Origin of the sequence: Tessaracoccus flavus (genome assembly GCF_001997295.1) — a bacterium.
In the GTDB taxonomy this organism is placed as follows: Bacteria; Actinomycetota; Actinomycetes; order Propionibacteriales; family Propionibacteriaceae; genus Arachnia; species Arachnia flava.
The window spans coordinates 915,969-971,815 of the sequence record NZ_CP019605.1 but is presented as its reverse complement, the minus strand read 5'-3'; the positions used below and the strand labels follow the sequence as shown (position 1 = coordinate 971,815).

The 55,847-nt window shown below is 67.1% G+C and carries 58 protein-coding genes and 1 pseudogene (2 of these 59 cut by a window edge); 28 read left to right on the top strand and 31 right to left on the bottom strand.

The annotated features are described in order from the left end of the window. The 9 genes from RPIT_RS04325 to RPIT_RS04285 form a co-directional block, all read right to left on the bottom strand. A protein-coding gene (locus tag RPIT_RS04325; RefSeq protein ID WP_162274487.1) for an alpha/beta fold hydrolase crosses the window boundary here: on the bottom strand, window positions 1–406 show its 5' end (the start). 428 nt of this gene lie to the left of the window's left edge; the window shows 406 of its 834 coding nt (coding positions 1–406); the start codon lies at window positions 404–406; the stop codon falls past the left edge of the window. Window positions 407–796: 390 nt separating this feature from the next. After that, window positions 797–1,177, bottom strand: a complete 381-nt coding sequence (locus RPIT_RS04320) for a metal-sulfur cluster assembly factor (protein ID WP_077341000.1) — start codon at window positions 1,175–1,177, stop codon at window positions 797–799. Next, the gene (sufU, locus tag RPIT_RS04315) at window positions 1,177–1,620 is read right to left on the bottom strand and encodes a Fe-S cluster assembly sulfur transfer protein SufU (protein ID WP_077340998.1); all 444 of its coding nucleotides are present in this window, start codon (window positions 1,618–1,620) and stop codon (window positions 1,177–1,179) included. Before sufU ends, RPIT_RS04320 begins: the two co-directional genes overlap by 1 nt. Before the next feature lie 7 nt (window positions 1,621–1,627). Further along, entirely contained in the window at window positions 1,628–2,881 is a 1,254-nt protein-coding gene (locus RPIT_RS04310; protein ID WP_269466366.1) for a cysteine desulfurase, read from the bottom strand. 38 nt (window positions 2,882–2,919) lie between these two features. Further along, window positions 2,920–3,684 (bottom strand): Fe-S cluster assembly ATPase SufC, encoded by a 765-nt coding sequence (gene sufC / locus RPIT_RS04305; RefSeq protein ID WP_077340994.1) that lies wholly within the window; start codon window positions 3,682–3,684, stop codon window positions 2,920–2,922. 29 nt (window positions 3,685–3,713) lie between these two features. Beyond that, window positions 3,714–4,043: a Rieske (2Fe-2S) protein gene (locus RPIT_RS04300; RefSeq protein ID WP_077340992.1), complete on the bottom strand. Its 330-nt coding sequence runs from the start codon at window positions 4,041–4,043 to the stop codon at window positions 3,714–3,716. After that, complete coding sequence (sufD, locus tag RPIT_RS04295; protein WP_418361370.1) at window positions 4,040–5,281, bottom strand: Fe-S cluster assembly protein SufD; 1,242 nt, start codon at window positions 5,279–5,281, stop codon at window positions 4,040–4,042. Before sufD ends, RPIT_RS04300 begins: the two co-directional genes overlap by 4 nt. Beyond that, window positions 5,268–6,710 (bottom strand): Fe-S cluster assembly protein SufB, encoded by a 1,443-nt coding sequence (gene sufB / locus RPIT_RS04290; RefSeq protein WP_077340990.1) that lies wholly within the window; start codon window positions 6,708–6,710, stop codon window positions 5,268–5,270. Before sufB ends, sufD begins: the two co-directional genes overlap by 14 nt. Before the next feature lie 5 nt (window positions 6,711–6,715). Next, window positions 6,716–7,387 (bottom strand): helix-turn-helix transcriptional regulator, encoded by a 672-nt coding sequence (locus RPIT_RS04285; RefSeq protein ID WP_077340988.1) that lies wholly within the window; start codon window positions 7,385–7,387, stop codon window positions 6,716–6,718. A gap of 110 nt (window positions 7,388–7,497) precedes the next feature. On the opposite strand from RPIT_RS04285, the gene RPIT_RS04280 reads away from it, so the two are divergent. The 5 genes from RPIT_RS04280 (at window position 7,498) to RPIT_RS04260 (ending at window position 12,817) form a co-directional block, all read left to right on the top strand. Further along, complete coding sequence (locus tag RPIT_RS04280) at window positions 7,498–8,199, top strand: ABC transporter ATP-binding protein (RefSeq protein WP_077340986.1); 702 nt, start codon at window positions 7,498–7,500, stop codon at window positions 8,197–8,199. Continuing rightward, a complete protein-coding gene (locus RPIT_RS04275) occupies window positions 8,199–8,957 on the top strand; it encodes an ABC transporter permease (protein ID WP_077340984.1) in 759 nt (252 codons plus the stop codon). The genes RPIT_RS04280 and RPIT_RS04275 overlap by 1 nt, the downstream gene beginning before the upstream one ends. Further along, entirely contained in the window at window positions 8,945–9,871 is a 927-nt protein-coding gene (locus RPIT_RS04270; RefSeq protein ID WP_226996334.1) for a COX15/CtaA family protein, read from the top strand. The genes RPIT_RS04275 and RPIT_RS04270 overlap by 13 nt, the downstream gene beginning before the upstream one ends. After that, the gene (locus RPIT_RS04265) at window positions 9,822–11,813 is read left to right on the top strand and encodes a M3 family metallopeptidase (protein WP_077340979.1); all 1,992 of its coding nucleotides are present in this window, start codon (window positions 9,822–9,824) and stop codon (window positions 11,811–11,813) included. The genes RPIT_RS04270 and RPIT_RS04265 overlap by 50 nt, the downstream gene beginning before the upstream one ends. A gap of 434 nt (window positions 11,814–12,247) precedes the next feature. Then, window positions 12,248–12,817 carry a DinB family protein gene (locus RPIT_RS04260; RefSeq protein ID WP_077340977.1) on the top strand — a complete coding sequence of 190 codons (570 nt, stop codon included), beginning with the start codon at window positions 12,248–12,250 and terminating at the stop codon, window positions 12,815–12,817. 8 nt (window positions 12,818–12,825) lie between these two features. Here RPIT_RS04260 and RPIT_RS04255 read toward each other — a convergent pair whose 3' ends face one another. Next, a complete protein-coding gene (locus RPIT_RS04255; RefSeq protein WP_077340975.1) occupies window positions 12,826–14,151 on the bottom strand; it encodes a DUF4921 family protein in 1,326 nt (441 codons plus the stop codon). Between the two features lie 38 nt (window positions 14,152–14,189). Beyond that, window positions 14,190–15,110, bottom strand: coding sequence for a heme o synthase (locus tag RPIT_RS04250; protein ID WP_077340973.1), 921 nt, complete (start codon window positions 15,108–15,110; stop codon window positions 14,190–14,192). 270 nt (window positions 15,111–15,380) lie between these two features. On the opposite strand from RPIT_RS04250, the pseudogene RPIT_RS04245 reads away from it, so the two are divergent. From RPIT_RS04245 to pgl, 9 genes and pseudogenes are all read left to right on the top strand, one after another. After that, window positions 15,381–17,659 (top strand): annotated as a pseudogene (locus tag RPIT_RS04245) (nitric-oxide reductase large subunit); the annotation flags it as partial. Window positions 17,660–17,772: 113 nt separating this feature from the next. Further along, entirely contained in the window at window positions 17,773–18,408 is a 636-nt protein-coding gene (locus RPIT_RS04240) for a hypothetical protein (RefSeq protein WP_077340969.1), read from the top strand. Between the two features lie 7 nt (window positions 18,409–18,415). Continuing rightward, window positions 18,416–19,243 carry an SPFH domain-containing protein gene (locus RPIT_RS04235; protein ID WP_418361377.1) on the top strand — a complete coding sequence of 276 codons (828 nt, stop codon included), beginning with the start codon at window positions 18,416–18,418 and terminating at the stop codon, window positions 19,241–19,243. Beyond that, window positions 19,240–19,548 (top strand): hypothetical protein, encoded by a 309-nt coding sequence (locus RPIT_RS04230; RefSeq protein WP_218121517.1) that lies wholly within the window; start codon window positions 19,240–19,242, stop codon window positions 19,546–19,548. The genes RPIT_RS04235 and RPIT_RS04230 overlap by 4 nt, the downstream gene beginning before the upstream one ends. Continuing rightward, entirely contained in the window at window positions 19,545–19,964 is a 420-nt protein-coding gene (locus tag RPIT_RS04225) for a hypothetical protein (RefSeq protein WP_169835149.1), read from the top strand. The genes RPIT_RS04230 and RPIT_RS04225 overlap by 4 nt, the downstream gene beginning before the upstream one ends. Then, complete coding sequence (locus RPIT_RS14910; protein ID WP_157633335.1) at window positions 19,961–20,116, top strand: hypothetical protein; 156 nt, start codon at window positions 19,961–19,963, stop codon at window positions 20,114–20,116. The genes RPIT_RS04225 and RPIT_RS14910 overlap by 4 nt, the downstream gene beginning before the upstream one ends. An 80-nt stretch (window positions 20,117–20,196) precedes the next feature. Then, the gene (gene zwf / locus RPIT_RS04220) at window positions 20,197–21,726 is read left to right on the top strand and encodes a glucose-6-phosphate dehydrogenase (RefSeq protein WP_226996333.1); all 1,530 of its coding nucleotides are present in this window, start codon (window positions 20,197–20,199) and stop codon (window positions 21,724–21,726) included. A gap of 10 nt (window positions 21,727–21,736) precedes the next feature. Then, a complete protein-coding gene (locus RPIT_RS04215) occupies window positions 21,737–22,642 on the top strand; it encodes a glucose-6-phosphate dehydrogenase assembly protein OpcA (protein ID WP_077340963.1) in 906 nt (301 codons plus the stop codon). Continuing rightward, on the top strand, window positions 22,642–23,373 hold the full coding sequence (gene pgl / locus RPIT_RS04210; protein ID WP_077340961.1) for a 6-phosphogluconolactonase: 732 nt from the start codon (window positions 22,642–22,644) through the stop codon (window positions 23,371–23,373). The genes RPIT_RS04215 and pgl overlap by 1 nt, the downstream gene beginning before the upstream one ends. A 118-nt stretch (window positions 23,374–23,491) precedes the next feature. Here pgl and RPIT_RS04205 read toward each other — a convergent pair whose 3' ends face one another. Both RPIT_RS04205 and secG read right to left on the bottom strand, forming a co-directional pair. Then, on the bottom strand, window positions 23,492–23,848 hold the full coding sequence (locus RPIT_RS04205) for an RNA polymerase-binding protein RbpA (protein ID WP_077340959.1): 357 nt from the start codon (window positions 23,846–23,848) through the stop codon (window positions 23,492–23,494). A 45-nt stretch (window positions 23,849–23,893) separates the two neighbouring features. Further along, the gene (gene secG, locus RPIT_RS04200) at window positions 23,894–24,154 is read right to left on the bottom strand and encodes a preprotein translocase subunit SecG (protein ID WP_226996332.1); all 261 of its coding nucleotides are present in this window, start codon (window positions 24,152–24,154) and stop codon (window positions 23,894–23,896) included. 132 nt (window positions 24,155–24,286) lie between these two features. Between secG and RPIT_RS04195 the strand changes: the two genes are divergently transcribed. From RPIT_RS04195 to RPIT_RS04175, 6 genes are all read left to right on the top strand, one after another. Then, a complete protein-coding gene (locus tag RPIT_RS04195) occupies window positions 24,287–25,030 on the top strand; it encodes an amino acid ABC transporter ATP-binding protein (protein ID WP_077340957.1) in 744 nt (247 codons plus the stop codon). 40 nt (window positions 25,031–25,070) lie between these two features. Further along, window positions 25,071–25,226 carry a hypothetical protein gene (locus RPIT_RS15315; RefSeq protein WP_169835148.1) on the top strand — a complete coding sequence of 52 codons (156 nt, stop codon included), beginning with the start codon at window positions 25,071–25,073 and terminating at the stop codon, window positions 25,224–25,226. Continuing rightward, on the top strand, window positions 25,214–25,948 hold the full coding sequence (locus tag RPIT_RS04190) for a glutamate ABC transporter substrate-binding protein (RefSeq protein ID WP_169835147.1): 735 nt from the start codon (window positions 25,214–25,216) through the stop codon (window positions 25,946–25,948). Before RPIT_RS15315 ends, RPIT_RS04190 begins: the two co-directional genes overlap by 13 nt. A 59-nt stretch (window positions 25,949–26,007) precedes the next feature. Then, the gene (locus RPIT_RS04185) at window positions 26,008–26,655 is read left to right on the top strand and encodes an amino acid ABC transporter permease (RefSeq protein ID WP_077340955.1); all 648 of its coding nucleotides are present in this window, start codon (window positions 26,008–26,010) and stop codon (window positions 26,653–26,655) included. After that, window positions 26,652–27,581, top strand: coding sequence for an amino acid ABC transporter permease (locus RPIT_RS04180; RefSeq protein WP_077340953.1), 930 nt, complete (start codon window positions 26,652–26,654; stop codon window positions 27,579–27,581). Before RPIT_RS04185 ends, RPIT_RS04180 begins: the two co-directional genes overlap by 4 nt. 345 nt (window positions 27,582–27,926) lie before the next feature. Continuing rightward, on the top strand, window positions 27,927–29,279 hold the full coding sequence (locus tag RPIT_RS04175) for an HNH endonuclease (protein WP_077340951.1): 1,353 nt from the start codon (window positions 27,927–27,929) through the stop codon (window positions 29,277–29,279). Between the two features lie 103 nt (window positions 29,280–29,382). Here RPIT_RS04175 and tpiA read toward each other — a convergent pair whose 3' ends face one another. From tpiA to uvrC, 10 genes are all read right to left on the bottom strand, one after another. Further along, a complete protein-coding gene (gene tpiA / locus RPIT_RS04170; RefSeq protein ID WP_077340949.1) occupies window positions 29,383–30,162 on the bottom strand; it encodes a triose-phosphate isomerase in 780 nt (259 codons plus the stop codon). Next, on the bottom strand, window positions 30,159–31,376 hold the full coding sequence (locus tag RPIT_RS04165) for a phosphoglycerate kinase (RefSeq protein ID WP_077340947.1): 1,218 nt from the start codon (window positions 31,374–31,376) through the stop codon (window positions 30,159–30,161). Before RPIT_RS04165 ends, tpiA begins: the two co-directional genes overlap by 4 nt. Window positions 31,377–31,481: 105 nt before the next feature. After that, window positions 31,482–32,477, bottom strand: coding sequence for a type I glyceraldehyde-3-phosphate dehydrogenase (gene gap, locus RPIT_RS04160; protein WP_077344197.1), 996 nt, complete (start codon window positions 32,475–32,477; stop codon window positions 31,482–31,484). Window positions 32,478–32,588: 111 nt separating this feature from the next. After that, a complete protein-coding gene (whiA, locus tag RPIT_RS04155; protein ID WP_077340945.1) occupies window positions 32,589–33,572 on the bottom strand; it encodes a DNA-binding protein WhiA in 984 nt (327 codons plus the stop codon). A 33-nt stretch (window positions 33,573–33,605) separates the two neighbouring features. Further along, on the bottom strand, window positions 33,606–34,553 hold the full coding sequence (locus RPIT_RS04150) for a gluconeogenesis factor YvcK family protein (protein WP_077340944.1): 948 nt from the start codon (window positions 34,551–34,553) through the stop codon (window positions 33,606–33,608). Continuing rightward, complete coding sequence (rapZ, locus tag RPIT_RS04145; protein ID WP_077340942.1) at window positions 34,550–35,416, bottom strand: RNase adapter RapZ; 867 nt, start codon at window positions 35,414–35,416, stop codon at window positions 34,550–34,552. The genes RPIT_RS04150 and rapZ overlap by 4 nt, the downstream gene beginning before the upstream one ends. Window positions 35,417–35,425: 9 nt before the next feature. Next, the gene (locus RPIT_RS04140) at window positions 35,426–36,055 is read right to left on the bottom strand and encodes an energy-coupling factor transporter transmembrane component T family protein (protein ID WP_077340940.1); all 630 of its coding nucleotides are present in this window, start codon (window positions 36,053–36,055) and stop codon (window positions 35,426–35,428) included. Continuing rightward, a complete protein-coding gene (locus RPIT_RS04135; protein ID WP_077340938.1) occupies window positions 36,052–36,747 on the bottom strand; it encodes an energy-coupling factor ABC transporter ATP-binding protein in 696 nt (231 codons plus the stop codon). Before RPIT_RS04135 ends, RPIT_RS04140 begins: the two co-directional genes overlap by 4 nt. Next, window positions 36,744–37,328 carry a biotin transporter BioY gene (locus RPIT_RS04130; protein WP_077340936.1) on the bottom strand — a complete coding sequence of 195 codons (585 nt, stop codon included), beginning with the start codon at window positions 37,326–37,328 and terminating at the stop codon, window positions 36,744–36,746. The genes RPIT_RS04135 and RPIT_RS04130 overlap by 4 nt, the downstream gene beginning before the upstream one ends. Window positions 37,329–37,396: 68 nt before the next feature. After that, window positions 37,397–39,316, bottom strand: coding sequence for an excinuclease ABC subunit UvrC (uvrC, locus tag RPIT_RS04125; RefSeq protein ID WP_077340934.1), 1,920 nt, complete (start codon window positions 39,314–39,316; stop codon window positions 37,397–37,399). A 33-nt stretch (window positions 39,317–39,349) separates the two neighbouring features. On the opposite strand from uvrC, the gene RPIT_RS04120 reads away from it, so the two are divergent. Then, on the top strand, window positions 39,350–39,907 hold the full coding sequence (locus RPIT_RS04120; RefSeq protein ID WP_077340931.1) for a hypothetical protein: 558 nt from the start codon (window positions 39,350–39,352) through the stop codon (window positions 39,905–39,907). Between the two features lie 24 nt (window positions 39,908–39,931). On the opposite strand, the gene uvrA is transcribed toward RPIT_RS04120, so the two are convergent. Further along, the gene (uvrA, locus tag RPIT_RS04115) at window positions 39,932–42,775 is read right to left on the bottom strand and encodes an excinuclease ABC subunit UvrA (RefSeq protein WP_093664686.1); all 2,844 of its coding nucleotides are present in this window, start codon (window positions 42,773–42,775) and stop codon (window positions 39,932–39,934) included. A gap of 25 nt (window positions 42,776–42,800) precedes the next feature. Between uvrA and RPIT_RS04110 the strand changes: the two genes are divergently transcribed. Further along, window positions 42,801–43,487 (top strand): maleylpyruvate isomerase family mycothiol-dependent enzyme, encoded by a 687-nt coding sequence (locus RPIT_RS04110; protein ID WP_162274486.1) that lies wholly within the window; start codon window positions 42,801–42,803, stop codon window positions 43,485–43,487. Between the two features lie 55 nt (window positions 43,488–43,542). Continuing rightward, window positions 43,543–45,597, top strand: coding sequence for an excinuclease ABC subunit UvrB (gene uvrB / locus RPIT_RS04105; protein ID WP_077340925.1), 2,055 nt, complete (start codon window positions 43,543–43,545; stop codon window positions 45,595–45,597). A 34-nt stretch (window positions 45,598–45,631) separates the two neighbouring features. Here uvrB and RPIT_RS04100 read toward each other — a convergent pair whose 3' ends face one another. Continuing rightward, window positions 45,632–45,781 carry a hypothetical protein gene (locus tag RPIT_RS04100; RefSeq protein ID WP_157633334.1) on the bottom strand — a complete coding sequence of 50 codons (150 nt, stop codon included), beginning with the start codon at window positions 45,779–45,781 and terminating at the stop codon, window positions 45,632–45,634. Between the two features lie 16 nt (window positions 45,782–45,797). Beyond that, window positions 45,798–46,067 carry a hypothetical protein gene (locus RPIT_RS04095; protein WP_077340920.1) on the bottom strand — a complete coding sequence of 90 codons (270 nt, stop codon included), beginning with the start codon at window positions 46,065–46,067 and terminating at the stop codon, window positions 45,798–45,800. 101 nt (window positions 46,068–46,168) lie between these two features. Here RPIT_RS04095 and gcvT point away from each other — a divergent pair, with 101 nt between their 5' ends. The 3 genes from gcvT to gcvP are packed head-to-tail and all read left to right on the top strand — an operon-like array spanning window position 46,169 to window position 50,471. Next, window positions 46,169–47,272, top strand: a complete 1,104-nt coding sequence (gene gcvT / locus RPIT_RS04090; protein ID WP_077340918.1) for a glycine cleavage system aminomethyltransferase GcvT — start codon at window positions 46,169–46,171, stop codon at window positions 47,270–47,272. 9 nt (window positions 47,273–47,281) lie between these two features. Next, a complete protein-coding gene (gene gcvH / locus RPIT_RS04085; RefSeq protein WP_077340916.1) occupies window positions 47,282–47,641 on the top strand; it encodes a glycine cleavage system protein GcvH in 360 nt (119 codons plus the stop codon). 1 nt (window position 47,642) lies between these two features. Next, window positions 47,643–50,471 carry an aminomethyl-transferring glycine dehydrogenase gene (gene gcvP, locus RPIT_RS04080; protein WP_077340914.1) on the top strand — a complete coding sequence of 943 codons (2,829 nt, stop codon included), beginning with the start codon at window positions 47,643–47,645 and terminating at the stop codon, window positions 50,469–50,471. On the opposite strand, the gene coaE is transcribed toward gcvP, so the two are convergent. Continuing rightward, window positions 50,464–51,057, bottom strand: coding sequence for a dephospho-CoA kinase (gene coaE / locus RPIT_RS04075; RefSeq protein ID WP_077340912.1), 594 nt, complete (start codon window positions 51,055–51,057; stop codon window positions 50,464–50,466). The two genes, gcvP and coaE, sit on opposite strands and share 8 nt — an antisense overlap. 87 nt (window positions 51,058–51,144) lie before the next feature. Here coaE and RPIT_RS14905 point away from each other — a divergent pair, with 87 nt between their 5' ends. Further along, complete coding sequence (locus tag RPIT_RS14905; protein WP_143028177.1) at window positions 51,145–51,300, top strand: lmo0937 family membrane protein; 156 nt, start codon at window positions 51,145–51,147, stop codon at window positions 51,298–51,300. A gap of 66 nt (window positions 51,301–51,366) precedes the next feature. On the opposite strand, the gene rpsA is transcribed toward RPIT_RS14905, so the two are convergent. Further along, window positions 51,367–52,803: a 30S ribosomal protein S1 gene (gene rpsA / locus RPIT_RS04070; protein ID WP_077340910.1), complete on the bottom strand. Its 1,437-nt coding sequence runs from the start codon at window positions 52,801–52,803 to the stop codon at window positions 51,367–51,369. A gap of 176 nt (window positions 52,804–52,979) precedes the next feature. On the opposite strand from rpsA, the gene RPIT_RS14900 reads away from it, so the two are divergent. Next, window positions 52,980–53,870, top strand: a complete 891-nt coding sequence (locus RPIT_RS14900; protein WP_143028176.1) for a class F sortase — start codon at window positions 52,980–52,982, stop codon at window positions 53,868–53,870. Here the strand turns inward: RPIT_RS14900 and RPIT_RS04060 are convergent. From RPIT_RS04060 to polA, 3 genes are all read right to left on the bottom strand, one after another. Further along, the gene (locus tag RPIT_RS04060; RefSeq protein ID WP_077340906.1) at window positions 53,860–55,125 is read right to left on the bottom strand and encodes a DUF6895 family protein; all 1,266 of its coding nucleotides are present in this window, start codon (window positions 55,123–55,125) and stop codon (window positions 53,860–53,862) included. The two genes, RPIT_RS14900 and RPIT_RS04060, sit on opposite strands and share 11 nt — an antisense overlap. A gap of 2 nt (window positions 55,126–55,127) precedes the next feature. Beyond that, entirely contained in the window at window positions 55,128–55,424 is a 297-nt protein-coding gene (locus RPIT_RS04055; protein WP_143028175.1) for a hypothetical protein, read from the bottom strand. Between the two features lie 147 nt (window positions 55,425–55,571). Further along, window positions 55,572–55,847 carry the 3' end of a DNA polymerase I gene (polA, locus tag RPIT_RS04050; protein ID WP_077340902.1) on the bottom strand. Its footprint extends 2,400 nt past the window's final position, so the window shows 276 of its 2,676 coding nt (coding positions 2,401–2,676); its start codon lies off the right edge, out of view; it ends in the stop codon at window positions 55,572–55,574.

Here is a 55,847-nt window from a genome sequence, read left to right as displayed (position 1 = left end):
CGTCGGGGTTGTCGTCGGTGATGCACAGGGCGGGGGTGATCGAACCGGAGAACACGGCGGCCGACACCCGGTCAGCCTCTCCCCTGCCGAGGTACCTGGCCACTTCGCCACCACCCATGGAGAATCCGACCAGCACCACGTCGTTGAGATCGAGATCCTCGAGTACCGTCCCCAGGTCATCGGCAAGGATGTCGTAGTTGATGTCTCCAGTCGGTGCGCTCGATGCACCGAATCCTCTCCTGTCGTACGTGACGATCCGGTAGCCGGCGTCGACGAACGCAGGCACATTGCGGGAGAAGGCCGCCCCCGAGAGCGGCCATCCGTGGACGAAGACCACCGGCCGGCCTGCTCCCCCCGAATCGGTGTAGTGCAGGGTCACTCCATCAGGGGTACTCAGAGTGGGCATCATTGTCCTCCATCTCGGTCGGGCGCTGGTGTCAAGGCTAGTAGCAGCGCGATGCCCCGTCAGCGGAATCGCTGACGGGGCATCGCTCACGTTTCGTGGTGGGGCGCGTGGGACCCGGGGGGGGACGGTCCCTCGGCACCCGACCCCGGGGGGCCAGCACCACGTGACCATGCGCCGGATCGGAGGGACGGAATGCGGGGCTTGGGAGTGCCGGGAATAGCCTCCGCTCGCCACCGAGCCGATCGCCTGGTCAGCGCCCCCTTGGAGGGGGTGCGCTTCTATTCCAGCAAGGACCTGCACACCCCTCAAGGGCTCTCGGGTGCGTGACAACCTTTGCCGAACGCGAGACAACTTTCGGCTACCGAACGCTCGTCGGCGCGGCCACTCGGGTCAGAGGTTGTACCCGACGGCGCGCAGCTGTTCGCGTCCGTCCTCTGTGATCATCTCCAGAGACCACGGCGGCAGCCACACCCAGTTGATCGTGGCGGAGTTGACGAGCCCTTCAAGCACGTACTTCGTGTCGTACTCGATCTTGTCGGTCAACGGACAGGTCGGCGAGGTCAGCGTCATGTCGATCGTGGCGTTGGCCCCGTCGTCGATCTGGACTCCGTACACCAGGCCGAGGTCCACGACGTTGACCATGAGCTCCGGGTCGACGACATCCTTGAGCGCCTCAAGGACCTCGTCCTCGGACGGCACCGCGCTGGGCGAGTCGACGTCGGGCAGGTCGTCCTTGACGAGGTCGCTGGGGCGTTGTTCGGGGGTATACATCAATTCTCCTTGGCAGTTGCTTGCAGGGTGGCATCGCGCATGGCGGACCACCCCAGTAGTGCGCACTTCACGCGCGCGGGAAACTTCGATACACCCGCGAAGGCGATCGCGTCCTCGAACGTGTCTTCGTCAGGCTCGATCCGGCCCTGGCTCTGCATCATCTCGAGGAACTTGTCGTGCAGGTCCAACGCGCTGGCGGTGTCGCCCCCGATGAGCAGGTCGGTCATCACCGACGTCGAGGCCTGCGAGATGGAGCACCCCTCGGCGTGGTAGGAGATGTCCCTGACCGTGCCGCCGTCCAGGTGGACCCGCAGCGTCAGCTCGTCGCCGCACGACGGGTTGACGTGGTGCACCTCGACGTCGTAACCGTCGCGCAGCCCGGAGTGGTGCTTCTCGCGGTAGTGGTCGAGGATGATCGTCTGGTAGAGCTCATCAATGTTCATGTGTGTCCTAGCCCCCGAACCGCGGGGCGAAGTAGTTGCGGGTGAACACCAGGGCGTCGGCGAGCGCGTCGATCTCCGCCGGGGTGGTGTAAAGGTAGCTGGACGCGCGCGTGGAGCTCTGGTGACCCAGCCTCTTGTGCAGCGGCCGCGCACAGTGGTGCCCCCCTCGGATGGCGACGCCACGCGAGTCGAGCACCTGCATCACGTCGTGCGGGTGGACCCCCTGCAGGTTGAACGAGAGTGCGCTGCCGCGCTCGACTGCCTCGGTGGGCCCGAGGAGGACGAGGCCGTCGATGCTGGTCAGCTTGTCCAGCGCGTACTCGGTGAGGACCTGCTCGTGGTGGGCGATCGCGTCCATGCCGATGGCCGACAGGTAGTCGATGGCGGCGCCCAGCCCCACTGCTTGCGCGATGGGTGGAGTGCCTGCCTCGAAGCGGTGCGGGGGTGGCGCGTACGTCGAGCGCTGCATCTCGACCACTTCGATCATCTCTCCCCCGCCCAGGAAGGGCGGCAATTCGGCGAGCAGCTCGTAGCGCCCCCACAACACGCCGAGGCCGGTGGGCCCGCACATCTTGTGCGCGGTGAACGCGACCAGGTCCGCCCCGAGGGTCGCCACGTCGATGGGTTGATGGGGGACGGCCTGGGAGGCGTCCACGACGACGGTCGCACCGACGGCGTGTGCCTGCTGAGCCACGTCGGCGATGGGGTTGCGGGTACCCAGCACGTTCGAGACCCACGTGAGCGCGACCACGCGGGTGCGCTCGTTGATGAGCGAGTCCCGGCGCGCGCCCTCGAGGTCGAGCCGGCCCTCGTCGGTGACGTCGAACCAGCGCAGCGTCGCCCCTGACCGTTCGCAGGCCATCTGCCACGGGACGATGTTGGAGTGATGCTCCATGACGGAGATGACCACTTCATCTCCGGCTCTCAGCGATGCGCCCAGCGAGTGGGCCGCCAGGTTGAGCGCTTCGGAGGCGTTCTTGGTGAAGACCACCTCCTCGGTCCGCGACGCACCGATGAACGACGCCACCGTGCTCCGAGCGCCTTCGAAGGCCTCGGTCGCCTCGGCGCCGAGCAGATGCATGGCGCGTGCCACGTTGGCGTTGTGCTGCAGGTAGTGCTCGGCGATGGCTTCGACCACCTGGCGCGGCTTCTGCGAGGTGTTGGCGGAGTCGAGATAGACCAGCGGCCACTCCCCCACCCTGCGCTCCAGGATGGGGAAGTCGGCGCGGATGGCCTCGACGTCCAGTGGCGGTGTTGTCACGACCCGACTCTCGATTGGTGGTGGATGGATGGAGCCGCTCAGACCGCGGCCGCTTCCCTGATGTACCGCTCGTAGCCGTCAGCCTCCAACTGGTCGGCGAGCTCCTTGCCGCCTTCGGCCACGATGCGACCGTCCACGAAGACGTGCACGAACGTCGGCTCGATGTAGCGCAGGATGCGGGTGTAGTGCGTGATGAGGACGATGGCACGGTCGCCCTTCTCCGCGAAGCGGTTCACGCCGTCGGAGACGACGCGCAGGGCGTCGATATCCAGCCCGGAGTCCGTCTCGTCGAGGATCGCGGCCTTGGGGTTGAGCAGCTCGAGCTGGGCGATCTCGTGACGCTTCTTCTCGCCGCCCGAGAATCCCTCGTTGACGGAGCGGCCGGAGAACGACTTGTCGAGCTGCATCTGGCCCAGTGCCTTCTCGACGTCCTTCACCCAGGTGCGGACCTTGGGGGCCTCACCGTCGAGCGCGGTCTTGGCCGTGCGGAGGAAGTTGGCAACGGACACACCCGGCACCTCGACGGGGTACTGCATGGCGAGGAAGAGTCCGGCCTTGGCCCGCTCGTCGACGGACATCTCGGTGAGTTCCTGGCCGTCGAGGGTGACCGACCCCTGAGTGATCTCGTACTTCGGGTGGCCGGCGATGGCGTAGGCCAGGGTCGACTTGCCGGAGCCGTTCGGCCCCATGAGAGCGTGGATCTCGCCGGGGTTGATGGTCAGGTTGACGCCCTTGAGGATCTGCTTGGGGCCGTCTTCGGTGAGGACGTCGACGTGGAGGTCGGAGATGACGAGGGTAGACATGGGTGGTGGTTCTCCTGTGTGGGTGAAATTCAGTAGTCGGTGGTGGGGGCTGAGACGTCGATGAAGACGTCGTCGCCGTCGGTGCTGCAGGCGAAGACCCGCACCGGCGCAGTGGCCGGCAGGTTGAGGGCACGGCCGGTGGCCAGGTCGAAGGTGGAGCCGTGCAGGTAGCACTCGATGGTGTCGTCGACGACGTCACCTTCCGAGAGCGGCACGTTCCCGTGGCTGCACTGGTCCTCGATGGCGTAGATCCGTTCCCCGTGGAGCACGATCGCGACCGTCAGGTCGTCGTCGACGTCCACGGGCAGAGGCTTGTCGGCCTCGAGCTCGGACACCTTGCAGACGGCGACGAGGCTCACTGCTCGTCGGCCTTCGTCCGGGTGGAGCCGTGCACGATCTCGAGCTCGCGCTCGATCTCGGCCAGGAGCTTGTCCTCGATCTCCGGCACGCCGATGCGGCGGATGATGTCGATGAAGAAGCCGTGGGCGACGAGCCGGCGCGCCTCGGGCTCGTCGATCCCGCGGCTCATGAGGTAGAAGAGCTGCTGGTCGTCGAACCGTCCCGTCGAGGACGAGTGGCCCGCCCCGGCGATCTCGCCGGTCTCGATCTCCAGGTTCGGCACGGAGTCCGCCTGGCAACCGTCGGTGAGCACGAGGTTCTTGTTGGACTCGTACGTCTCGATGCCCTCGGCGACCTTGCGGATCAGCACGTCGCCGATCCAGACCGAGTGCGCACCCTTGCCCTGGAGCGCCCCGCGGTAGTCCACGTTGCTCTTGGTGTGCGGCGCGTTGTGGTCGACGAACAGGCGGTGCTGCACGTGCTGGCCTGCGTCGACGAAGTAGAGGCCGTAGGACTCCAGCTCGCCGCCGGGGCCGCCGTACCTCGAGTTCTCCTGGAGGCGGATATCTCCGCCGAGGGACGCCGTGACGGTCTTGACGTGCGCGTCGCGTCCGATCTGGACCGACCGCTGCCCACCGTGGACGGAACCGTCCTGCCAGTCCTGCAGCGTGACGATGTTGAGTTGCGCGCCGTCACCCACGATGACGTCGGTCTTCTCCGCGTAGTGCGCCTGGCCGGTGTACCGCAGCACGATGGTGGCGCGGGCGTGGGCGCCCACGGTGATGATCACCTGGTCGCGCGCCTCGCCCCCACGTCCGGTCGCGGTGAACACGACCGGTTCGCCGAGTTCAGCGTTCGCCGGCACATTGATGTGGGTGCGGTGCTTCGCGTCGCGTGCGGCGAACGCCGAGATGCGGTCCGACGGTGCCTCGACGGCCAGTGCCCGGGCCTGCTCGGCCGTGATGTTCTCGACCGTCACGCCCTCGGGTAGGTCCGCGGACCAGTCGAGAGTGCCGACCTCACCGCCTTCAGCCAGAAGGGTCTTGAACCTCTTGAGCGGGGTGAATCGCCAGATCTCCTCGCGGCCGGTCGGCATCGGATGGCTGGCGGCATCCCACGACGGGGTGGGGTGCAGGTGGGATTCCACGGTCTCGATGGCCCCGGCGACGTTCGGGGCCTCAGTGGTGATGGTGGTCAATGTGCTTCCTTCAGCGGTGGTGGTGAGCGGGGGATGGCGGTTCGGATCAGCCGACCGCACCCTCCATCTGCAGCTCGATCAGACGGTTGAGCTCGAGGGCGTACTCCATGGGGAGCTCGCGGGCGATCGGCTCGACGAAGCCGCGCACGATCATTGCCATGGCCTCGAGTTCCTCCATGCCGCGGCTCATCAGGTAGAAGAGCTGGTCCTCGGAGACCTTGGAGACCGTCGCCTCGTGGGCCATCGACACATCCTCCTCGCGGACATCCACGTAGGGGTAGGTATCGGAACGGGAGATCGTATCGACGAGCAGCGCGTCACACATGACCGAGGAGGCTGAGTGGCGGGCACCCGGCTCGACCTTCACGAGCCCCCGGTACGAGGAGCGCCCACCGCCGCGGGCGACCGACTTGCTCACGATCGACGACGACGTGTTGGGCGCCGCGTGGACCATCTTCGAGCCCGCGTCCTGGTGCTGGCCCTCGCCGGCGAACGCGATGGACAGCGTCTCGCCGCGGGCGTGCTCGCCCATCAGGTAGACAGCCGGGTACTTCATGGTGACCTTGGAGCCGATGTTGCCGTCGATCCACTCCATCGTGGCGCCCTCCTCGCAGGTGGCGCGCTTGGTGACGAGGTTGTAGACGTTGGTCGACCAGTTCTGGATGGTCGTGTAACGGCACCGCGCGTTCTTCTTGACGATGATCTCGACGACGGCGCTGTGCAGCGAATCCGACGAGTAGATCGGCGCGGTGCATCCCTCGACGTAGTGCACGTAGGCACCCTCGTCGACGATGATCAGGGTGCGCTCGAACTGGCCCATGTTCTCGGTGTTGATGCGGAAGTAGGCCTGGAGCGGAATCGTCACGTTGACACCCTTGGGCACGTAGATGAACGAGCCGCCCGACCAGACAGAGGTGTTGAGCGAGGCGAACTTGTTGTCCCCGACCGGGATGACCGTGCCGAAGTACTCCTGGAACAGTTCGGGGTGCTCCTTGAGCGCCGTATCGGTGTCAAGGAAGATGACCCCCTGACGCTCGAGCTCCTCGTTGATCTTGTGGTAGACCACCTCGGACTCGTACTGGGCCGCGACGCCCGAAACCAGGCGCGCCTTCTCCGCCTCCGGGATGCCCAGCCGGTCGTAGGTGTTCTTGATGTCGTCGGGCAGGTCGTCCCAGGTCTGGGCCTGCCGCTCGGTGGAGCGGACGAAGTACTTGATGTTGTCGAAGTCGATTCCGCTGAGGTCGGCGCCCCAGGTGGGCATCGGCTTCTTGTCGAACATCTTCAGTCCCTTGAGCCGGAGATCGAGCATCCACTGGGGCTCGTCCTTCAGCGCGGAGATGTTGCGGACCACGGCCTCGCTGAGGCCGCGCTGGGCGGTCGAGCCTGCGGTGTCGCTGTCGTGCCACCCCCACTCGTACTTGGAGAGGGCCTCGAGGTGCTCGTCCTGCGTGGCGCCGAGGCCCGGTGCCTTGGGTGCTGTCTGAGTCATATCGGTCACTTTCTTCTGGGAATCAGTGGGGTGGGTAGTGGTCGGGGAATGTGGGTGGTGCACACGCCGTCGCCGTGGGCGATGGTCGCCAACCGCTGCACGTGGCTCCCGAGGAGATGTGCGATCAGGCGGGTCTCCACCTCGCAGATGACGGGGAACTCGGACGCCACGTGGGCGATCGGGCAGTGGTGCTGCAGCAACTGGTCACCGGACGGGAGGGGCCGGATCGACGCGGCGAACCCGTCTGCCGACAGGACGGCCGCCAGCACGCTGATCGCCGGGGCTTCCGGACAGGCGTCGCGCTCAGCGTGGAAGCGTCGCTCGATGTCCGCCAACTGGTCGTGTGCGATCTCCTCGACCGACTCAGGGCCGGCCGCTTCCACGAGCCTACGCAACGCCGCAAGCGCCAACTGGTCGTAACCCTGGCGGAACTCCGCGCGCCCGGCGTCTGTCAGCGCGAAGACCTTCGACGGACGGCCCCTGCCGCGGTGACCATAGATCCGTTGTTCCCGCGATTCGAGCGTCCCGTCCTCCAGGAGCGACGAGAGGTGGCGGCGCACCGCCGCCGGGGTGAGGTCAAGGCGCTCCGCGAGCTGTTTGGCCGTCTGGGGCCCCTCGTTGAGGACGAGGTTGACCACACGTCGACGGGTCGGAACTTCAAGGTGTGTTGTTTCCACAGCTGACCTCCTCCCCGAATTACCTCATGCAATCCTTTCTTATTCTTGTTCGACTTTCAAGCAAGGGTGCCCTAACTGCCCACCCTGTGGACAAGCGCTAGGCTGACGGGGTGGAAACAGTCGTCGACGCGCAGGATCTCAGCCTCGCCTTCGGCGCGACGAAGGCGCTCGACGGCCTGACCCTGTCGGCATCCGCGGGGGCGGTGACAGCCCTGCTCGGGCCGAACGGCGCCGGCAAGACGACCTTCATCCGCTGCTGCACCGCACTGGAGCGGCCCCACTCCGGCTCCCTGACCTTGTTCGGTCAGTCACCCGGATCCCCCGACGTGCTGTCCCGGATCGGCCTGATGCCCCAGGCCACCGGCGCCTGGAGCGGTATCCGTGCCGAGGAACTGCTGCGTTACCTGTCACGGCTCTACGCCGACCCCCAACCCGTCGAAGCCCTCGTGGATCTTCTTGGCATCGCCCCCTTCGCACGCACCCCGTACCGCCGCCTCTCCGGTGGCCAACAGCAGGCGGTCAACCTGGCCGGTGCCCTCATCGGACGTCCGTCGCTCGTGTTTCTCGACGAGCCGTCGGCCGGGCTCGATCCTCGAGCCCGACGGCTGACCTGGGACGTGGTGCGTCGCGTCCGGGACGCCGGGGTCGCCGTGGTGCTGACGACACACGACATGGTCGAAGCCGCCGAGCTCGCCGATCACGTCCACATCGTCGACCGGGGGCGGGTGCAGGTCAGTGGCAGCGTGTCCGACCTCGCCTCCCACGGCTCCCTGGAAGACGCGTTCCTCACCCACACCTCCGGAGACCGCTGATGTCGCTCACGTTCACCCCCGACGCCAGCCCTGCCCCTCCCATGGCCCGGGTCTGGGCGCACGCACGCACCGAGGCCTCGCTCATTCTCCGCAACGGTGAACAGGCGATCCTCGCGATCGTCATCCCCATGGCGGTCCTCGTCGGCTCCCGGATCCTCGGCGACACGCTCGGCTTGACCATCGAGGAGATGGCGCCGTCGGTGCTGGCGCTCGTGATGTGGAGTTCATGCCTGACCACGCTGGCCATCGGGACCGGGTTCGAGCGGCGTTACAACGTGCTCGAACGAATCGCCGCCACGCCCCTCGGCAAACCGGGGATCCTCCTCGGCAAGGGGCTCTCCATCGCGATGATCACGGCCGGCCAGGTCGTTCTGCTCACCGTCGCAGCGCTCGCGCTGGGATGGAGACCCGACTTCAGCGTCGGCTCGCTGACGGTCGCGCTGCTCGTGAGCCTCCTGTCAATGGGCGCGTTCGCAGGGCTCGCGCTCTCAATCTCCGGCTCCCTGCGTCCAGAGGCGACGCTGGCCGTGGCCAACCTGCTGTACCTCATCGGCATGCCGCTCGGCGTACTGGTCCCCCTCGACCGGTACCCGACCTGGGTCCAGGATGTCCTGGCCTGGCTCCCCACGGGCGCCCTGGGAGAGACCCTGCGCGGGGCCGCCACCGGTGAGGTCCTACTCTTACCCGTGGTGGTCGCGGCGCTGTGGTGCGTTGGCTCACTGGCCCTGGCATGGAAGGTGTTCACGTGGACGTCCTGAGGAAGCTCGTCGACGGGGAACGTGCGCTGCGCACGTGGCTCTGGATCTCGCTCGTCTGCAACATGGGCATCATCGTCACCGGCGCGGTGGTGCGCCTGACCGGGTCCGGTCTCGGCTGCCCCACCTGGCCCCGCTGCACGGAGGACTCCTACGTGCCGCACCCGTCCTACGGGATCCATGGCGTGATCGAGTTCGGCAACCGACTCCTCACCTTCGTCCTGATCGCGGCGGCGATCGGGGCATTCGTGGCGGCTTGGCGCAATCGGGGCGCACGCTCGAAGCTGTGGTGGATCAACCTCGGTATCGGGCTGGGGATCCCGTTCCAAGCGGTCATCGGGGGGTTCACTGTCTGGAGCAACCTCAACCCGTTCGTCGTCGCCCTCCATCTGCTGCTGTCCGTCGCGCTCATCGTGCTGTGCGTGTGGGCGCTGCGGGTCGGGTACCGGACCGAGCCGGAGCCCGTTGCTCCGGGCCTCCGGTGGCTCGTCCACGCCACGTTCTGGGCGGCGATGCTCTCGATCTGGGTCGGCACCATCGTCACCGGCTCCGGGCCGCACGCGGGCGACGCCAAGTCACCGCGGACGGGCTTCGACATCGAGTTCGTGGCACGGCTCCACGGCCTGTCGGCCTGGCTCGTGGTGGCGCTCAGCGTGGCGTCGCTCGTCGTCCTCCTCCGCTCCGGTCACCGCCGGGCTGCGCGCGCCGCACGGCTGCTTGTCATCACAGTTGTCCTCCAGGGGGCGATCGGCTACCTGCAGTACTTCCTCGGCGTCCCCGTCGGCATCGTGATTCTGCATATGGTTGGGTTGACCCTGCTGACCGCAGCCGCCGCCTGGCTGCTCGTGTCGACCACAAGGAGAACTCATGCCGACCAATCCGGTGCTGACGACCGAACTTCCGTTCACGCTTCCTGACTTCGCCGCGGCCGAGACGTCCGACTATCGCGATGCCCTCGACCAGGGCATGGCCGAGCATCTGGCCGGCCTCGCGGCTATACGTGACGATCAGGCCCCGGCCACCATCGAAAACGTACTGGGCGCCATGGAGGACGCCGAGCAGACCCTTCGCCGGGCGCTCAACTCGTTCTTCTCGGTCTACTCCTCGGACGCGACGCCCGAGCGCGATGCGCTGTACGCCGAGTACGCCCCCAAGCTCGCCGAGCACGAAGACGCCATCTACCTGGACCGAACCCTGTACGAGCGTCTGCGCAGCCTGGAGGCACGCGTCGCGTCCGGTGAGGTCGTCGCCGACGACCAGGACCGCTACGCGTTGGACGAGGTGTTGAAGGCTTTCCGGCGTGCAGGAGTCGACGTGTCCGACTCCGATCAGGAGAGGCTTCGCGAGCTCAACAAGAGACTCGCCGAGCTCGGTTCCACCTTCGAGACCCTCAACCGACAGGCGCGCAACGCGGGCGCCGTGCGCGTGACCGGCGACGAACTCGCGGGCCTCAGCGACGACGAGAGGGCGACACTCGCGGACAGTAACCCAGAGGGCTACACGATCGAGTTGGTCAACACCACGCAGCAGCCGCTGGCGGCCAAGCTGGCCAACCCCCGAACCCGTGCCCGCCTGATGGAGGCGTCCGTCACCCGCGCCCTGGCCGGCGAGTTCGACACGCGTGCTGTCGTCGTCGAGATCGCCCGGCTTCGGGCCGAACGCGCCGCGCTGCTGGGCTACCCCCACCACGCCGCGATCGTCGCCGAGGCGGGTACCGCGAAGACCGTGGACGCCATCCTCGACATGCTGGTGCCGCTGGCCCAGTCTGCGCTCGACAAGGCACGCGAGGAGGCTGAGCAGCTGAAGGAACGCTATGCCGATCTGGAGCCGGGGACGCCGTTCACCGCAGCCGACTGGTCCTACGTCGAGGGGATCGTGCGCCGGGAGCGGTTCTCCTTCGACGAGGGCGAGCTGGGCGAGTACCTACAGGTCGATCGGGTGCTGGAGGCCGTGTACGCCGCGGCGACGGACCTCTACGGCATCACCTTCACCCCGGTCGACGGGGTGACAGGCCATGCTCCCGGGACCCAGACATACGAGGTGAGAGAAGCCGACGGGACCGTGATCGGCGCCTTCGTCATGGACTTCTGGGCGCGACCCACCAAGAACGGCGGGGCGTGGATGACCAACCTCGTGGACCAGTCGCGCCGGGATGCGGCGTTGCCGGTGGTGACGAACAACTGCAACTACACGCCCAGCACGACGTCGATCACCTGGGACGAGGTCATCACGATGTTCCACGAGTTCGGCCACGCCCTGCACGGGCTGCTGGCCGACTCCAGGTACGCGAGCCGATCCGGTACCAACACCCCCCGCGACTTCGTCGAGTTCCCCAGCCAGGTCAATGAGCACTGGGCGTGGACCCCCGGCCGGGTCCTCCCCGCGGAATGGGTCGCGAAGCTTCGCGAGGCGAACAAGTTCGGGCAGGGGTACTCCACCGCCGAGACGGAACTCGCGTCGCTCATCGACCTCGCCTGGCACACCACGCCGCTCGATGAGCTGCCCGCCTCCGCGGATGAGGTCGAGCAGTTCGAAAGGGCCGCGCTGGAGCGCTGGGGGCTGTTCGACGAACTCATCCCGCCCCGCTACCGCACCCAGTACTTCGCCCACATCTGGGGTGGCGGTTACGCCGCCAGCTACTACGGCTACGCGTGGGCGAAGGTCATGGACGCCGACGCAGTGGCGTGGTTCGAGGAGCAGGACAATCTCCGTGAGGCCGGCGAGCACTTCCGCCGCACCCTCCTGGCGCCGGGTGGCTCGGTAGACCCGATGGAGAGCTACCGCGCCTTCCGTGGACGAGATCCTGAGCTCGCTCCCCTGCTGGAGAAGCTCGGGCTGAGCCCGGCGTCGTCCGAGTAAGCCGCGAGGAACGGGTCGAGCCCCACCACGTCTCCCCGAGTCGCGAGCGAGGGACGAGCCGAGCCCCACGACGTCTCCCCGAGTCACCAGCGAGGGACGAGCCGAGCCCCACCACGTCTCCCCGAGTCACCAGCGAGGGACGAGCCGAGCCCCACCACGTCTCCCTGAGTAACGGCCGTGAGGAACGAACGGCCGTGTATCGAAGGGCACGCGAGATGGCCACCGACTGAGCTCAGCGGAGCCTCGCGGCAGGCCCCTCGATACGCTCGCTCGTTCCTCACTCGCTACTCGGGGAGACGGAAGAGGGGCCACCGCTCATTCCTCGCCCGCTACTCCCCGAGACGGAGGAGGGGCCACCGCTCATTCCTCGCCCGCTACTCCCCGAGACGGAGGAGGGGCCACCGCTCGTTCCTCGCCCTGTGTGACAATGGCCCATGGACCTCAAGGAAACGCTCCTGCGCCAGCTCCAGTTCAACCGCGACGCTCTGCTGTGGAAATGCGAAGGGCTCAGCGAGCGTGACCTGCGGCTACCGCGGACCCCGACCGGCACAAATCTGCTCGGCCTCGTCAAGCACTGCGCCTGGGTGGAACACGAGTACTTCATCACCAGTTTCGGCCGATCGAGCGGGCTGAACCCTCCGGACATCGACTACGACGCCGACCCCAACGGGGACCTCGCGGCCACGGAGTCGGAGGCCGCAGCGGAACTGCTCTCCACCTACCGTGAGGTCGCCAGCCACGTGGACGCAGCCATCGCCGAGCAGACCCTCGACACCCCCGGACACGTGAGCTGGTGGGGCGAGCGTGGCGACACGACGTTGGGTGACGTCCTCGTCCACGTCCTCGGCGACATCGCCCGACACGCAGGACACGCCGACATCATCCGTGAGGGGATCGACGGCCTGGCCGGGCTGCGTGGAGACAACACCAACCTTTGGGTGCCCGAGGGCGGATGGGACACCCGGGTGCTACGGCTGACCGCCATCGCGGAGTCGTTCGGGTAGCCCGCAGCTCACCGTCGGTAGCGCAGCGGGTTGGGGCGGGTCTGCGCCTCAGCCCCGATCATCAGGTCGGGGACGATCAGGCCCTTCTCCCGCAGGCTCCGGAGCGCAGCCACCACACGATCGCGCAGCCCGGTCGGAGGGATGGTGTTGAGGTAGATCTTGGTGGCGCCCTCGAATCCGGCAAGCGTCGAGACGCGCCATTTCAACATGACCCGCCACGGCATCGGCATGGAGACATCGATCGGCCGGTAGTGCCACTCCTCGTTGCAGGGGACGTCGGGTCCCGTGGCGGCGTGCATCGCGTGGATCAGATCGCTCATCCCGCGCACCTCCGCCCGGTCCATCTCCCACGGATCGGATTGCTCGCTCTTCGAGTAGATCTCGATGGTCGGGAACCGGTGCCCGAAACCCGCGAAAGCAAGGGCATGCTCGTTCTCCGCGATCACGAGGTTTCGGTACATCGCATAGTTGGCGCCGACGTCGTTGAACAGGTTGCCGTTGTTCCGGAGCTTCGCCAGCGTGGCCTCGTGCTGGACGCCACGTTCGTCGATCGAGACGAGTTGCTTGTGCAGGTGGTCGAACGATGCGCCCGCGGGCTTCAACCAGTTCTGGAAGACCGTCACGTAGCGGGCGTACCGGTTCACGTCGTAGGCCATCCTGACGGACTCCACCGTGTACCGGATGAACGTCGCGTGCTCGTCCGGCGACAGGGTGCCAGACGACGCCAGCTGGGAATCGTCGACAGCGCCGTCGACGAAGTGCCGTCGGGCGACGACGAGGTCGTGCCCTCCGCCGAAGAACCCAGAGGCCTGACCGACCAGGTCCTCCGCGCCCAGCGCGTCCACCTCCTCGTCGGAGAGCCCTGAGGACAGCAGCTTCCCCCTGATCACCGAGACGACGTGCGCTCTCCCCTCCGGAGAGGCGAGATAGGCGTCCTTGCGTTGTTGCACGCGGCCCGGCAACTGGAAGCCGTAGTTGGCGTGCCAGTAATCGAAGCTCAGGATCTCGTACAGGTTGGGGATCCTGCGGAACTCAGCGACCGTCGCGAACAGGTCCTCGGCAGGGCTGCGGTAGATCGTCTCCCATCCGTCCTCGGTGCGGATGACCCTGGACTTCTCCGGCGGTGTGTCGAGGTAGCGGCGCTCGCAGAAGGCGCAGTGCCTGCCCTCCTCGTCGGGGTTCAGCGGCAGCGGGTAGGGACGATTGATGCCCAACGGTCGGTTGCCCCGGCCCGGAACCGTCCACACTTCCGTCCCTGTGAACGGATTGAGCTGCTTGACGGTGCCGTCGGCAAGCACGCTGAGGTACTCCGGTTCGCGCGAGTACGGCTGCATGCCCTCGACCCTACTCCCGGGCCGGGCGGGGTGCCGGTCTAGAAGATAAGCGGGTCGATCGCGACGGCGAGGAAGAGAAGGGCCAGGTACGTGTTCGACCAGTGGAAGAGCCGCATCGCCTTGAGTTGGGCACCTTCGGCGCCCGCGTGGGCCCGGCGCCAGAGTTGCGCCGCCTCGTAGAGGAACACCAGCCCGAAGGCAGCCGCGGCGATGGGGTACAGCGGGCCGGTGGGGGTCACCGGCCACAGGAGCAGCGAGACCACGACGGTGGCGAGCGTGTACCAGAAGATCTGGGTGGCCACGCGCGGAGCCGAGCGCACCACTGGCAGCATCGGGACCTGTGCTGCCGCGTAATCGTCCTTGTAGCGGAAGGCCAACGCCCAGGTGTGCGGCGGGGTCCAGAGGAAGACGATCGCGAAGAGGATCAGCGGGGGCCAGTCGATGCTGCCCGTGACTGCGGTCCAGCCCACGAGTGGGGGGAAGCAGCCCGCGATCCCACCCCACACGATGTTCTGCCACGTCCGCCGCTTCAACAACATGGTGTAAACGAAGACGTAGAACGCGTTCGCGGTCATGGCGAGGAAGGCGGAGAGCCAGTTGGTGCCCAGGCCGAGGATCAGTGTCGCGATGATGCCGAGCACGAACCCGAAGATCGTCGCGTTCCGCGAAGACACCTGGTGGCGGGGCATGGGGCGTCGGCGGGTCCGGCGCATGACCTCGTCGATGTCGGCGTCGAGGACGCAGTTGAACGTGTTCGCGGACGCGGCGGCGAACAGCCCTCCCACCATGGTGAACAGGATCAACTCCCACGGCGGGAGTCCCCCGGCCGCCAGGAACATGGCCGGGGCGGTGGTCACCAGCAGGAGTTCGATGATGCGGGGCTTGGTCAGTGCCACGTAGGCCTTGATCACGTCAACGAGGCGTACCTCCGCGGACGCTGCGGCGCTCTGCACAGCCACTGAACACCCCTCTCCCGGTACGACCGTTCGCGTGGAGTCTACCCGCGAGCGCGCGGCGTCCCCAAAGCTGCAGCGGTCGAGCCGTCGGTTGGTTAGACTCGGCGCCGACACGTCAGCGTTGACCCTAGTCACCCGATCCTCCACTCAAGCGGACAATTTTTACGATTCGATTGTCAAAATCCTGTGAGCTCGCTAGTGTTCCCCGAAACATGGCACCGAGGCCAAACAGACAACCAGGTGGTGGACACGTGAGTCTCGTCAAGGACAACCCCGACCTCAACCCGTCGAAGGCCGAGCTGGCCATCTCCAAAGGATGGGTCCAGGGCGTGGCGCTGGTCTTCATCTTCGGATTCTTCGTGATGGGCTTCCTCGCCTACCGCACCTACAGCGACGGGATGCCACTCCCCCAGCAGGTCGTCGCCGCAGACACCGGCGACGTGGTCTTCACCGAGGATGACATCAGCGCGGGTCAGGAGATCTTCCTGCGTCGGGGGCTCCAGCAGTACGGCTCGATCATGGGCCACGGCGCCTACCTGGGCCCTGACTACACCGCTGAATACCTCCGTCTGGCGAGCGAGCACGTCACGGAGCAACTGCGTGCTCAGAACGTGCAGGACGCCGCCGCGGAGACCGTGGAGCACATGAGGGAGAACCGCTACGACGAATCGAGTGGCGTGCTCGAATACACCCCCGAACAGGTCAGCGCCTTCAACGAGATCAAGCAGTACTACGCGGAATTCTTCGGCGTCGACACGACCGAGCACGGCTTGCTGCCCTCCAAGATCACCGACCCCGACCAGATCCACGAACTCACCGCCTTCTTCAGCTGGACAGCGTGGGCGAGCGCGGCGGAGCGGCCCGGACACGATTACTCCTACTCGAACAACTGGCCGCCTGAGCCGCGTGTCGACAACAGGCCCACCGCCGACATCCTCGTCTGGTCCGCGATGTCGCTCATCGCGCTGTTGGCGGGCCTCGGCGCTCTCTTCGCCGTCTACGGCCGCTGGAGCAAAAAGATCGGCTGGCAGAGCAGCGAGACACCCAGCCTGTCGTTCCTGCAGCCAGGCAAGGTCGGGATCACAAAGGCTCAGAAGGCCACCGCCTGGTTCTTCCTCGTCGTCTCGCTACTCTTCCTCGTGCAGTCGACGCTGGGCGCGGCGGTGGAGCACTACCGCGCCGAGCTCTCCAGCTTCTTCGGGATCGATCTGGCTCAGGTCCTGCCCTTCAACCTGGCCCGCACCTGGCATCTCCAACTGTCGCTCCTCTGGACGGCGGCCGCCTTCCTGGCCGCGGCGATCTTCCTTGCGCCGATCATCTCCGGCCGGGAACCCAAGCGGCAGCACTGGCTGACCTACGGTCTCCTCGGCGCGTTGACCGTCGTCGTTGTCGGGATGCTCGCCGGCACGGCGATCAGCACCTTCGGCCCCGACTGGGCGGCCGGATCGATCTTCTTCGACCAGCAGTGGGAGTACCTCGATCTGCCGAGGTTCTGGCAGATCCTGCTCGTGATCGGGCTCTTCCTGTGGATCCTCATCATCTACCGGGCGATCCGGTCGCGGCTGCGCAGCGAGTCGAAGTTCAACATGCCCTGGCTGTTCTTCTACGCAGGGCTCGCGATTCCCGCCTTCTACGCCGTCGGGCTGCTCGCCACCAACGACACTCACCTCACCGTCGCCGAGTTCTGGCGGTTCTGGGTGGTGCACCTCTGGGTCGAGGACTTCCTGGAGCTCTTCACCACGGTCATGGTCGCGTACATCTTCGTCATGCTGGGGGTCGTCCGACGCAAGATCGCCATCCAGCTCATCTTCCTCGACGTCATCCTCTACTCGGCGGGCGGTGTCATCGGCACGATGCACCACCTCTACTTCTCCGGCACGCCCGTCGAGCACATGGCCCTTGGCGCGTTCTTCTCGGCACTGGAGGTGATCCCGCTGACCTTCCTCACGGTTGAGGCGTGGACGTTCCTCCAGCTGGGCTCCAAGCAGGAGTCGCGCAGCAGCGCCCCCTTCCCCCACCGCTGGTCAGTCATGTTCCTGGTCGCCGTCGGGTTCTGGAACTTCGTGGGAGCAGGCGTCTTCGGTTTCCTCATCAACCTGCCGATCGTCTCCTACTACCAGATCGGCACCGCGCTGACCGCGAACCATGCGCACGGCTCGATGATGGGCGTCTACGGCATGCTCGCCGTCGGGCTGGCGCTCTTCGCTCTGCGCTACATCATCAAGCCCGAGAAGTGGTCGGACAACATGGCGAAGCTCTCGTTCTGGTGCCTCAACATCGGACTGGCCTGGATGGTCTTCGCCACGCTGCTGCCGCTGGGCGTCCTCCAGCTGTGGCACTCCGTCAACGAGGGCTACTTCGAGGCCCGCACGCTCGGCTACATCGCGCAGCCCGGCAACGTCATCCTCGAATGGCTCCGCATGCCCGGCGACGTGGTCTTCCTCGTAGGCGGCATCCTGCCGTTCGTCTGGCTCGCCTGGCTCGGGGTCCGGCACGCGATCCCCGCAACCGTCACGGCGATGGAACCCGAGACCCTCTTCGTCATCGAGTCGGACGAGGCCCGGGAGGACCGCACCGGCCTCACCGCCGCGCCGGCGGCCGCGCCCGAGCTGCCCCGCAGCCGCTACGCGTCCGACAGGCGGGCTCCCGAGGACCCTGATCGCCCATGACGGACATCGAGATGATGGCGTGGCTCGGCGCCGGTTACGGCGTGCTGCTGCTGCTCGTCGCGTACGGCATTGACCAGTTGGCCAAGCGTGCCCAGACCCGGATCGAGGAGGATCGCGCAGGTGGTTTCGTCTACCACGAGAACCACGACGCCTGGCTCTGCCCCGAGGACCAGTGGCTCTACCCGAAGTCCTTCGACCCGGACAACCGGGTGATGCGCTACCGGGGGCTCCCGCTGGTGTGCAACTCCTGTCCGGTCAAGGACACCTGCACGGCCTCCGACGACGGGCGCGAGATGAAGCGCCACGTCGATCCGTGGCCCGCCTCGGAGTCCGCCCGGTTCCACCGTGGAATCGCCTGTTCGGTCACCGTCCTTGCCGTGCTGTGGCCGGCCCTCACCGCTCTCATGGTCACGAGCTGGACCAGCCAGGTGTTGGCGCTGGCGACGGCATTCCTCATCGCGCTGGGGGCCCTGCCCCTGTGGGCACATCTGCGTCGCACCCCTGCCGATCCCCTCGGCGCAGTGGTGCGCACGCTCGACCAGACCATGGAAGACCGCCAGGCCGCCGCCGCGGCCATCACCCGCGCACGCACCAGCTACGCGTCGGACAGGAGAATCGATCATGCCAACTGAGATCATCATGGGGATTCTCGCGGTCCTCCTCCTCGCGGCGTTCGCGTTCGCCTCGATCCGCGTCGTGCGTGAGTACGAGCGTGTGGTGGCGTTCCGCCTCGGCCGGCTCCGTGGAGCTCTGGGTCCGGGGCTTGTGTTCATGCTCCCGTTCCTCGACAAGCTGATCCGCATCGATCTGCGCACGGTCACGCTGACCATCCCCCCGCAGGAGGTCATCACCCGAGACAACGTGACCGCCCGCGTCAACGCGGTGGTCATGTTCCGGGTCACGGACCCGGTGCAGGCCGTGATGTCGGTGGAGAACCACGCCATCGCCACCTCGCAGTTCGCGCAGACCACGCTGCGTTCAGTGGTCGGACGCGCGGATCTCGACACGCTGCTGGCCCACCGTGCCGACCTCAACGAGGACCTCGCCCAGTCCATTGCCAGGCAGACGCAGGAGTGGGGTGTCGAGGCCAGCGTCGTCGAGATCAAGGACGTGGAGATCCCCGAGATGATGCAGCGCGCCATGGCCCGCGAGGCCGAGGCGGAACGCGAGAGGCGCGCGAAGGTGATCAGCGCGCGCGGCGAACTGCAGGCCTCCAAGGAACTGCGCGACGCCGCGCTGACGCTCAGTGAGGCCCCGGCCTCACTCCAGCTGCGCTACCTGCAGACGTTGCTCGAGCTCGGCGCCGACCAGAACTCGACGGTGGTCTTTCCTCTCCCGATGGACATCGTCGGCCCCATCGTGCAGGCCGTGCAGCGCTTTGCCGGGGACGATGATCCCAGCAGCGCACCCCCACAGACACACGGCCTGAAGGTCGTCGACCGGCCCCTGGAAGGTGAATCACGATGAGCGACACGTCTCTTGACACAACACCCGGCCGCCCCGTGCGGCTGGTGCCGACCGCACCGGGCTTCTGGATGCTCACCCTCGGGGTGTGCATCGCGGCCCTGTCCCCGCTGTTCGGCTTCCTCGTCGGGGTGATGTCGCAACGTCCGGAAGGCGAGGTTCCCCTGGACCCCCTCTACCTCGGCCTGTTCATCGGTGTCGTCGTCGGAGGGATGGGGGTGCTGCTCGCGGTAGTGGGCGGAGTACGGCTATGGCGGCACTACAAGGGTGTCCGGGTGTCCACCCCACAGGACGTGGAGGCACCGTGAGTTCCGCAGCTCGGGCGACGGCCATCACCGGTTCACAGACCACCTTCCGGTCCGACGGCGCAGCCGACCGTGCGATGCGGGGCATGCTCGGCGTCGATGCGACGGCGCCGCGGAAGGCCGAGGGTGCCCACCGTGCCTTCCGCGCCTCCGTCGCGGTCTCCGGGGTCCGCTGCCTGATCACCTATCTGCTCGTGCCGGTCCTCGTGCCGATGGCCAGCCTGGCGGGCTGGGTCGCGGCTCCGATCGGGATCGCGCTGTGCGTCTACGCCGTCATCAACGGCATCGTGAGCCTCAAACGGTTCTGGTCTGCGGACCATCCCCACCGGTGGCTCTACACATTCTTCATGGCCGTGGTCTTCGTCATCCTCACCGCGGCGCTGATCTCCGACTTCTCCCGACTAGGAGGCCTCACATGACCACCGAAACCCCTCAGGAGTTCGACGTCGAGCGCTACCAGGCCGAACACGAGCAGCCCAGCGAAGCCGAGAGTGCGATCCTCACCATCCTGATGTTCCTCGCCCTGGTGGTGTTCACCGTGGGTTGCGTGATGCTCGGCTGGTTCGGTTGAGTCCAGACCCGCGTCAGGCCCAGGTCCGGACTGATACAGAGCGGTCGGGCAGGTGCGGGTGAACGGTAATGTGGGCCGGGATGAACACCTACGTTAACCCTCTGCGCGATCCGCAGGATCGCCGCCTGCCGCGCATCGCCGGCCCGTGCGTCCTGGTGATCTTCGGCGTCACGGGCGACCTCAGCCGCAAGAAGCTCATGCCGGCGGTCTACGATCTCGCTAACCGCGGCATGCTGCCGCCTGGCTTCGGGCTCGTGGGATTCGCCCGGCGCGACTGGGCCAACCAGGACTTCGCCGAAGTCGTGCACGACGCCGTCAAGGAGAACTCGAGGACACCGTTCCGCGAGGAAGTGTGGGAGCAGCTCCTGGAGGGCATCCGCTTCGTCCCGGGCTCCTTCGACGACGACGCCGCCTTCGAGCGGCTACGCGAGACGATTCAGGAGCTGGACGAGGCCCGCGGCACCGGCGGCAATCATGCCTTCTACCTCTCGATCCCCCCGTCGGGCTTCGAGACGGTGACCTCGCAGTTGCGCAAGCACGGCATGGCCGAACGCACGGAGAACAACTGGAACCGCGTCGTCATCGAGAAGCCCTTCGGCCACGACCTCGAGTCGGCCAAGGAACTCGACGCTGTCGTCAGCTCCCTGTTCGAGCCGCACGAGGTGTTCCGCATCGACCACTACCTCGGTAAGGAGACCGTCCAGAACATCCTGGCGCTCCGCTTCGCGAACCAGCTGTTCGAGCCGATCTGGAACAACCACTACGTCAGCCACGTCGAGATCACGATGGCCGAGGACATCGGCATCGGTGGCCGCGCCGGCTACTTCGACGGCATCGGCATCGCGCGCGACGTCATGCAGAACCACCTCCTCCAACTGCTGGCGCTCGCCGCCATGGAGGAACCCACCTCGTTCGAGGCGGCCCAGCTCCGCACGGAGAAGAAGAAGGTGCTCGCGGCCGCCAAAGTGCCGGAGCGCTACGACCTCTACACCGCGCGCGGTCAGTACGCCGCCGGGTGGCAGGGGGGCAAGGAGGTCATCGGCTACCTCGAGGAGAACGGCGTACCCGACGACTCACACACCGAGACGTTCGCCGCGATCCGGGTCGACATCGACAACCGCCGCTGGGCCGGGGTTCCGTTCTATCTGCGGACGGCCAAGCGCATGCCGAGGCGGGTGACCGAGGTGGCGCTCAGCTTCAAGCGTCCTCCGCACCTGCCGTTCACCGCCACCGACACAGAGGAGCTCGGCACGAATGCTCTGGTCATGCGCATCCAGCCCGACGAAGGGGTCACCCTCCGCTTCGGCGCCAAGGTGCCGGGCACGCAGATGGAGATCCGTGAGGTCTCGATGGACTTCGGCTACGGCGGCTCCTTCACCGAGTCCTCGCCGGAGGCCTACGAGCGGCTGATCCTCGACGTCCTCCTCGGCGATCCCCCGCTGTTCCCGCAGCAGGAGGAGGTCGAATTGAGCTGGAAGATCCTCGACCCCGTCATCGAGTACTGGGCCTCCCTCGACGAGGAGCCGGAACAGTACGAGTCAGGGACCTGGGGCCCGCAGAGCGCCCACGACATGCTCGCGCGTGACGGCTTCGTCTGGCGCAGGCCGTAAGGAGTTACCGATGATTCTCGACCTCTCAGACACGTCCTCCCGCGAGATCGCCTCCGCGCTCATCAAGGCCCGCCGCACCGTCGGTTCAGCCAGCGGGCTCGTATTGACCCTGCTCATCGTCACCAACGACTTCCACTTCGATGAGGTGCTGGAGGCAGCCAAGGCCTCCGCCACGGCTCACCCGTCGCGGGTCATCGTCGTCACCTACGTCGACGCCGAAGAACCGAGGCTGGATGCCAAGATCGAGGTGGGCGAGGGACTGCCCGGCGACCTGGTCGTGCTGCGGCTCCACGGCGAGCTGCAGCACCACGGGGACGCGATCTGCCTGCCTCTCCTCCTGCCTGACTCCCCCACGATCGTGTGGTGGCCGAACCACGCGCCCGACAATCTTGCGGACGACCCCATCGGGTCGCTGGCCGACCGCCGGATCACCGATGCCGCGGGAGAGTCGGACCCTCGAGAGGCGCTGACGCGCCGCGCGGGGAACCATGCTCCAGGGGATACCGACCTCACCTGGACACGCCTGACGAGGTGGCGGGCGCTGCTCGCCGCAGCGCTGGATCAGTCGCAGGCCACGGTCACGGGGGGCATGGTGCGTTCAGCGCCGGACAACGCCCCTGCCACCCTGCTCGCCGCCTGGCTCGAGGACCGTCTGGGCGTCGAGATACGTCGCGTGGACGGGGAACAGCCGGGTGTCAACGAGGTGATCCTCGACACCCCTGACGGCCCGATCACGATCAACCGCATCCACGACGGTACGGCCCTCTACCAGGTTCCGGGCCAGCCGCAGCGGACGGTGGCACTGCGCCGTCGACCGCTCACCGACCTCCTCACCGAGGAACTGCAGCGGATGGATGCCGATGACATTTTCGAGGCGGCCACCAGGCGAGTGGCGGCCGAGGCGGAGGGTCGCTAGTGCACACGCGGGTGGTCAGGCTGTCGGACGCCGCGGAAGTGAGCGAGGCGGTTGCAGCGCAACTCCTCAAGCGCGTCCTGCAGCTCCAGCAGCGCCAACCCGTCGTCCATCTCTGCCTGACCGGGGGTAATGCGGCCAACGACATGTATGAGCGCTTTGCTGAGCTGGCGGAGCACTCCGAGCTCGACTCCACGAGGCTCCAGCTGTGGTGGGGCGACGAGCGCTTCGTGCCGGCGACCGACCCCGACCGGAACTCGCAGCAAGCCGTGACCCGGCTCGCGCGAACCATCTCCATCAGGTCGGCCGACACGCACATGATGGCCGCCCAGGACGGGCGCAAGGACTCCCACGAGGCTGCTGCTGAGTACGAGTCGGAACTCGGAGAGACGCACTTCGACCTCACCCTGCTGGGCATCGGGCCAGACGGCCACGTCGCGTCGATCTTCCCGAACCATCCGAGCTTCGATCCGACAAACCGCAAGGTCATCGGCGTGGAGGACAGCCCCAAACCTCCAGCCGAGCGCATTTCTCTCACCATCCCGGCGCTCAACAACTCCGCCGAGATCTGGGTGATGGCGACGGGCGACGTGAAGGCCAACGCCGTGGCACGGACCCTCGACGGCGACCTGTCGCTCCCCGCGGCGCACATCCAGGCCGAGGGCGCCACCGTCTGGTTCCTCGACGAGGCGGCTGCGGCCGACCTCCCCCCGCAACACTCCTGCTCGTTCTGATCACGTACCCCTGGATGTCGGTTGGCGTTTCGTGACCGTTGTCGTTGGCCGAGGTCGGTCGGCGACGAGACAACGCACAAGGCCCCGGTCCTCGGGGACCGGGGCCTTCTCTACTGGTTCAGTAGATCACTTCGCCGCTGGCGCGGCGGGCGCGCAGGGCGGTGACCGCCTCCTCTAGGATCTGCTCCGCTTCGGCGTCGGTGCGGCGCTCCTTCACGTAGGCCAGATGCGTCTTGTAAGGCGTGATCTTCGGCGGCGGCGGGGGGTTCTCCTCATCCGTGTTGGCGGGGAGACCGCAGCGAGGGCAGTCCCAGGACTCGGGGATCGGTGCGTCGACGGCGAACGCGGGACGCGTCACATGCCCGCCTGCGCAGAAGTAGGACACGCGAGTGCGGGGCGCGGAGTCTCCGCGCTCTGCCTCGCCCATGGGACCGGCGCCGACACGGCTGCCTCGAATGGCGTTGCCACCTGCCACGTTGAGATTCTCCTTGAAAGAGGGGTGAGTGTGTTTGTGCCGCGCTCAGGCGCCGATGCGGTACAGCACCAGCAGCCCGACGATCGTCAGCAGCCAGATGAGCGCCAACACGACCGTGATCCGGTCAAGTCGTCGCTCAGCGGTCGAGGCTCCACCCATGGAGGTCGACATACCGCCGCCGAACAGATCGGACATTCCGCCGCCACGGCCTTTGTGGAGGAGGACGGTGGCCGCCAGGAGGATGCTGAGGATCACAACAATGATCGAAAGCGTCGTCACGGGCCAGGAAACGAGGGGGACAATCACGCGGTAGATACTAACCGACGGCACGTGTTTCTCCACATCCGGCGCCCTCGCCGATCATTGAGGATGTAACGGTTCGGTTAATCAACTCCCAACTCACGCCCCACTGCCACCCGATGGGGCTAGCCTGCGGAAATGAACGACACCCGACCGCTCGTCGAGATCGACATGGTGAACAAGTACTTCGGGACGCACCACGTCCTCAAGGACATCACCACGACCGTCGCGGAGGGAGAGGTCGTCGTCGTCATCGGCCCGTCGGGTTCCGGCAAGTCGACCCTCTGCCGCGCCATCAACCGGCTCGAGACCATAGACTCGGGGACGATCACCATCGACGGTCAGCAGTTGCCGGAAGAGGGTGCCCAACTCGCCAAGCTCCGCAGCGACGTGGGAATGGTGTTCCAGTCGTTCAACCTTTTCGCCCACAAGACAGTCCTCGACAATGTCACCCTCGCACCCATCAAGGTGCGCAGGATGAAGAAGGCCGACGCGGAGAAGCGGGCCATGGAACTGCTCACCCGGGTCGGAGTCGAGGACCACGCCCACAAGATGCCCGCCCAACTCTCGGGAGGGCAGCAGCAGCGCGTGGCCATCGCGCGGTCACTGGCCATGGACCCGAAGCTGATCCTGCTCGACGAGCCGACCTCCGCCCTCGACCCCGAAATGATCAACGAAGTCCTCGACGTCATGGTCGAACTCGCCAGGGCCGGCATGACCATGATCGTCGTCACCCACGAGATGGGCTTCGCCCGGAAGGCCGCCGACCGCGTGATCTTCATGTCCGATGGCGCCGTCGTCGAGGAGGCGGAGCCGGACCAGTTCTTCACCAACCCCACCTCAGAAAGGGCCAAAGATTTCCTGTCCAAGATCCTCCACTGAATCCAGCAGCACCCACCCCACCACCAGCAAAGGACGAAGCATGAACATCAAGAAGACATTCGGCGCGATCGCCATGGCAGCGGCCGTCAGCCTGAGCCTGGCCGCCTGCACCGACAGCTCGACCACCACCGAAACCGACGACACCGAGGTCAACACCGACGCCACCTTCCCGAAGGCAGCACGATGGCCAAGCTGAAGGACGCCGGCAAGATCACCGTCGGGACCAAGTACGACCAGCCACTGTTCGGCCTCGTCGGCGCCTCGGGCGTCCCCGAAGGTTTCGATGTCGAGATCGCCAAGCTCATCGCGTCGGAGCTTGGGCTGTCCGCCGACCAGATCGAATTCGTGGAGACGGTCTCGCAGAACCGCGAGCCGTTCATTCAGAACGGCCAGGTGGACATCGTCGTGGCCACCTACACAATCAACGACACCCGCAAGGAAGTCATCGACTTCGCCGGCCCCTACTACGAGGCGGGCCAGTCCTTCCTCGTTCCCGCGTCGAACCCGCTGAACATCACCAGCGATCCGGAGAGCATCGGTGATGCGACCGTCTGCACGGTGACCGGCTCAACGTCTGAGAAGAACATTCGGGAGTACACCGACAACGTGCTCGCCGTCGACAAGTACTCGGACTGCCTGGAGCCCATCCGGGGTGGCCAGGCCGATGCGCTGACCACCGACAACGTGATCCTCGCGGGTCTCGTGTCGCAGAACGGTGACGAGTTCGCCGTCGTCGACGGCACCTTCACCGCTGAGCCGTACGGCATCGGCCTGCAGAAGGGGGACGACGACTTCCGCGACTTCATCAACGACACGCTCGAGGCCGCCTACGAGGACGGGCGCTGGGAGGCGGCCTGGGAATCGACGGCCGGGACCGTGCTGGAGACCCCGGAACCGCCGTCGGTCGACCGCTACTGACCAGTCGCGTGGCGCCGGGCTGACCGCCCGGTGCCACGCCTCACCGGAGGGCAAGCCCTGTGCAGGTAATCATCGACAACTGGCCGGCGCTGATGCGCGCGTTCGGTGTTACGCTCCAACTCCTCGGCATGGGAGCGCTCGGCTCCATCGTGCTTGGCAACCTCGTGGCGTTGCTGCGCATCTCGCCTGTGGCGAGCCTTCGGTGGATTGCGACCCTCTACACCGAGATCGTCCGCAACACCCCGCTGACGTTGGTGTTCTTCTTCTTCGCGATCGTTCTGCCCACTCTGCAGATTCGTTTCGATTACCTGCTGGGCGCGGGGATCGCTCTCAGTATCTACACGTCGCCGTTCATCGCCGAGGCGCTGCGATCAGGCATTAACGGTGTGCCTATCGGGCAGGCCGAGGCCGCCCGTAGCCTGGGGCTCAGCTTCGGCCAGACTGTCACCTCCATCGTCTTCCCCCAGGCCATCCGCATGGTCGTGGCGCCGCTCATCAACGTCATCATCGCCCTCACCAAGAACACCTCCGTGGCGGCTGGTTTCTACGTGGTCGAGCTGGTCGCCGAGTCGAAGGTGCTCGCCAACGCCCACGGCGACCAGGTGATCAACATCCTGGTTGCCGTCGCCTGTCTCTACCTTGTCATCACCATCCCGCTCGGTCAGTTGGCCGGCGTGGTGGAGCGGAAAGTGGCGGTGATCCGGTGAGCGCCTCAGTCCTCTACGACGCGCCCGGCCCCAAGACGCGGGCGCGCAGCCGGCTGATCTCCTACATCTCCTTCACCGTGATCGTCGGCGCCTTCGTCTGGCTGATCGTGGCCCTCGCCCTCCCCCGCACCACTGTCAACGGCGTGGTCCTGACGGGCGTCTTCTCTCCGGAGCGCTGGGAGTTCGCGCTCGACGTCCAGTTCTGGCGGCGCCTCCTCATCGACGGCCTGCTCATGGGCACTCTGCGGGTGGCGGCGCTCGCCGCCGTGCTCGCAGTGCTCATCGGCGTCGCGTTCTCCTTCGGTCGAACCGCGCGCAGCGTCGTCATCCGCGTTCCTGTGGCGATCATTCTTGAACTCTTCCGTGGCATGCCCGTCCTTCTCATGATGCTGTTCATCCTGCTGGTGATGAGGACCAACGGATACTGGGCCGCCGTCTGGGCGCTCGCCGTCTACAACGGTGCCATCATCGGTGAGGCACTCCGCTCGGGTATCGCCGCTCTCCCCCGCGGACAGCGCGAGGCGGGCCTGTCGCTGGGCCTCACGCCGTTCAAGACCCGGATGCTGATTGAGTTTCCGCAGGCGTTCCGGCAGATGCTGCCGATCATCGTGGCCCAACTCGTGGTGCTGCTCAAGGACACATCACTGGCCTACATCGTCGCCTACCCGGAGATCCTGCGGATTTCGCAGCAGCTCCGTGACTTCTACGGCTCCACCACGGTGTCCTTCTCGCTGTTCACGATCGTGTTGGTGATCTATCTGGCCGTGAACCTGGCACTGTCGGCCTTCGCCCGCTGGCTCGCTCGAAGGCCTGCCAGCGCGTCGTCCATCAGCCAGGCCGACGCACATGCGATCGACCTGGTGGCGACCGGCGCTGATGTCGTGACTGATGAGGACAAGAACCCGTTCGGCGACGGCCGACGCTGACCCTTCCCGCCGGACGCGTTGAGAGAACTTCTGGCGGATTCTGCCGGCTCGGACCCGTTCTGTCGCCGTTTTGTCGGACCACGTACGTAGAGTGCACCTATGGGAATAGCTCAGGCTCGCGATATCGCGGACCGGTTGCTCGCGGCACGCCTGGCTGAGCCTGGATCCACCGATTGGTCGCGCAGCGAGCGGCACCAGGTGGGTGCACCGGCAAGACGATGCACGCGAAGAGCTACCGGGCGTACCTTGAGCGTGATCGGCGATGCCGGTGTGCCTGCATGGGGTCGCGTAGCAGCGGTGAATCGGTGGATCTAGGCTGAGCGCCGCGCCCAGGCTGATCAGACCGTGCTGCTTGCGGAGTTGGCAGAGCAGTACGTCCTTCCCCGCGGTGCCGAGGAAACTCACGGAGCGCTCGTCTCTGACGCGCTGATCGAGGAGGTCCACCCGTTCGGCGGACCCGGAGCCCCGCTGATCTCCGAGTACGCAGCGCCGGAGGTCGCGGCGCTGCTGGGGATCTCCCGACGCAAGGCCACAATTTTGATCGAGGGAGCCGTCCACCTGAAGTGGCAACTGCCCGGGCTGTATGAGCGGATGTCTCGCCTACTGGTGGAAGCAGACCGGGCCGTCCAGGCGTCGTACTCGGTCTCGGGCCTTCCGCCCGAACTCGCCCGGATCGTCATCGAGCGCTGGCTGCCCATCCAGGAGCGATACTCGTGGACGGGTGCGTTCAACAAGCTCTCCGAGCTCATCGCCGAGGTGGACCCGCACCGGGCCGAGGAAGAGGCCCAGGCTTTACAGCAACGGCAGGTCACCGTCACCACCGGCAAGGGAAATCTCGGTGATGCCGCGGTCGGCTACATCGAAGCCACGGTGGATGTGGTGGATGCGAAGCTGTTCGACGCCGCCCTCACCCAGATCGCCGGGCTCCTGCAGAGCGTCCACGGCGACGACTCACCGATGGCGATCCGCCGCGCCAAGGCGTTCGGGGTGCTGTCGCGCCCGGCCTATGCCCTGGCACTTATCCAGCGTGGTGCCCAGGCCGAGTCTGACCCGTCACCATCGCTACCCATCGAGCAGGAGGCCGACGACCGCCAACCCCGCCACAGCGACTCCGACCGACTCCTCCCCGGCAGCTGCACCGGGCACACCTGCGGCACCATCACCATCCCCATCGAGAAGCTGCTGCCCAAGGTGGGCATCGAGGTGGTCATCGACGCCGACGCCGTCGGGGCCGATGCCGTCGCCCGCATCGACGAGGCCACCGTCATCGCCACCACCACCCTCGCCGAGCTGCTCGGAGGCAAGTCCGTGCAACTGCGCCCCGTCATCGACCTTCCCCGCGTCCCCAGCGAGCATCAGTACCGTCCCAGCCTCGCGATGAGGCGGGCAGTGCTACGGAGATGGCGGCACGAGGCTTTCCCCTTCTCCCATCGCCGGACGGGCGGGCTGGATCTGGATCACGTTCAGCCGTACCGCTCGGACGGCACCCCCGGTCAGACCAGTCAGCGCAACCTCATCCCGCTCGGCCGAGGTAACCACCGCGCCAAGACAGCTCGGCTCTGGATGGTGAGGATTGATAATCTCGGCCGAGCGCTCTGGGAGAGCCCCTTGGGGTATCGGTACGTCGTCACCCCGTACGGCACAGAACCGGTGCTACCACTGCGCCTGTACGGCCGGGACCGCCAACGCTCCGCGTAGCGTGCTCGCGAGCGTCGGGGGCGTCTGGTGTCGCTGCACCTCCGAAGACGCGAGTGCCGGCCGCCAGAAGGCGGCCGGCACTCGGCATCGATCAGCGGATATTTCAGAGCTGGTAGAACCGCACGATCGCGGCGAACTCGTCGGGCTGGAGGCTCGCGCCGCCGACCAGGGCGCCGTCGATGTCGGGCTGGCTCATGATCTGAGCGACGTTGCCGGACTTGACGGAGCCGCCGTACTGGATACGCACCGACTCTGCCGTCGGCTCGTCGTACAGGGCGGCGACCTCACGACGAATCGCCCCGCACACCTCCTGCGCGTCATCGGGTGTGGCGACCTCGCCGGTGCCGATGGCCCAGACGGGCTCGTAGGCGATGACCAGGCCCGCGACCTGCTCGGCCGACAGGTCGGCCAGGGTACCGCGCACCTGGTTCAGCGTGTACTCGACGTGCTCGCCTGCCTTGCGGATGTCGAGCCCCTCCCCCACGCAGATGATCGGCGTCATGCCGGCGGCGAGGACCTTCTTCGCCTTGGCGTTGATGATCTCGTCGGTCTCGCCGTAGTACTCGCGACGCTCGGAGTGGCCGACGATGACGTACTGCACGCCGAGCTTGCTCAGCATGGCCGTCGAGATCTCGCCGGTGTAGGCGCCGTTGTCGTGCTGCGAGACGTTCTGCGCGCCGAGCCCGAAGTGCAGACGGTCGCCGTCGATGAGCGTCTTGACGGTGCGCAGGTCCGTGAAGGGGACGCAGAGCACCGCGTCGGACTTCTTGGGGTCCCATTCCTTGTCGACCAGCGTGTAATGAAGCTTCTCGACCAGGCCGGTGGCCTCGATGTGATCGACGTTCATCTTCCAGTTGCCGGCCATGATTGGCTTGCGGGTCATGAGTTGTTCTCCTCCAGTGCGGAAAGTCCGGGCAGTTCCTTGCCCTCCAGGAACTCCAGCGACGCGCCGCCGCCGGTAGAAATGTGGCCGAAGGCGTCGTCGGCGTGGCCGAGTGCTCGGACGGCGGCGGCGGAATCTCCACCGCCGACGACCGACAGGCCGTCCACCTCGGTGAGCGCCTGCGCGACAGCGGCCGTCCCGTGGGACAACTCCTCGATCTCGAACACGCCCATGGGCCCGTTCCAGAACACGGTCTTGGCGCCCTTGATGGCCTCCGCGTACAGCTTCTCGGTCTCCGGGCCGATGTCGAGGCCCTGCTTGCCCGCGGGGATGTCGCTCGCGGCAACCACGTCGACGTCGCCCGTGACGGTCCGCGCGTCGAAGTCCATGCCCTCAGCGACACGCACGTCGACCGGCAGCAGCAGCTTCTTGCCCGCGGCCTTGGCCTGCTCGACGTAGTCGAGGCAGGTCTGCAGGTTGGTCTCGTCGAGGAGAGAGGCACCGATCTCGTGGCCCTGTGCCTTGAGGAACGTGAACGCCATGCCGCCGCCGATGATGAGCGTGTCGGCGACCTTGAGTAAGTTGTCGATGACGGCCAGCTTGTCGGCCACCTTTGCACCGCCCAGCACAACCACGTAGGGACGCTCGGGACTCTCGGTCAGCTGCTTGAGGATGCCGACCTCCTTCGCCACCAGCTTGCCGGCGGCGTTCGGGAGCTTCTTGGCGACGTCGTAGACGGACGCCTGCTTCCGGTGCACGACGCCGAAGCCGTCGGAGATGAAGATGTCCCCGAAGGCGGCGTACTTGTCGGCGAGTTCCTGCCGCGCCGCCTCGTCCTTGGATTCCTCCGCGGGCTCGTAGCGCACGTTCTCCAGGAGCGCGACGTCTCCATCGGAGAGCGACTCGACAACAGCCTTCGCGGAATCGCCCACGACGTCGTCGGCGAGCTTGACCTCGGCACCCAGCAGCTCACCCAGGCGGGCGGCGACAGGGGCGAGCGAGTACTTGGGGTTGACCTCACCCTTGGGACGGCCCAGGTGGGCCATGACGACGACCCGCGCGCCGGCGTCACGCAGCGCGTTCAGGGTCGGGAGGGCCGCCTTGATGCGGCCGTCGTCGGTGATGTTCTTGTCGGAGTCCAGGGGGACGTTGAAGTCGCAGCGGATGAGTACCCGCTTGCCGGAGAGATCGCCCAGATCTTCGAGTGCCTTCACAGCAGGGCCTTTCTTGGTGGGTTGTCAGCGGCGGCGACAACGGCCCTGCGACCCGCGCTCGGCAGGTCACAGGGCCGTTGTCTCAAGCCACCGTTAGTGGTTGGTTCAGAGCTTCTCGCCGACCATGACGGTCAGGTCAACGAGGCGGTTCGAGTAGCCCCACTCGTTGTCGTACCAGCCGAGCACCTTGACCTGGTTGCCGATGACCTTGGTCAGCTTGGCGTCGAAGATGCAGGAGGCCGGGTCGGTCTCGATGTCCTTGCTCACGATCTCGTCCTCGGTGTAGACGAGGACCTTGCCGTCAGCGGCGTTCTTGATGATCTCGTTGATCTCCTCGACGGAGGTTTCACGGGAGGCCTCGAAGGTGAGGTCGGTCGCGGAGCCGGTCGGGGTCGGCACACGCATCGCATAGCCGTCGAGCTTGCCCTTGAGCTCGGGGAGCACGAGGGAGACGGCCTTGGCCGCACCTGTGGTGGTGGGGACCATGTTGAGGGCGGCGGCGCGCGAGCGACGGAGGTCCTTGTGGGGGCCGTCCTGGAGGTTCTGATCCTGCGTGTAGGCGTGGATCGTGGTCATCAGGCCCTTGACGATGCCGATGCCGTCGTTGAGCGCCTTCGCCATGGGGGCGAGGCAGTTCGTGGTGCACGAGGCGTTCGAGATGATGTTGTGGGCGGCCGGGTCGTACTTGTCGTCGTTGACGCCCATCACGATCGTGATGTCCTCGTTCTTGGCGGGAGCCGAGATGAGCACCTTCTTGGCGCCGGCGTCGATGTGGGCCTGCGCCTTGGTGGCGTCGGTGAAGAAGCCGGTGGACTCGACGACGATGTCGACGCCGAGGTCAGCCCACGGAAGAGCGGCGGGGTCCTTCTCGGCGAACGCCTTGATCTCCTTGCCGTCGATCTTGATGGCGTCGTCGTCGTAGGTGATCTCCCCGTCGAAACGGCCCAGGATGGAGTCGTACTTGAGCAGGTGGGCAAGCGTCTTGTTGTCGGTCAGGTCGTTGACGGCGACGACCTCGAGATCGGCGCCGGACGCGACGAGCGCGCGGAAGTAATTGCGGCCGATGCGGCCGAAGCCGTTGATTGCAACCTTAACGGTCATGAGGAATTCGATCCCTTTCGAGCTACCTTGCGCCAGTAGGCGCATGCGGACACCTTCATCCTATCCACTCGGCAGGCCCGGGCAAGATCGGGGGTCGGATTTGTTGGGGCCTCAGTCGACGTCGCGGAGGTCGGGAGGGAGACTGGCCTCGGTGTTGGGCACGCCCTCGTCGTCGGCCATCTTGTCGGCGGTAGCAAGGAGCCTGCGGATGCGCCCGGCGATCGCATCTTTGGTCAGGGGCGGCTCGTGCAGCTTCCCCAACTCCTCCAGGCTGGCCTGGCGATGCTCGAGCCGGAGCTCACCGGCTGCGCGGAGATGCTCGGGCACTTGGTCCCCCAGGATCTCCATGGCCCTCTCGACCCGGGCGCTCGCCGTGACAGCCGCGCGGGCGGAGCGCCGTAGGTTGGCGTCGTCGAAGTTGGCGAGGCGATTGACGTTGGCGCGCACCTCGCGGCGCTTGCGCCGCTCCTCCCACGTGATGCGGGTCTCCGCGGCGCCCATCTGGGTGAGCAACTCCGCGATCGAGTCGCCGTCGCGGATCAGCACCCGCTCCACTCCGCGCACTTCGCGCGATTTCACCGAGATGCCGAGGCGCCTCGCCGCTCCGACGAGCGCCAGGGCGGCCTCGGAGCCGGGACAGGTCACCTCGAGCGCCATGGAGCGCCCAGGCTCGGTGAGGGAGCCGCGGGCCAGGAAAGCTCCACGCCAGACGGCGACGGCGTCGGCCGGGGACCCGGCGACCACGGCAGGGGGCAGCCCTCGGACCGGCCTGCGGTTCTGGTCGACCAGTCCACTCAGCCGGGCCAGCTGCTCGCCGTCACGCACCACCCGGAGGGTGTACCGCGGACCGCGCCGAACGCCCGAGCCGTTGATGACCATGAGCTCGCTGTCCACGGAATACAGGTCGGCGATGAAGGTGCGCAGACGTCGGGCGGCGGCTCCCGTGTCGAGTTCGGCCTCGATGACGATGCGTCCACCGACGAGGTGCAGCCCACCGGCGAAGCGCAGCATGGCGGCCACCTCCGCGCGCCGCACCGAGGGGTGCGGGGCTACGACGGTCGCCAGCTCGGATTTCACCTTCTGCGTCAGGGCCATTGGGGCAGTGTGCCACACGGCGGTGCGCAAGCGTCAGCGGGCGATGACCTCGCTGAGGACCGCAGCGAGGCGGTTGGGGTCGTGCGTGGGCGAGCCATCCCGCGCCGCGACGTCGGCCGTGACGACGCGTCCGCCGAGCGACGTGACGAATTTCTCCAGGTGCGGATCGCTGGCCGCGAAGCGCTCGTCCGCGATCACCACGTCGAGGCGCAGCCCCGGCGCGTGTTCGGCGAGGAGTTCGATGTGACGTGAGGGGGTGAACCCATCTGTTTCTTCCGCCGGGGCGATGTTGAGCACCAGGACCCGCTGTGCCCGGGTACCGAGGATCGCGGCCGCGAGGTCGGGTACCAGCAGGTGCGGGATGACGCTCGTGAACCACGATCCCGGCCCGAGCACGATCGAGTCGGCCTCGCGGATGGCCGACACCGCCTCCGGCCGTGCCGGCGGCCGCTCGGGCACGAGTCGGACGGCCTGGACTGTCGCCCGCGACGTCGCGACCGTGGCCTGGCCGCTCAAGGTGCACACCTCGTCGGGTTCCAGCGGGTCGAGCCCCAGGACGTCGGCTTCGATCTCGAGCGGCACCGAGCTCATCGGCAGGACCCGACCCCGGGTGCGCAGGAGGCTGCCCACCATGTCCAGACCCTCGACCTCATCGTCGAAGTGCTGCCACAGTCCCGCGATGAGGAGGTTGCCGATGGCGTGCCCGGCGAGCGGGCCGTCGCCGCGGAAGCGCGCCTGGAGGACGTCGGCCCAGGTGCGACCCTCATGATCGTCCGAGCACAGCGCAGCGAGCGCCATCCGCAGGTCCCCCGGAGGTAGGCATCCGAACTCACGCCGCAGGCGCCCGGAGGATCCGCCGTCGTCGGCCACCGTCACGACTGCGGTCAACCGGTCCGTGATCCGACGCAGGGCGGTGAGGGACGCGGCCAGCCCGTGGCCCCCACCCAGGGCCACGACGCGTGGCAGGCGACTGGCCATCATTCCTTCCCCAGATCCCGGTGGAGGACGGTCGTCGGGAATCCCTTGGCGCGGAGCCTCTCGGAAAGCTCCTCCCCCATCGACGTCGAACGGTGCTTTCCGCCGGTGCATCCGATGGCGACCGTCACGTGGCGCTTACCCTCCTTGAGGTAGCCAGGGCTGACCGTCTCGATGAGCTCGACCATGTGGTCCTGGAAACGCTTGGCGGCGTCGTGCTTGAGCACGTACTGGGCCACGTCCTTGGACAGCCCGGACTTGGGGCGCAGCTCCGGGATCCAGAAGGGGTTCGGCAGGAAGCGCACGTCGAACACCATGTCCGCGTCGATCGGCACGCCGTTCTTGAAGCCGAAGGAGATGATGGCCACCTTCAGCTTGTCGGTGGCCTCGTCCCCGAAGTGGTTGGCGACGCGCTGCGCCAGTTGTCGGGCCGAGATGTAGCTAGTGTCCACGACGATGTCAGCGTCGGCACGGAGATCAGCGAGCAGGCGCCGCTCGCGCTCGATGCCCTCGATGAGGCGATCTCCGCCCTGGAGCGGGAGCGGCCGTCGGTTCGACTCCTGCCGCTGCACGATGACGTCGTCGGTGGCTTCGAGGAACAGCGACGTGACGACGGCTCCATCCGACTTCAGCTGCTCGATGGCAGCGGGCAGCCGCTCGAACTGCTCGCGCGAGCGGACGTCCGCGACCACCGCCAGCCGTCGCACGCCGAAGCCGCGGAGGATCTCGGCGAGGGACGGGAGCATCTCCGGAGGGAGGTTGTCCACCACGTACCAGCCCAGATCCTCCATCGTGTGGGCGGCCGTGCGTCGCCCGGCGCCGGACAGTCCGGTGATGAGGGCGAACTCCAGGGGCGCAGCATCGGTCATGCGGCCAGCCTAGTGGGCCTCATCTCCAGCGGGCAGCCCACGCGCATGGAGCGCCTCGCCCGTGCGCTGCGCGTAGCTGACCGCCCCGAGGACGACCGGCGTCAGCAGCAGCGCCGGATTGCGATCCAGTCCGCGGGCCCGTGCCGCATCGCGGGCATCCCCGACCGACCCGACGAGGAACGGAATGGATCGGATCATGAGTGCCACGGCGAGGGCCACCTGCTGGGGATCCACACGGACCCAGCTGAGCGGCCGTAGTCCCGACGCCAGTGCGTCCATGAGCGCAGGGGTCGACGTGGTGAGAGTGAGGATCCGGGCGGCGAGCACGGCGTTGAGGATGTTCACCGGATGGGTCGCGGCTGCCGACGGATCGAATGAGACGAGGTGGTAGGCCACGAGCGCGGCGAGCATCAGCCAGATGGGCAGGCCCACCCGCACTGCGCGCGGAGGCGTGATTCCCGAGGACCACAACAGGGCCAGCGTCACCAGCACCGCCGACAGGCTCACCCACGGCGTTCCGGCGATCAGCGGCGGCAGTGTCAACGCCAGCACAACGAGATACTTCCACCCGACCCGGAGCCGGAAGAGCCAACCCGGACCCGGCTCGTAGAGGCCGAGCAGGGAATCGTGGACGTTCACGCCAGCACCGACTCGTACTGTGCAATCGCTTCGTCGGGGGCGCCGTCGGCGACGATCCGACCGTCGTGGACCACGAGGACCCGGTCGGCGTCGGCGGCCACGTCGAGATCATGCGTCGAGTAGATGATCTGCTGGGCGAGACCCGCGAAGACCTGGCGCAAAGCCCGCTTGTTGCGCAGGTCCAGCAGGGTGGTCGGCTCGTCCGCGACCAGCACGGCGGGGTCGACGGCGAGCACACTGGTCAGCGCGACGAGTTGGCGCTCGCCGCCACTGAGGTCGTAGATGCTCTGGTGCGCGAGGTGACCGAGCCCGCGTTCGTCCAGGAGCGCCTGCGCGCGGCGGGCGCGCTCGGCCCGGTTCCTGACGGTGCCCCGCAGGCTGAGCTCAATGTCCTCGATGGGGGTCGACATGAGCAGCTGGGCCAGTGGGTCGGTGAACACGAAGCCCACCCGGCGACGCACCAGGCTCGCCTGCTCGACCGTGCTGAGCCCGTCGACGCTCACCGTTCCGGAGGTGGGCGCACGGAGGCCATTGAGCAGGCGCAGAAGCGTCGACTTGCCGGACCCGTTGGCGCCGATGACGGCTATCCGGTGTTCCGGAAGATCCAGGGTGACGTCAGTGAGCAGCGCACGGTCACGTTCGCCCCGGCCCCCGGCAGGGACGACGACGCTGACCGCACGCAAGCTGATCATCTGCCGAGCAACCTGGGGAAGGCCTTGTGCACCGAGACCGCTAGCAGGGCCGCGACGACGAACTTGATGAGGTCGAGGGGAATGAAGGGCAGATCCACCAGCAGCGCCTCTCGGATCCCCATGCCTCCCCAGAGATGGAGCCCTGCGACGCCGAGCGGAAGAATGAGCGCCAACCTGGCGACGACGCAGCCCGCAAGCATCCAGACCAGCGACCTCGAGGTGATCCCGCGGCGCACCGCGAGCCGCGCGAAGGCACCGATGACGAGCGCTGCGAGCGTGAAGCTCAGGATGTAGCCACCGGTCGGCCCGAAGAGGGTCCCGAGTCCCGCGCGCCCGCCGGAGAAGATGGGCAGGCCGGCAGCCCCGGCGGCGACGTACAGCCCCACCGCTGCGGCCCCGCGCCAGGGACCCAGCGCAAGGCCCGCCAGCGCCACACCGATGACGGCGAACGAGAACGGGACGCCGGCCAGCAGGAAGCTTGGCACCAGCGCCAGCGCGGCGATGAGTGCCGCGAACACGGCGACGTAGGCGAGGTCCGCGGGGGCGAGGGTGCGGGCGGGGGCAGCGGTATCAACGCTCATCGGTGCTCCTTCGGGTGAATCGACAGGCCCCATCTAACACCCCCTTTGAACAGTGTTCAAATCTGGTTTCACAGCTCGGTCACTTCACCCGTGCTGAGGTTGATGGCCTCGCCTCCGCTCTCGGCGACGGCGGCCTTCACCGAGGTGGCCAGCGTGGGTCCGAATCCCGGGACCTGCGCGATCTCCTCCACGCTCGCCTGCCGCAACTTCCGGAGGCTGCCGAAGTAGGTGAGGAGAGCCTTTCGCCGCAGCTGCCCGAGACCGGGAACGTCATCGAGCACGGATTCCACCACCTGCTTCGCCCGCCGGGAACGATGGTGCGTGATGGCGAAGCGGTGTGCCTCGTCGCGGAGGCGCTGCAGAAGGTAGAGGCCCTCGGACGCGCGGGGCAGGATGATGGGGTACTCCTCGCCCGGCACCCACACCTCTTCGAGCCGCTTCGCCAGACCGCACAGCGCGATCTCTTCGTGCAGCCCCGCCTCGCGAAGCACGGCCGCGGCGGCGTTGACCTGCGGGAGGCCACCGTCGACGACGATGAGGCCGGGTGCGTACGAGAACCGGGCCGCCTCGCCGGTGGTCGGATCCACCTTGATGTCCGAGGCGCGGTCGTCGACGAGCCTGCGGACCCGCCGGCCGAGTACCTCGGCGATGCCTGCGACGTCGTTGGATCCCTCGAAGCTCTTGATGATGAACCGTCGGTACTCGCTCTTTCGGGGCAGACCGTCTTCGAAGACGACCATCGATCCCACGACTTCAGATCCCATGGTGTGGGAGATGTCGTAGCACTCGATGCGCAGCGGGGGTTCGTCCAGCCCGAGCGCCTCGGCGATCTCGTCGAGTGCCCGATTGCGCGTGGTGAGGTCCGAGGCGCGCCGAAGCTTGGCCTGCTCCAGGGCCATCTGGGCGTTCTTGACGGCCGTGTCGAGGAGCGCTCGCTTCTCGCCGCGCAGTGGGACCCGGATGCTGACGTTGGTGCCCCGCCGCGCCGTGAGATGGTCGATCAGGGTGGGTTCCGCCTCGACGGAGGTGAGCACGTGTGGGGGGATCTCGAGATCGTCGGTGTAGAGCTGCTCGAGGAAGGCCTCCAGGAGCTCCGTCAGCGGCCGGTCGTCCGCCCGGTCCGCGATCCAGCCGCGCTCCCCCAGAATGCGTCCGTCCACGACGTGGAAGACCTGCACGGCCACCTGCTGGCCGTCGTCGGCGAAGCCCACGACGTCGGCCCTGACGCCGTCGGACAGCACCACCGAGTTCTTCTCCTGGACCCGCTTCAGCGCGCCGAGCGAGTCGCGCAACACGGCGGCTCGCTCGAAGTTCAGATCAGCCGACGCCTGGTACATGTCGCGTTCGATGCGGCCGATGATGCCGCCCGTGCTGCCGCCCATGAAGGCGCAGAAGTCCTCGGCGATCGCCCTGTGCTCATCGGCGCTGACCCGCCCGACACACGGCGCAGAACACTTCCCGATGTCACCCAGAAGACAGGCGCGTCCGGATGACCGTGCCCGGTTGAAGACCCCCTGGGTGCATGAGCGCATCGGAAAGACCCGCAGCAGCAGGTCGACCGTCTCGCGGATCGCCCAGGCCTGGCCGAACGGTCCGAAGTAACGCGTGCCGCGCTTCTTCGCGCCACGACCCACCCACACCCGGGGGTACTCCTCGCTCATCGAGACTGCGAGCCAGGGGTAGGACTTGTCGTCGCGGTACTTGACGTTGAACCGGGGATCGAACTGCTGGATCCACGTGTACTCGAGCTGGAGTGCCTCGAGCTCGTTGGCGACAACGGTCCACTCGACCTTGGCGGCCGTTCGCACCATCGTCTGCGTCCGGAAGTGGAGCGCCGCCGGATCCGCGAAGTAGGAGTTCAGACGCTGGCGGAGGTTCTTGGCCTTGCCAACGTAGATGACGTTGCCGAAGGCATCGAAGAATCGGTACACGCCGGGGTCGGTCGGGATCGAGCCCGGCCGGGGACGGTAACTCTTCGGGTCGGCCATGGCTTAGATGATAGGCGGGACTACGCTGGGAGGATGACCGCTCCGAGCCGCCCCCGGGCCCGCCGACGCGCCGCGCGCCTCCTCGGGGTGCTGGGCGCCGTGGTCACGGTCATCGCGGGTCTCCTGATGCTCGGTGCTGCCGTGTACACGCACTTCGCGGTCGTGGCCAACTTCAATGAGCACTCCCGTCCGGAGCACATTTACCACTCCTCTGTCGGGGGTCCCCTGGTCCTGACGGAGCCCTCGGCCGCCTACGGCATCACCAGCATGCGGGGGCCGCTGACAGAGTGCACGGTCACCGAGGACGACGGCGGCCTGGTGGTGGTGACGCGCGACGAGTCGATCACCAAGCGCCCCGCCTTCCGCTTCACGGCCGAGGCGGGGACCTACGAGATCGCCTGCACGCCGGACCTGTACTTCGAGGTGTTCCGCGGCGAGGACCTGGTGCGTGCCGCCCGCGGCTACGACGGCCCCGTCCACCCCTCGGTCTACTTCCTCGCCGCTGCCACGGTCACCCTCGGCGTCGGGTCCTTCCTGTGGAACCGGTTCGTCCAGCGCCCCCGCGACTGGTCCTACACCCCAGCCGAGTAAGCGTCGGGCAGGGAGAGGCCACCCTCACAGAAGCGGCGCGAGGAACCGGCCCGTCGCAGACGACTCGTTGGCAGCGACCTGTTCGGGCGTGCCGGTCGCGACGACAGTGCCGCCACGTGAGCCGCCGTCGGGCCCCATGTCGATGATCCAGTCGGCCGACTTGATCACATCGAGGTTGTGTTCGATCGTGACGACCGTGTTGCCCGCATCCACGAGCCGCTGGAGCACGCCGAGCAGCCGGCCGATGTCCTCGAAGTGGAGGCCTGTGGTCGGCTCGTCGAGCACGTACAGCGTGCGGCCCGTCGAGCGCTTCTGCAGTTCCGCTGCCAGCTTCACCCGCTGGGCCTCGCCACCGGAGAGCGTCGTGGCGGGCTGGCCAAGCCGCACGTAGCCCAGCCCCACCTCGGTCAGCGTCTTGAGATACCGCGCGATCGACTGGATGGATTCAAAGAACTCCACCGCCTCGCTGATCGGCATGTCCAGCACCTCGGCGATGGTCTTGCCCTTGTAGTGGACCTCGAGGGTCTCGCGGTTGTACCGGGCCCCGTGGCAGACCTCGCACGGCACGTACACGTCGGGCAGGAAGTTCATCTCGATCTTGATGGTGCCGTCACCCATGCAGTGCTCACACCGCCCGCCCTTGACGTTGAAGGAGAACCGGCCCGGCAGGTAGCCGCGCACCTTGGCCTCGGGCGTCTTGGCGAAGAGGTTGCGGATCTTGTCGAAGACCCCGGTGTACGTGGCCGGGTTCGAGCGCGGGGTCCGGCCGATCGGAGACTGATCCACCTGGATCACCTTGTCCAGATGCTCCAGCCCTTCCAGGGACTTGTGCCGACCCGGGACGGCTTTGGAGTTGTAGATGGCCTTGGCCGCCGCGGTGTAGAGGATCGAGTTGACGAGCGACGACTTGCCGGACCCGGATACCCCCGTCACCGCGATGAACTGGCCTAGCTTGAACTCGACGTCGATCCCACGGAGGTTGTGTTCGCGGGCCCCCCTGACGACGATCTTCTTGCCGTTGCCCGGCCGGCGCACCGCGGGGACCGGGATGGCAAGACGGCCGGAGAGGTAGGCACCCGTCTTCGAGTTGGGATGATCGAGCATCTCCTGCACGGTGCCGGAGACGACGACCTCGCCTCCCCCCTCGCCGGCCCCCGGCCCGATGTCGACCGCCCAGTCGGACGCCCGGATCGTGTCTTCGTCATGCTCGACGACGATCAGTGTGTTGCCCAGGTCGCGTAGCCGGTGGAGCGTTTCGATGAGGCGGAGGTTGTCGCGCTGATGCAGCCCGATGCTTGGCTCGTCCAGCACATAGAGGACGCCCACGAGACCGGACCCGATCTGGGTCGCGAGACGGATGCGCTGGGCCTCCCCGCCCGACAGGGTGCCCGCGGCCCGCGACAGCGTGAGGTAGTCGAGGCCGACGTCGAGGAGGAAGCGCAGCCGGGCGTTGATCTCCTTGACCAGCCTCGCCGCGATCGTGGCCTCCCGCGGTGTCAGCTCCAGACCGCCGAGGAAGCCTGCCACCTCGCCGATGGACATCTCGGCGATCTCCGCAATGTTGCGGCCGGCGACGGTGACCGCCAGGCTCGACGGCTTCAGGCGGGCGCCCCCACAGGTGGCGCAGTTGATCTCGCGCATGTAGCCGCCCCACCGGTCGCGGGCGGCGTCGGTCTCCGCTTCGTCATAGCGACGGCGGACGAAGGGGATGATGCCCTCGTACTTCTGCGAGAACGAGCGCACCCGTCCGAAGCGGTTACGGTAACTCACCACGACGTTGCCCTTCACCCCGCCCAGGATGAGCTTCCGCGAGGCGGCCGTCAGATCCGACCACGGGGTGTCCATGGAGAACCCGTGCTCCTCACCCAGCGACCGGAGGACGTGCTCGTAGTGGGAGCGGATCGTGGCCGAGCTCCAGGGGGCGATCGCACCCTCACCGAGTGACAGATCCTCGTTCGGGATGATGAGCTCCGGGTCGGGATCGAGCAGCGTGCCCAACCCGGAACAGTCGGGACACGCCCCCCAGGGGCCGTTGAAGGAGAACTGCCGGGGCTCCAGCTCGTCGATGCTGACGTCGTGTTCGTTGGGGCACCCGAGCTTCTCGGAGTACCGCTTCTCTCGCTCGGGATCATCGACGGGAAGGTCGACGAAGTCGATCGTGACGACACCACCGGCGAGGCCGAGCGCGGTCTCGATGGATTCGGTGATGCGCTGCTTCGCCGTCGGACGCACAACCGCGCGGTCCACGACGACGTCCACGTCGTGCTTGCGCTTCTTGTCGATCTCGGGCAGTTCGGTGAGCGGGAACGTCTCGCCGTCGATCCGCACCCTGCTGTAGCCGTCCCCCACGAGTTGCCGGAAGAGCTCGGCGTGCTCACCCTTGCGGCCCCGCACCAGCGGCGCGAGGATCTGGAAGCGCGTACCTTCCTCGAGCCCCAGGAGCCGGTCGACGATCTGCTGGGGTGTCTGGCGGCCGATGACCGCGCCACAGACCTCACAGTGCGGGACGCCGATCCGGGCGTAGAGGAGCCGGAGGTAGTCGTAGACCTCCGTGATGGTGCCGACGGTCGACCTGGGGTTGCGGCTCGTCGACTTCTGGTCGATGGAGACCGCGGGCGAGAGACCCTCGATGAAGTCGACGTCGGGCTTGTCCATCTGACCGAGGAACATGCGGGCGTAGGCGCTCAGGGACTCGACGTAGCGACGTTGGCCCTCGGCGAAGATGGTGTCGAACGCGAGCGACGACTTGCCGGAGCCGCTCAACCCCGTGAAGACGATCAGCGAATCCCGCGGGAGATCGAGCGACACGTTCTTGAGGTTGTGGACGCGGGCTCCCCGCACGACGAGACGATCATTCACGCCCGCAATGGTACGTCTTTGCTACGTTGGTCCCATGCCCATCAACCGCGCCCCCTTCGGCGAAGTGGTTGAGGCTGTCCGCGAGCACACATCGCTGCTGCTAGGCACGACGATTTCCTACTCCGACGACGACTGGGCACACCCGACGGCGCTGATCGGTTGGACCCGCAGCCACGTGGCCACGCACCTCGTCGAGGGAGCGCTCGGGATGGTGCGCGCCATCCAGGGACTCCACGCGGGCACCCCCCGACGGATGTACGAGTCTGAGGCCGCCAGGCACCGCGCGCTCGAACTCGGCAGTCTCGACAGCGGGCTCGAGCTGCAGATCAAGCTCGACACGAGCGCCAGCGCCCTCCAGGCGGAGCTGGGGGCGCTGGAGGGTGACGACCGCCTGGTGACGCTGCGTGCGGGCTACCATCTCTCGGCCAGGCACATCCCGCTCGCGCGCCTGGGCGAGGTGGTCCTGCACCACATGGATATGGAGAGCCACTTCGGCCCCCGGGACCTGAGTCCCGAGATCGCCCTGTCCCTCCTGGCGTTTCAGGTGGTCCACATCGGGGACAGGGAGGACTTCCCGGCGCACCGACTGGTGGCCGACGAAGGCTACGAGGGCACCGTCGGACGTCAGGGTGATTCTGTGGCCGAGATCCGCGGCCCAGCCGCTGATCTGCTGGCCTGGCTGGCGCGGGGCATCGAGTCCCCCACCCTCATCCGCTCGTAGCGGGCGACGGGCTCAGGCCCGGAAGTTGTCTGGGCGCCCGACTACCCTTGCTGTCATGCGACCAGTTGAGGAACTTCAGCGCCAGGTGGCGCCGCTCCAGGTGATCTCGGAGTTCAAGCCCTCTGGCGACCAGCCGCGTGCCATCGCCGAACTGGAGAAGCGCATCAACGCCGGGGAGCAGAACGTGGTGCTGCTGGGGGCGACGGGCACCGGCAAGACGGCAACGGTCGCCTGGCTCGCCGAGCGCCTGCAGCGGCCCATGCTGGTCATGCAGCCGAACAAGACCCTTGCCGCGCAGTTCGCCAATGAACTGCGCGACCTGCTGCCCAACAACGCCATCGAATACTTCGTGTCCTACTACGACTACTACCAGCCCGAGGCCTACCTCCCCCAGACCGACACCTACATCGAGAAGGACTCCTCACTCAACGAGGAGGTCGAGCGGATGCGGCACGCTGCGACGAGCTCCCTCCTCACCCGGCGCGACGTGATCGTCGTGGCCACCGTGTCGGCCATCTACGGACTCGGCACCCCGGAGGAGTACCTGCAGCAGCGGGTGACCTTGCGCGTCGGAGAGGAGTTCGACCGCGATCGGCTACTGCGGCGGCTGGTGGACATCCAGTACGCACGCAACGACATCGGGGGCGGCCGCGGGACGTTCCGCGTGAAGGGCGACACGCTCGAGGTGTTCCCCGTCTACGAGGAGAACGCCCTGCGCGTGGAGTTCTTCGGCGACGAGATCGAGCGCATCGCCACGATGCATCCCCTCACTGGCAACGTGATCCGTGAAGAGTCGGAGAGCTACATCTTCCCCGCCACCCACTACTCGGCCGGGGCCGACCGGATGGACCGCGCGATCGGCCGCATCGAGACGGAACTCGCGGGCAGGCTGGAGCAGTTCGAAGCGGAAGGGAAGTTGTTGGAGGCGCAGCGCCTGCGGATGCGGACCAGCTACGACATCGAGATGATGCGTCAGATCGGCACCTGCTCGGGCATCGAGAACTACTCGGCCCACATCGACGGCCGTGCTCCCGGGACCGCCCCCAGCTGTCTGCTGGACTACTTCCCGGAAGACTTCGTTCTCATCGTGGACGAGTCCCACGTCACGATCCCGCAGATCGGGGGCATGTATGAGGGCGACGCGTCCCGCAAGCGCACGCTGGTCGAGCACGGATTCCGGCTCCCCAGCGCGATGGACAACCGGCCGCTGAAGTTCGACGAGTTCGTGACCCGGATCGGGCAGACCGTCTACCTCTCCGCCACCCCGGGGCCTTACGAGCTCGAGCGAAGCGATGGCTTCGTCCAGCAGATCATCCGCCCGACGGGTCTGGTGGACCCCGAGGTGGTGCTGAAGCCGACACGTGGCCAGATCGACGACCTGATGGGCGAGGTGAAGCTCCGGGTGGAGCGCAACGAGCGCGTCCTGGTCACGACGCTGACCAAGAAGATGGCCGAGGACCTGACCGACTACCTCATGGACAACGGCATCCGGGCCCGCTACCTCCACTCGGACATCGACACCATCAGACGAATCGAGCTGCTTCGGGAACTGCGGCTGGGCGAGTACGACGTCCTCGTCGGCATCAACCTGCTGCGCGAGGGCCTGGACCTCCCGGAGGTGTCACTCGTCGCGATCCTCGACGCAGACAAGGAGGGGTTCCTCCGCTCCGAGCGGTCCCTCATCCAGACCATCGGGCGTGCGGCCCGAAACGTGGCCGGACAGGTGCACATGTACGCCGACAAGATCACGCCGTCGATGGAGGCCGCCATCGACGAGACCAACCGGCGCCGCGTCATCCAGGTGGCCTACAACACCGAGCACGGCATCGATCCACAGCCGCTGCGCAAGCGCATCGCCGACGTCACCGAGATGCTCGCCCGGGAGGACGCCGATACCGACCAGCTGCTCAGCTCCGCCAAGCCCGGCCGGAAGCGTGGCCTCGACACGTCGAAGCTCCCCGTGGACGAGCTGACCACCCTCATCGAGGACCTCACCAGTCAGATGCATCAGGCTGCGGCGGACCTGCAATTCGAGGTTGCCGCCCGGCACCGCGACGAGATCGCCGACCTGAAGAAGGAGTTGCGGGCGATGATCGAGGCCTCGAAGTGACCGATCACTGACGACGACGTGAGCGCCACGCAACTCAGCCCACGAACCCCGCCGGGGCGATGAGCAGAGCGGAGATGACCGCCAGCCAACCAAAACCCACTGCCGCGAGCACCACACCCGACAGCAGCGCCGCCGACGCTCCGCCGTAGCTCATCAGAGCGTCCGTGGCTCCCTGAAGGGTCACCCTGACGTCTCCGGAATCAACGTTGGCCAGCAGCACCGAGGACGGCGATGGCGTAGCCGAGCGAGAGCGCGGCGCGACGGCCCCGACGCGTCGCCAGGGCCGCGAGGGGGACGGCCAGCAGCCCCGCCCCCAGCACCCCCAGTGCCTGTCCGACACCGGCGAAGGCCTCTGAACTCATGCTCGCGACGAGCAGCGCCCCCACCGCGATTCCGGAGGCGACTCCCACCCCTCCCAGCACGTTGCTGAGGACGAGAGCGAGGACTGATCGCGTGTTCCGGGGCTGCACCCCCACACGGTAGCGAGATTGCTAGGCTGGCGTCGTCGCGGGAGAACCCGAGGAGGCCGACGCCCGGCTGATCCCCGGCCCCGGGAACCGGAAGGGTGTCAATGCAGACGACGGCGCTCCACGCGCTACACCAGGAACTCGGCGGTAAGCTCGTCGACTTCGCCGGCTGGGAGCTGCCCGTGCAGTTCTCGGGTGGAATCGCAGAGCATCACCACACGCGCACCGCCGCTTCGCTCTTCGACGTGAGCCACATGGGCCAGGTGCTGGTGCGTCCCACGTCCGGACAGGTGGCCGACGCCGCTACCGCCCTGGAGACGCTGATCCCGGCGAGCATCGTCGGTTTGGCCCCGTGGCGCCAGCGCTACGGCTTGTTCACCTCAGCCGACGGCGGAGTCCTGGACGACCTCATGATCGCCAACCACTCCACGCACTTCTTCCTGGTCGTGAACGCCGCCCGCACCGAGCACGACCTGGCGCATCTCCGCAGTCTCGGAGAAGTCGAGGTGGAGCACGTTGCGGATCGGTCACTCCTCGCTCTTCAGGGCCCGCGGGCCGGGGGCGCCCTGACACAGCTGATCCCCGAGGCCACGGGGCTCGTCTTCATGGACTCGGTGAAGCTCAGCTGGGACGGCACCGAGGTCTGGGTCTCGCGATCCGGCTACACGGGCGAGGATGGCTTCGAGATCTCGCTGCCCAACGAACGGGCCGAGGAGTTCGCCCGCCGACTCCTCGATATCGACGGCGTCGCCCCCGCAGGGCTGGGCGCGCGTGACTCGCTGCGCCTCGAGGCGGGCATGCCGCTCTACGGACACGACCTCACCGAAGACATCAACCCGGTCGAGGCGGGCCTGGCCTTCGCCATCCCGAAGGTGCGTCGTAGTGGGGGCTCCAGGGCTGGAGGCTTCCCCGGCGCCGATGTCATCCTGCCGCTCCTCGACACCGGTACGCCACGCGAACGGGTCGGGCTGCGAGCCGAAGGCCGGGCTCCGGTGCGCGACAGGGCTCCGCTCTTCGCCTCGGCAGAGTCGGACGAACAGATCGCTGTGGTCACCTCAGGCGGCTTCGGCCCCTCTGTCGGCGGCCCGATCGCGATGGCCATGCTCCCGCGAGGCACTGCGGGCACCGTCTACGCAGAGGTTCGGGGTAAACGGCTCCCGCTCAGCGTCACTGACCTTCCCTTTATCCCCCACCAGTACAAGCGCTAGGACATCGGCATGATCAGGTACACCGCAGACCACGAATGGCTCGACGACTCCGGGGACGACGTCGCGGTTGGCATCACGGCACACGCCACGGAGGAACTGGGCGACATCGTGTTCATCGAGCTCCCCGAGGTGGGCGCCGAGCTGACGACGGGCGATGAAGCTGCGGTCATCGAATCCACGAAGGCCGCCTCCGGCATCGCTGCACCGTTCGACGGAGTCGTGACCGCCGTCAACGACGAGCTCGCGGAGTCCCCCGAGAAGGTGAACGAGGATCCGACCGGCTCCTGGTTCTTCCGCATCCGCCCAGCCGACCCTGGCGCCCTCGACTCTCTCCTCGACGAAGCCGCGTACCAGGCGCTGATCGGTTGACATGGGCACCTGGCAGGCCACCGCGTACGATCCCGACGACTTCGCCAACCGCCGCCACATCGGCCCCAGTCCCGCCGAGATGGCGCGGATGCTGGACGCCGTCGGCGTCTCGTCGTTGGACGAGCTCATCGACCAGACGATTCCAGCGGACTTCCGTCAGGATCAGCCCCTGAGCTGGCCGCCCCTCACCGAGGCGGGGATGCTTTCCGAGCTGCGTCGGGTCGCCGCCAGGAACCACGTGCGCACCTCGCTCATCGGCCAGGGCTATTACGGCACGGTGACCCCTCCAGCCGTCCAGCGCAACATCCTCGAGAACCCCGCCTGGTACACGGCCTACACCCCCTACCAGCCGGAGATCGCCCAAGGGCGCCTGGAAGCGCTCCTCAACTTCCAGACCATGGTGAGCGACCTCACCGGGCTTGAGATCGCCGGCGCCTCCCTCCTGGACGAAGCCACTGCGGCCGCCGAGGCCATGACCATGGCCTATAACGCCGGCAAGGGGAAGAAGAAGAGGTTCTTCGCCGCTGACGATCTACATCCGCAGGTCCTCGCGGTGCTCGCCACCAGGGCGCTGCCGTTGGGCATCGAGGTCGTGTCCGGTCCGGTGGAGGACCTCGTGGCAGAGGATGTCTTCGCCGCCATCGTCGCCTACCCGGGCACCGACGGACATGTGCGCGACTTCACCGACCAGTGCGCAGCGCTCCATGAGGCGGGGGCGCTGGCCATCGTCGACGCCGACCTGCTGGCACTGTGCCTCATCAAGGAGCCGGGGGCGATGGGCGCCGACATCGCTGTGGGTTCCGCGCAACGGTTCGGAGTGCCCATGGGATACGGCGGCCCCCACGCCGCCTACCTGTCCTGTCGGGACTCGCTCAAGCGCCTGATGCCGGGCAGGCTCGTTGGCGTCTCGAAGGACGCCTCCGGCAACCGCGCCTATCGCCTGGCCCTGCAGGCGCGCGAGCAGCACATCCGCCGGGAGAAGGCCACCTCCAACGTCTGCACCGCTCAGGCGCTGCTGGCGGTGATGGCGTCGTTCTACGCCGTCTTCCACGGCCCGGAGGGGCTCCGGGCCATCGCGCAGCGGGTCCACCTGACCGCGGCGACCCTCGCCCAGCGGCTGCGTGCCCACGGGGCCGCCGTGGAGCCTGCCCAATTCTTCGACACCATCACCGTCGAGGTGGGCCTGGGCCAGGCCGGCATCCTCGCCGCAGCAGAGCATCGTGGCATCAACCTGCGCAAGGTCGGCCGCGACAAGGTCGGCATCTCCGTCGACGAGACAACCACGCTCGACGTGGTGGCCCGCGTCCTGGACGCCTTCGGGGTGCCCGAGCAGCCGGAGCTCAGCGCCACGCCTGCGCTCGCGCCGGAGATCCTACGCGAGAGCGAGTACCTGACGCACCCCGTGTTCCACATGAACCGGGCCGAGTCGGAGATGATGCGCTACATGCGCCGCTTGTCGGACCGGGATCTCGCCCTCGACCGCGCGATGATCCCGCTGGGCTCGTGCACGATGAAACTCAATGCGGCAGTGGAGATGATGCCGATCACCTGGCCGGAGTTCGCGGAGCTCCACCCCTACGCGCCGCAGGAGCAGGCCACTGGGTACCGGGAGGTCATCGAGGATCTGTCAGCCAAGCTGTGCGAGATCACCGGCTACGACGCCTTCTCCATGCAGCCCAACAGTGGAGCCCAGGGAGAGTACGCCGGGCTCCTGACGATCGCCGCATACCACCGCGCCCGTGGCGAGGATCGCGACGTCTGTCTCATCCCCACCTCCGCTCACGGGACGAACCCGGCCTCCGCTGCGATGGCCGGGATGCGCGTCGTGGCGGTCAAGGCGGACGACCACGGCAACATCGATCTGGAGGACTTCGCCGCGAAGGCGCGGGAGGCCGGAGATCGCCTGGCCGCGATCATGATCACCTACCCCTCCACGCACGGCGTCTTCGAGGACACCGTGCGCCGCGTCTGCGACATCACCCACGAGTACGGCGGACAGGTGTACATCGACGGCGCCAACCTCAACGCCATGGTCGGCCTCGTCCGACCGGGCGACCTGGGCGGCGACGTCAGCCACGTCAACCTTCACAAGACCTTCGCCATCCCCCACGGGGGCGGAGGTCCGGGCATGGGGCCCATCGGTGTGAAGGACCATCTGCGGGCCCACCTGCCGAGCGACCCGACGAGCGGAGAACCTGGAGCGGTGTCGGGGGCGATGTTCGGTTCGGCCTCCATCCTGCTCATCTCCTGGGCCTACATGCGGCTGATGGGCGGCGACGGCCTCACCCAGGCCACGCGGGTGGCCATCCTCAGCGCGAACTACCTCGCTTCGCGGCTCGAGGGGGCCTACCCCATCCTGTACCGGGGGGCCAACAACCGCGTCGCGCACGAGTGCATCGTCGACCCACGTGGATTCGCAGCTCACGGCGTGACCGTCGATGACATCGCCAAGCGGCTCGTCGACCACGGCTTCCACGCGCCCACCATGTCCTGGCCCGTAGCGGGCACGCTGATGGTGGAACCGACGGAGTCCGAGACTCTCGCGGAGCTGGACCGCTTCGTCGCGGCGATGCTCGACATCGCCCGCGAAGCCGATGATGTGGTGGAGGGAAGGGTGTCCGCCGACGAGTCACCGCTCAGACGGGCGCCCCACACGGTCGAGGACCTCCTGGCCGAATGGGATCGACCCTACTCGCGCGAGCAGGGGTGCTTCCCCGCCGGCGCCTTCCGGGTGGACAAGTACTGGCCGCCCGTCGGCCGCGTCGACAACGCCTTCGGCGACCGCAACCTGGTGTGTGCCTGCCCCCCGTGGGAGGGCACCGTCAGCTGACGGCTGTCAGGTCGGCCCAGATCCGGTCAATCTGCTGGACGGTGGAGGCCTGATCCGAGCTGTTGTCCACCACCCAGTCCGCCACCGAAAGGCGCTGTCTACGCGAGGCCTGCGCGTTGATCCTGGCCATGGCGTCCTGATTCCCGAGGTTGTTTCGTCTCATGAGCCGCCGGGCCTGGGTCTCGGCCGGGGCATCGACCACGATGACGCGGTCGAATTCCCTGTCCAGCCCGGTTTCGACGAGCAACGGGATGACGTGGACGACGAGGGCGTCGGGCGGCGCGGCGCTCTCCAGTTCCCGGGCCCGTGCGCGGACCAGTGGGTGCACGATCGCGTTGAGGTCCTCACGGCTGCGCTCGTCGGAGAAGATCAGGTTTCCCAGTTTGGCCCGATCGAGCGAACCGTCAGCGTTCAGCACCTCGCTGCCGAAGCGTTCCACGATGCGGTGCAGACCTTCGGTCCCCGGCTCCACCACCTCCCGCGCCAGTACGTCGGAGTCGATGATGACGGCCCCCCGCCGCGCCAGGTCGTCGGACACCATGGACTTCCCGGAAGCAATTCCTCCGGTCAGCGCGATTCTTGCCATGCTTCAAATGGTACGCGCGACTAGGGTGAATGCGGGAAGGGCCGACGGCTCTCCCCTCGGGACCACACGACCAACAAAGGAGCACCCATGGCCCGCATTCTCTGGATCGTCCTCGTGGTGATCGTCGCTCTCTGGGTGATCGGCCTCATCGCCGACATCGCCGGCGGCTTCATCCACATCCTGCTGCTGGTGGCGCTTGCCATCCTCATCTACAACCTGGTGACGGGCCGCAAGGGCGTCTGAGGTTCAACGCAGAAGAGGCCGCCCCTCCTGGAGGGGCGGCCTCTTCTACTGTTCAGGACCGGTCGGTCAGCTACCGGCCAGCCGCTCGCGCAGCGCCTGCAGCGACTCGTCGGTGGCCAGCGAACCCTCGGTGGAGGTCTCGGTCACGTAACCGGTGCCAGCCTCGACGGCTGCCTCGCGGTCTGCGCTCTCGGCCGACTCCACCTGCTTCTTGTGCTGCTCCCACAGAGCGTGCGCCTGGGCGTACTGGGCTTCCCAAGCAGCGCGCTGCTCCTCGAAGCCTTCCTTCCAGTCGTTGGTCTCCGGGTCGAAGCCTTCGGGGTAGATGTAGTTGCCCTGATCGTCGTAGGACGCCTGCATGCCGTAGAGCAGCGGATCGAAGTCGTCTGCGGCGACGTCGATACCCTCGTTGGCCTGCTTGAGCGACAGCGACACGCGACGACGCTCGAGGTCGATGTCGATGACCTTGACCATGCGGTCGTCACCGACAGCCACGACCTGCTCGGGGATCTCGACGTGGCGCTCGGCCAGCTCGGACACGTGGACCAGGCCCTCAATGCCCTCACCGACGCGAACGAACGCGCCGAACGGGACGAGCTTGGTGACCTTGCCGGGCACAATCTGGCCGATCTGGTGCAGGCGAGCGAACGTCTGCCACGGATCTTCCTGGGTGGCCTTCAGCGACAGGGACACGCGCTCGCGGTCCATGTCGACCTCGAGCACCTCGACGGTGACGGGGGTACCGACCTCGACAACCTCGTTGGGGTGGTCGATGTGCTTCCAGCTGAGTTCCGACACGTGCACGAGGCCGTCGACGCCGCCAAGGTCGACGAAAGCGCCGAAGTTGACGATCGAGGACACGACACCCTTGCGGATCTGGCCCTTCTGCAGCTGGGTGAGGAAGGTCTGGCGGACCTCGGACTGAGTCTGCTCGAGGTACGCGCGGCGCGACAGGACCACGTTGTTGCGGTTCTTGTCGAGTTCGATGATCTTGGCCTCGAGCTCCATGCCGACGTACGGCTGGAGGTCGCGGACCCGACGCATCTCCACGAGCGACGCGGGGAGGAAGCCACGCAGGCCGATGTCGACGATGAGGCCACCCTTGACCACCTCGATGACCGAACCGGTGACGACGCCGTCCTCCTCCTTGATCTTCTCGATCGTGCCCCAGGCGCGCTCGTACTGAGCACGCTTCTTGGACAGGATGAGGCGACCCTCCTTGTCCTCCTTCTGCTGGACGAGGGCCTCGATCACGTCACCGACCTGGACCACGTCGAACGGGTCCACGTCGTGCTTGATGGAGAGTTCCTTGGACGGGATGACGCCTTCGGTCTTGTAACCGATGTCGAGCAGGACTTCGTCCCGGTCGACCTTGACGACGGTGCCGGAAACGATGTCTCCGTCGTTGAAAGAAATGATGGTGGCGTCGATCGCCGCGAGGAAGTCGTCGCGGGTGCCAATGTCATCGACTGCGACAGCCGATGCCTCAGTGGAGGAGGTCATGTAGTAGGGCTCCGAAGGTGGTGGACTTGTGCTGCACCGCAGCCCTGTCGTAACGCGCCTCTCCCTGCTCTGTCTGAGGGATTGCAGGCCACAGTGCCCGCCCAGACTACCTGCGAAGTCGATCGCGGGTCAAACCCTAGTCGCGCCCTATTGCGCTCGCGGGTTAGGCTTGTCGGGTGACCGAGATCCCCCCACCAGCCAGGCCGGCCAGAGCCGAGGCCCCCAGCAGCCAGAAGACTGCTGCCATCATAGTCGCCATCCTGCTGGTGACTGCGGCTCTCGTGTTCGCGTTGACCCGTGGCGGGGGCAGCGACACAACGCAGATTCAGCCGCCGACGTCGCCGGCCACCGTCTCCGTGAGCGCCTCCCCGAGCGAGGGGATCCCGACACCCTCCGACTCCGGTACCTCCCCCGCCCCCGCGTCGGCCTCCCCGTCGGTCGTCGCGTCGCCCAGCTCCACAGTCCCCGCCTCCCCGGCGCCCGCGGCCAGCACGGTGGGGGCGGGCGCCCCAGCGTCAACCGTTGCGCCCGCGGCCCCGGCCAAGCCATCGAATCCCGACGACCCCGGGCTGGCGGAGTGCACCGCCGTCTCGGACGGGTTCGTCCCTGAGCGCTACGCGATCGAGGCGGTGGGCGCGAAGGCCAGGGTGCTGTCGCTCGGGCTCGACAACGAAGGCAACATCGCCGCTCCCCCGAAGAACGAGTCCGACACCGCCTCCTGGTGGAACCAGGGACCTCGCCCGGGGAGCGATCGCGGCAAGGCCGTCTTGTCCATCCACACGTACCGCAACGGTGGGGCGGTCGGGAACGATCTGTACGCCGGCGGCACTTCGCAGCTGAAGCCGGGCGACCTCATCAAGCTGTACGGGCCCGGCGGCCAGGTGCTCTGCTACGAGTTTGCTGAGGCGAAGAAGATCTGGATCGACGACTACGACCCGAACTCCGACGTCATGGTCGACTTCGAAGGCAGGCATCAGCTGGCGATCATCATCTGCTGGGACTTCGACCGCCGCACCGAGATCTGGGACTCCCGCATCTTCTTCTACGGCAACCCCATCACCCCCTAGGGGTCGTGGCCGCTGCCCGTGTCGCCGGCGAGCTGCCGAGCCGCAGCACCAGTTCCGCCCCCTGGATGGTGGCCGTACCGGCCGTCGCTCCGGAGTCGAGCACGGTCTCGACGATCTCGCGCACACGTCTGAAATCGCTCTGCCTGACCGCTCGTCGAACGGCGATGTCTCCGAGCATCGGGACCAGCGCTCCGCGTTCGACGGAGGGCAGATCGCGCGCCACCTGCTCCCATTGCCTGTGGTGCTCGGCCGCGGGCATGAGGTCGAGCACCTGCTCAGCCACGTGCGCCAGTTCCGGCGCTGCCACGGATCCCGGGCACGTCTCGATGCCAGGCGACAGGGTGGCCGCCGTCAGCAGGCCCAGGACGAAGACGGTGTGGTAGGACTCGGCGTAGAAGTAGCGGCGGGCCGCGTCGCCGTCGAGCTCCCGGAACCGCTCCTGGCTGAGTGTCATCGAGGGCAGGAAACCCACCTCGTCGTCCACGTCGCGCAGCAGCCGGAGGCCGAAGACCGACGTCGCGTCCCACGACTGGCGCAGGTACGGCCACGTGAACAGCACCTCGGCGGCCAGGTCGAAATCGTCGTCGTCCAGGCAGCGCGCGAGCGCCGATCCGGCATCCTCGACGAGGTCACCCGCGGGACGCGGCAGGCCCGGTTGCCGGTGCCCGAAATCCGTGTGGTAGATGAGCGCGTGAGTGAACGAGTACACCTCTTCACGCGTGGCGAACAGGGCGTCCTGACGGGCTGCCAGGGCGGTGGCTTCCAGCCGCGCCGCCAGCGGAGGCAGGCACGCCGGAGCGCCGAGATCATGCTGCCAGCATCGCTCGATCTGCTTCCAGGGCAACCGCTCCGTCGGCGCTACGGACGTGGTCTGCGCGGCATGGGCCAGGGCCGCGGCGAAGTCTTCATCAGGGAGCCCGACCGCGCTCAGAACGAGGTGGGGTACGGACAGTTCCGGGAGGATGTGGGGCCGCAGCTGCACCCACGTGAGCAGTTCGATGGAGCGGGCGGCCGCCGTCAGCCGCGAGCCGATGCGCCGCACCCTCTCGTCCATCCCCGGCCCCAGCTGCGCCCGGTGCGTGGCCAGCAGCAGCAGAGAGGTCTCCGCCGCGAGCTTGGTCCGGGTGAAGAAGTCTTCGTGCGAGTGCTTCCCTGTATCCAACTCCAGCGCGTCCAACGTCGCTTCAGCGTGGCCGAGGACGGCAGCGAGACGTTGCTCCTCCCGCTGCCGCCCTCTGATTGAGTTGACCGACATCGTCAGCGAATCCTGCCCGGACCCGCGACGCGCTGGACGTCTTCTGCCAGCTTGGTGGCACGATCCGCCATCTCCTGCAGCTCCGCGGGCCGGCCCAGCTCCTCCAGCGCCATTCCGGTCTTCCAGACGTGGATCACGCTGGAGTAGCCGGTGGCGATGTAGTCGTCTGCGACGGTCCCCGGGTCGAACAGCTTCGGTGCCAGTTCGGTGACCGCGCCACCGATCTTCTCGAAATCAACCGCGCCACTACTGCGCAGCTTCTCGAGCACCTCCATCTGTGCCTTTGATACATCGGGCATGATTTCCTCCTCCTTCGGAGAACGCGACCATCCCTGGATGGTCGGAAACCGTTCGGCTTCACGGGTCAGGAGACAGGGGCCTGGGCTGTGATACATCCCTTTTTCCGGACGCCCGGGGCCGCCGAATGAGGCAGGGGTAGGAGAACGTCAGTGGGCGGCCGACTCCCACGAGTCGCCGACCCCGATCGAGACCTCAAGGGGCACGCGAAGCGAGAAGGCGCCGGCCATCTCCCGTTGAGCCAATTCGGTGAGAGCCTCCTGCTCGCCCGGCGCCACTTCGAACACGAGCTCGTCGTGCACCTGAAGGAGCATCCGACTCTGCAGACCCTCTGCCCGGAGCGCGCGTCCCACGTTGATCATGGCCACCTTGATGACGTCGGCAGCGGAGCCCTGGATCGGCGAATTGAGCGCGGCACGCTCGGC

Excerpts from the sequence above, each read along its gene's own strand:
- RPIT_RS04320 (WP_077341000.1), bottom strand. The coding sequence starts at position 1,177 with ATGTATACCCCCGAACAACGCCCCAGCGACCTCGTCAAGGACGACCTG.
- sufU (WP_077340998.1), bottom strand. The coding sequence starts at position 1,620 with ATGAACATTGATGAGCTCTACCAGACGATCATCCTCGACCACTACCGC.
- sufC (WP_077340994.1), bottom strand. The coding sequence starts at position 3,684 with ATGTCTACCCTCGTCATCTCCGACCTCCACGTCGACGTCCTCACCGAA.
- sufB (WP_077340990.1), bottom strand. The coding sequence starts at position 6,710 with ATGACTCAGACAGCACCCAAGGCACCGGGCCTCGGCGCCACGCAGGAC.
- RPIT_RS04275 (WP_077340984.1), top strand. The coding sequence starts at position 8,199 with ATGTCGCTCACGTTCACCCCCGACGCCAGCCCTGCCCCTCCCATGGCC.
- RPIT_RS04265 (WP_077340979.1), top strand. The coding sequence starts at position 9,822 with ATGCCGACCAATCCGGTGCTGACGACCGAACTTCCGTTCACGCTTCCT.
- RPIT_RS04260 (WP_077340977.1), top strand. The coding sequence starts at position 12,248 with ATGGACCTCAAGGAAACGCTCCTGCGCCAGCTCCAGTTCAACCGCGAC.
- RPIT_RS04255 (WP_077340975.1), bottom strand. The coding sequence starts at position 14,151 with ATGCAGCCGTACTCGCGCGAACCGGAGTACCTCAGCGTGCTTGCCGAC.
- RPIT_RS04240 (WP_077340969.1), top strand. The coding sequence starts at position 17,773 with ATGACGGACATCGAGATGATGGCGTGGCTCGGCGCCGGTTACGGCGTG.
- RPIT_RS04235 (WP_418361377.1), top strand. The coding sequence starts at position 18,416 with ATGGGGATTCTCGCGGTCCTCCTCCTCGCGGCGTTCGCGTTCGCCTCG.
- RPIT_RS04230 (WP_218121517.1), top strand. The coding sequence starts at position 19,240 with ATGAGCGACACGTCTCTTGACACAACACCCGGCCGCCCCGTGCGGCTG.
- RPIT_RS14910 (WP_157633335.1), top strand. The coding sequence starts at position 19,961 with ATGACCACCGAAACCCCTCAGGAGTTCGACGTCGAGCGCTACCAGGCC.
- zwf (WP_226996333.1), top strand. The coding sequence starts at position 20,197 with ATGAACACCTACGTTAACCCTCTGCGCGATCCGCAGGATCGCCGCCTG.
- RPIT_RS04215 (WP_077340963.1), top strand. The coding sequence starts at position 21,737 with ATGATTCTCGACCTCTCAGACACGTCCTCCCGCGAGATCGCCTCCGCG.
- RPIT_RS04195 (WP_077340957.1), top strand. The coding sequence starts at position 24,287 with ATGAACGACACCCGACCGCTCGTCGAGATCGACATGGTGAACAAGTAC.
- RPIT_RS15315 (WP_169835148.1), top strand. The coding sequence starts at position 25,071 with ATGAACATCAAGAAGACATTCGGCGCGATCGCCATGGCAGCGGCCGTC.
- RPIT_RS04190 (WP_169835147.1), top strand. The coding sequence starts at position 25,214 with ATGGCCAAGCTGAAGGACGCCGGCAAGATCACCGTCGGGACCAAGTAC.
- tpiA (WP_077340949.1), bottom strand. The coding sequence starts at position 30,162 with ATGACCCGCAAGCCAATCATGGCCGGCAACTGGAAGATGAACGTCGAT.
- gap (WP_077344197.1), bottom strand. The coding sequence starts at position 32,477 with ATGACCGTTAAGGTTGCAATCAACGGCTTCGGCCGCATCGGCCGCAAT.
- whiA (WP_077340945.1), bottom strand. The coding sequence starts at position 33,572 with ATGGCCCTGACGCAGAAGGTGAAATCCGAGCTGGCGACCGTCGTAGCC.
- RPIT_RS04150 (WP_077340944.1), bottom strand. The coding sequence starts at position 34,553 with ATGATGGCCAGTCGCCTGCCACGCGTCGTGGCCCTGGGTGGGGGCCAC.
- rapZ (WP_077340942.1), bottom strand. The coding sequence starts at position 35,416 with ATGACCGATGCTGCGCCCCTGGAGTTCGCCCTCATCACCGGACTGTCC.
- RPIT_RS04135 (WP_077340938.1), bottom strand. The coding sequence starts at position 36,747 with ATGATCAGCTTGCGTGCGGTCAGCGTCGTCGTCCCTGCCGGGGGCCGG.
- RPIT_RS04130 (WP_077340936.1), bottom strand. The coding sequence starts at position 37,328 with ATGAGCGTTGATACCGCTGCCCCCGCCCGCACCCTCGCCCCCGCGGAC.
- uvrC (WP_077340934.1), bottom strand. The coding sequence starts at position 39,316 with ATGGCCGACCCGAAGAGTTACCGTCCCCGGCCGGGCTCGATCCCGACC.
- RPIT_RS04120 (WP_077340931.1), top strand. The coding sequence starts at position 39,350 with ATGACCGCTCCGAGCCGCCCCCGGGCCCGCCGACGCGCCGCGCGCCTC.
- RPIT_RS04110 (WP_162274486.1), top strand. The coding sequence starts at position 42,801 with ATGCCCATCAACCGCGCCCCCTTCGGCGAAGTGGTTGAGGCTGTCCGC.
- uvrB (WP_077340925.1), top strand. The coding sequence starts at position 43,543 with ATGCGACCAGTTGAGGAACTTCAGCGCCAGGTGGCGCCGCTCCAGGTG.
- gcvT (WP_077340918.1), top strand. The coding sequence starts at position 46,169 with ATGCAGACGACGGCGCTCCACGCGCTACACCAGGAACTCGGCGGTAAG.
- gcvH (WP_077340916.1), top strand. The coding sequence starts at position 47,282 with ATGATCAGGTACACCGCAGACCACGAATGGCTCGACGACTCCGGGGAC.
- gcvP (WP_077340914.1), top strand. The coding sequence starts at position 47,643 with ATGGGCACCTGGCAGGCCACCGCGTACGATCCCGACGACTTCGCCAAC.
- coaE (WP_077340912.1), bottom strand. The coding sequence starts at position 51,057 with ATGGCAAGAATCGCGCTGACCGGAGGAATTGCTTCCGGGAAGTCCATG.
- RPIT_RS14905 (WP_143028177.1), top strand. The coding sequence starts at position 51,145 with ATGGCCCGCATTCTCTGGATCGTCCTCGTGGTGATCGTCGCTCTCTGG.
- rpsA (WP_077340910.1), bottom strand. The coding sequence starts at position 52,803 with ATGACCTCCTCCACTGAGGCATCGGCTGTCGCAGTCGATGACATTGGC.
- RPIT_RS04060 (WP_077340906.1), bottom strand. The coding sequence starts at position 55,125 with ATGTCGGTCAACTCAATCAGAGGGCGGCAGCGGGAGGAGCAACGTCTC.
- RPIT_RS04055 (WP_143028175.1), bottom strand. The coding sequence starts at position 55,424 with ATGCCCGATGTATCAAAGGCACAGATGGAGGTGCTCGAGAAGCTGCGC.